This is a genomic window from Mycobacterium parascrofulaceum ATCC BAA-614, assembly GCF_000164135.1.
Classification (GTDB): Bacteria; Actinomycetota; Actinomycetes; order Mycobacteriales; family Mycobacteriaceae; genus Mycobacterium; species Mycobacterium parascrofulaceum.
This window is the reverse complement of sequence record NZ_GG770555.1, coordinates 133,520-190,185: the sequence shown is the minus strand read 5'-3', so window position 1 is coordinate 190,185 and position 56,666 is coordinate 133,520. Positions and strand designations below refer to the sequence as shown.

The window sequence follows — 56,666 nt, the reverse complement described above, 5'->3', positions numbered from 1 at the left end:
GGGCGTCGTCTACGACGGGGACCGCGCCGCGGAGACCGGGCGGCAGATCAAGAGCTACCACCACACCATCAAGGGCGTCGACGCGTCCGGCCGCCGCTATCACGCGCTGAACCCGGAGACGTTCTACTGGGCGCACGCCACGTTCTTCATGCTCGTGATCAAGGTGGCCGAATATTTCTGCGGGGGGCTGACGGAGGCCGAGAAGCGGCAGCTGTTCGACGAACACGTGCGCTGGTACCGGATGTACGGGATGAGCATGCGGCCGGTGCCCGGCTCGTGGGAGGAGTTCCAGGAGTACTGGGACCGGGTCTGCCGCGAGCAGCTGGAGGTCAACCAGGCGACGCTGGACATCTTCCAAATCCGGATCCCCAAACCGAAATTCGTGCTGATGCCGACGCCGATCTGGGACCAGATGTTCAAGCCGCTGGTGGCCGGTCAGCGCTGGATCGCGGCCGGCCTCTTCGAGCCCGCCGTGCGCGAGAAGGCCGGCATGCGCTGGACGCCGGGCGACGAGGTGCTGCTGCGCCTGTTCGGCAAGCTGGTGGAGGTGGCCTTCCTCGCGGTTCCCGACGAGATCCGGCTGCACCCGCGTGCGCTGGCCGCCTACCGCCGCGCCGAGGGGCGGCTGCCCAGCGACGCGCCCTTGGTGGAGGCGCCGCCGTTCATGGCCCCGCCGCGCGACCGCCGCGGGCTGCCGATGCACTACTTCCCTCCACATTCCCGCTCCGCTCTTCGTTCGCCCCTTGACCCGGCGAAGGCGCTGATGGAGCGCGCGGGTTCGCTGGTGCACGGCACGCTGTCGCTGGCGGGCCTGCGGCCCGCCCGGGCCCGCGTCAGGGCCGCGTGAACAAACCCAGCGCCTGCGCACTCTGGTAGAGACAGATGGCCGCGGCGGACGCCACGTTCAGGCTCTCCGCACCGCCGGACATGGGGATCCGCATGCGGTGATCGGCCGCCCCCGCGACGTCGCTTGGCAGTCCCCGTGATTCGGGCCCGAACAACCACGCCGTCGGCCGGCCGAGCAGGTCCGCGGACTCGTCGAGGCGTTTCTCGCCGTCCACCGTGGTCGCCAGCACCTGCAACCCGGCGCCGCGCAGCGCGTCCAGCGCGGCCGGCACGTCGGGCTCGGTGACCACCGGAATCGAGAAGATGCTGCCGGTCGAGGCGCGCAGGCACTTGCCGTTGTACGGGTCGACGCTGTGGCCGCCGAGAATCACGCCGTGGGCGCCCATGGCGGCGGCGAGGCGGATGACCGTGCCGGCGTTGCCCGGTTCGCCGATCTCGACGGCGACCGCGATCAGCCGCGGCGAACCGGCCAGCACGTCCGCCAACTGGGTGGCCGGCATGTCGCAGACGGCCACCAGCCCGGCCGGGGTGACGGTGTCGGACAGCGCCTTTGCGGCCCGCTCGCTGACCAGATGGACCGGGCAGCGCTGCGCGCCGAGCAAAGCCGCGTACCGCCGCTCGGCGGCCTCGGTGACGAAGACGTCGCGGACCAGGCCGCGGGCGGCCGCGGCCTCGACCAGGTTGGCGCCCTCGGCGAGGAATCGCCCCGCCCGCCGGCGCCCGACGTGGCGATGCAGTTTGACCGCCGCGGCGACCCGGGCCGAACGTTCGGTCAGCACCTGCACATCGGCTGCCGGGTTAGGCGGCCTCTCCGGAATCCGAGGGGGCGTTGACGTCGTCGGGCAGCGCGGCCCGGGCGACGTCGACCAGCGCGGTGAACGCCGCGGGATCGGTGATCGCGATGTCGGCGAGGTTCTTGCGGTCCACCTCCACCCCGGCGGCCTTCAGACCCTGGATCAGCCGGTTGTAGGTGATGTCGTTGGCGCGCGCCGCCGCGTTGATCCGCGAGATCCACAGCTTGCGGAACTCGCCCTTGCGCGCGCGCCGGTCACGGTAGGCGTAGTTCAGCGAATGCAGCTGCTGCTCTTTGGCTTTGCGGTAGAGGCGTGATCGCTGGCCGCGATAGCCCTTCGAGGCCTTGAGAATGCTGCGCCTCTTCTTTTGGGCGTTGACCGCCCGCTTCACGCGTGCCATGGGTAGTTCCTACTCTCGTTGCTAAGTAAATGGTGGGTGCCGGCGCCGACGGGCCCCGGCGCGATGATCAGCCGTTCAGCAGCGCGTTGACCCGCTTGGTGTCGTTGGCCGACACAGTGGTGCGGCCTTCCAGCCGACGGGTCCGGGTGGACGACTTGTGCTCCAGCAGGTGCCGACGATTGGCTTTCTGGCGGACGATCTTGCCGGTTCCGGTGCGCCGGAACCGCTTCGAAGCCCCGCTGTGGGTCTTGGCCTTGGGCATGTTTCCTCTTTGGTTCTCGTGTGTCGTATCAGGTCAGTTGGGTGAAGGGGTGTCGGCGGAGGCGTCGGTGTCCGGCGCCGTGCCGTCCCCGTGTCCCTCGGGGTGCCGCGCCCTGGCGCGGGTCTTCGCGCCGCGGTGCGGGGCCAGCACCATCGTCATGTTGCGGCCGTCCTGCTTGGCGGACGTCTCGACGAAGCCGTATTCGGCAACGTCCGCGCCCAGCCGCTGCAGCAGCCGGTAGCCCAGCTCGGGCCGCGACTGCTCACGTCCGCGGAACATGATGGTGACCTTCACCTTCGAACCCGCCTCCAGGAAGCGGATCACGTGGCCCTTCTTGGTCTCGTAATCGTGATCGTCGATCTTTGGCCGGAGCTTCTGCTCCTTGACGACGGTCTGCTGCTGGTTCCGGCGGGATTCGCGCGCCTTTTGCGCCGCCTCGTATTTGAACTTGCCGTAGTCCATGATCTTGCAGACCGGGGGTCTGGCGTTCGGGGCGACTTCGACAAGGTCGAGATCGGCGTCCGCAGCGACGCGCAGTGCGTCTTCGATGCGCACTATGCCTACCTGCTCTCCCCCTGGGCCGATCAATCTGACTTCAGGTACGCGGATGCGCTCGTTGACGCGGGTCTCAGTGCTGATGGGGCCTCCCTTGTTGGGCTTATAGGTGTCCTGCATCGGCGGCCAGGGCCAGGGTCCGATTCGGATTCAGCGGCGGAAACACCACACCACCAGCAGAAAAGCCCTGCCATAGCAGGGCCCAATGCCGACCGATCACGGCTTGCCATTGGCCAAGCCGCCCGCGTCGCCCGCGGGAACAGACATGCGCGATGTCTGTGACCGGACCGCGCAGCCTTGAGAAAATCTCGTAACCCGCGGTGGGAGTGGGACTCCACTTAACTGTTCCTGGCCTTCGCCGGGATGGTCGCGAACGCCAGTTTAGCAGCCACGGGGCGGCTTTTCGTACTTCGCCCCCGGGCCCCCGTTCGGCACGGCGGCACGCTGACGCGACCGGGCCGAACTATTGCCGGCCACTCTTAGCGCTTCGTCAAGCTTTTCACGGACTGAGGGCATATCCTCGCGGTCTGTGACTCTCGCTTCATCTCGGTCGGGGTCCCGTTCCGGGCCCCGCGGTCGGTCGCATTCCCGGTATCGCTGGGTGCCGGCGGCGGCCGGGTGGATCGTGGGCGTCATCGCCACCGTGTCGTTGCTGGCCAGCGTGTCCCCCGCGATCCGGTGGCTGATCAAGGTCCCCCGCGAGTTCATCAACGACTACCTGTTCAACTTCCCCGACACCAGCATCGCGTGGTCGTTCGTACTGGCGTTGCTCGCCGCGGCCCTGACCGCGCGGAAACGGATCGCCTGGCTGGTGTTGCTGGGCCAGATAATCCTCGCCGCCGGGGTGAACGTCGCCGACATGGCCGCGGGCGACAACACCGCCGCCGAGACCTTCGGCGAGAACCTCGGGTTCGCGGTGCACATCGTCGCGATCGTCCTGCTGGTGCTGGCCTACCGGGAGTTCTGGGCCAAGGTGCGCAAGGGCGCGCTGGTCAAAGCCGCCGCGGTGCTGGTCGCCGGCGACGTGATCGGGATCCTGCTGTCCTGGGGCCTGGTGGAGCTGTGGCCCGGCACGCTGGCGCGCCAGGACCGCCTGCCCTACGTGGCCAACCGGGTGGTCGGATTCGCCCTGGCCGACCCGGACCTGTTCACCGGCAGGCCGCACGTGTTCCTCAACGCGATCTTCGGCTTGTTCGGCGCGCTGGCGCTGATCATGGCCACCATCGTGCTCTTCCAGTCGCAGCGCGCCGAGAACGCTTTGACGGGCGAGGACGAGTCGGCCATCCGCGGGCTCCTCGAGTTGTGGGGCAAGAACGACTCGCTCGGGTACTTCGCGACCCGCCGCGACAAGTCGGTGGTGTTCGCGCAGAGCGGCCGCGCCGCCATCACCTACCGCGTCGAGGTCGGGGTCTGCCTGGCCAGCGGCGACCCGATCGGCGACCCGCGGGCGTGGCCGCAAGCCATCGACGCGTGGCTCGGGCTATGCCAGACCTACGGCTGGGCGCCGGGCGTCATGGGCGCCAGCACGCAGGGGGCCCGCGTCTATCGCGAGTCCGGGCTCAACGCGCTGGAGCTGGGCGACGAGGCGATCCTGCGGACCGCCGATTTCCGGTTGTCCGGCCCCGATATGCGCGCGGTGCGCCAGGCCGTGACCCGGGCCCGGCGGGCCGGGCTGACCGTGCGCATCCGCCGTCACCGCGACATCTCGGCCGACGAGATGTCCGAGACGATCACCCGCACCGACGCCTGGCGCGACACCCAGACCGAGCGCGGCTTCTCCATGGCGCTGGGCCGGCTCGGCGATCCGGCGGACGGGGACTGCCTGCTGGTCGAGGCGCTGGACCGCGACGGCGCCGTCGTGGCGATGCTGTCGCTGGTGCCGTGGGGCACCACGGGCGTCTCCCTCGACTTGATGCGCCGCTCCCCGCAATCCCCCAACGGCACCATCGAGCTGATGGTCAGCGAGCTCGCCCTGACCGCCGAAAAGCTTGGCATCAGCCGCATTTCGCTGAACTTCGCGATGTTCCGGTCGGCGTTCGAGCAGGGTGCCCAGCTCGGCGCCGGCCCTGTTGCCCGGTTGTGGCGGGGCCTGCTCCTGTTCTTCTCGCGGTGGTGGCAGCTGGAGACGCTGTACCGCTCGAACATGAAGTACCAGCCCGAGTGGGTTCCGCGGTACGCCTGCTACGAGGACGCGCGGCTGATCCCGCGGGTCGGCGTCGCCTCGGTGATCGCGGAGGGCTTCCTGGTGCTCCCGTTCACCCGGCGCGAACGGATGCACACCGGCCATCACCCCGCGGTGCCGCCACGGCTGGTGGAATCGGGCCTGCTGCATCACGACGGCTCGGCGCCCGACGTCAGCGAGCTGCAACAACGACGCGACGACGCGGAGCTGGAAGAGTCCAGGGCCCGCCTGCCCGAGCAGGTGCGGGTGCGCCTGGCCAAACTGAAGACACTGCGGCGCAACGGCGTCGACGCGTATCCGGTGGGCAGCCCGCCGAGCCACACCGTGGCCGGGGCGCTGGACGCCGACGACCAGGAGGCCGTCTCGGTGTCGGGCCGCATCTTGCGGATACGCGACTACGGCGGGGTGTTGTTCGCCCAGCTGCGCGACTGGTCGGGCGAATTGCAGGTGCTGCTGGAGAATTCCCGCCTGGAGCACAGCCGCACCGCGGACTTCACCGCGGCCATCGACCTCGGCGACCTGGTCGAAATGACCGGGCACATGGGCTTTTCCAAGAACGGCACCCGCTCGCTGATCGTGCGCGACTGGCGGATGATCGGAAAGTGCCTGCGGCCGTTGCCGAACAAATGGAAGGGCCTGACCGACCCCGAGGCGCGGGTGCGGACCCGCTACGTCGACCTGGCGGTCAATCCCGAGTCCCGCGAGCTGGTCACGGCCCGCAGCAGTGTCCTGCGCTCCGTGCGGGAAACGTTGTTCGCCAAGGGTTTCATCGAGGTCGAGACGCCGATCCTGCAGCAGATCCACGGCGGGGCCACCGCCCGGCCGTTCGTCACCCACATCAACACCTATGACATGGACCTGTTCCTGCGCATCGCGCCGGAGCTGTACCTCAAACGGCTGTGCGTCGGCGGCGTGGAGCGGGTGTTCGAGCTCGGCCGGGCCTTCCGCAACGAGGGGGTGGACTTCAGCCACAACCCGGAGTTCACGCTCCTGGAGGCCTACCAGGCGCACGCCGACTACCGGGTCTGGATCGACGGCTGCCGGGAGCTCATCCAGAACGCCGCGCAGGCCGCCCACGGGGAGCAGACCGTGCTGCGGCCCGCCGACGGCGGCCACCTGCAACCGGTCGACATCTCCGGGGACTGGCCGGTCAAGACCGTGCACGACGCGGTGTCCGAGGCCCTCGGGGAGCACATCGACCCCGACACCCCCCTGTCCGTGTTGCGGAGATTCTCCGACGCCGCCCACATTCCGTACCGGGCGCAGTGGGACGCCGGCGCCGTGGTGCTGGAGCTCTACGAGCACCTGGTCGAGGACCGGACCGAGCGACCGACCTTCTACATCGACTTCCCCACCTCCGTCTCGCCGCTGACCCGGCCGCACCGCAGCCGGCGCGGCGTCGCCGAGCGGTGGGACCTGGTGGCGTGGGGGGTCGAGCTGGGGACCGCCTACAGCGAGCTGACCGACCCGGTGGAGCAGCGGCGCCGGTTGCGGAAGCAGTCGCTGCTGGCCGCCGGCGGCGATCCGGAGGCGATGGAGCTCGACGAGGATTTCCTGCAGGCGATGGAGTACGCGATGCCGCCGACCGGCGGGCTCGGCATGGGCATCGACCGGCTCGTCATGCTCATAACCGGGCGCAGCATCCGCGAGACGCTGCCATTTCCGCTGGCCAAGCCGCACTAGCCGGCCCACGCGGGCGCGGCCCGCCGACGGCGAACATTCAATGAATGTGTTCCAGGCCGGTTAACAATGGCTCACAATGAAAGCCGTGACCGCGGCGACGACTCATGCCACGACGCAGTTGCTGGCAAGTAGTCACACCTCCCTGATGCACGGCTGGCTGCCCACGACGATCCAGCTGGTCGCCGCGGTGGTGCTCACGCTGGCCGTCGGGTGGCGGTCGCGCCGGTGGCGGACGGTGTGGCTGCCGGCGGCCGCGCTGGCCGGTGCCTCCGCGGCCTACCTGACGCACTGGTACGTCGTGGACCGCGGCCTGTCCGACGACCCCGCGCCGGCCGCCCTGTGGCTGTGGATCATGTTGACCGGCACGGCGGCGGCGGTCCTGGTGCTGGGGTGGCGCGGCGCCCGCTCCTGGCGGCGCGGCGCCGGGCTGCTCGCGGTGCCGTTGTGCGCGCTGTGCGCCGCGCTGGTGCTCAACCTGTGGGTGGGCTACTTCCCGACCGTGCAGGAAGCCTGGAGCCAGCTCACGTCCGGCCCGCTGCCCGACCAGGCCGACCAGGCCACCGTCACCGCGATGGCCGCCAAGCGGGCGCGACCGCCGCACGGCAGCGTCGTTCCCGTGGTCATCCCCTCCGACGCATCGCATTTCAAGCACCGCGGCGAGCTGGTTTACCTGCCGCCCGAGTGGTTCACCAGCAGCCCGCCGCCGGCGCTGCCGACGGTCATGATGATCGGCGGGCAGTTCAACACCCCCGCGGACTGGACCCGCGCGGGCAACGCGGTCAAGACGATCGACGATTTCGCGGCCGCCCACGACGGCAAGGCGCCGGTGTTCGTGTTCGTCGACTCCGGCGGGGCGTTCAACAACGACACCGAATGCGTCAACGGTGTGCGCGGCAACGCCGCCGACCATCTCACCAAAGACGTGGTGCCGTACCTGGTTTCCAAGTTCGGCGTCAGCGCCGACCGGTCCCATTGGGGCGTCGCCGGCTGGTCCATGGGCGGCACCTGCGCGGTGGACCTGACCGTGATGCATCCCGACATGTTCAGCGCGTTCGTCGACGTCGCCGGTGACTTCTTCCCGAACGCCGGGACCAAGGCCCAGACCATCGCCCGGCTGTTCGGCGGCAACGCCGACGCGTGGGCGGCATTCGACCCGACCACGGTGATCAGCAGGCACAGACCGTACCGCGACGTGGCCGGCTGGTTCGCGATCTCCTCCGAAGGGCCACCGGCGCCGCGCCACGACCCCGGGACGACCGACGGCGGCGCGATCCGGTCGGCCGGCCTGGAGGCGGCCGCCGACCCCGGCAACCAGACGGCGGCCGCGTATTCGCTGTGCGCCCTCGGGCGCGCCAACGGGATCGACTGCGCGGTGCTGGCGCAGCCCGGAAAGCACGACTGGCCGTTCGCCGACCGGGCCTTCGCCGCCGCGTTGCCGTGGCTGGCCGGCCGGCTGGGCACCCCGGGGATCCCGCGGACGGCGCTGCCCGGCGCCGCCCCACCCGCGGCCGCCACGCCGGTCGTCGTTCCGGCCAACCATTCCCGATAGCCGCCGGTGCTCTCGGTGGCGGGGATTCGGCGTGCGACCTTCGCGCGGCACTGCAATCCGTGGAGCGCCTGGACGCGCTGGGCGAGCACCCCGCTGATCCTGGTGCCGCCGTGGACGCGGCGCTGGAGCCATGCGGCGTGGATCGCGCTGTGGCTGGCCGTGAATCCGTTCGTCTTCGGCGCGCCGGCGCACCGGCGGGCGTGGTCGACCCGGGCGATGCTCGGCGAGGAGTTGTGGATCAGCCGTCGACCCCGGGACGCGGCCATGGCGGTCAGCGCGCTGACGTCGGCCGCCGCGGTCGGTGCCGTCGTCGCCGCCCACCGGCGCCGGGCGCTGCCCGCGGCGGCCGCGGTCGCGGTGCAAATGGCGTTGACGCTGGTGTACTGGGAGCAGATGGTGAGGTATCTGGAACGGGAGCGTGGCCATGCCTGAGGAACCGACCCCACCCGACCCCGGGTATGACAGCACGGGTGTGCCGACCTTCGATTCGGTGCGCGAGAAGATCGAAGGCCGGTACGCGACCGCGCAGGGCGCCGCGGAGCTCGATGCCGAGTCCGCACAGGGCCGGTCGGTCGAGGAACAGTACGAGGAGCGCGAACGCGCGGCCGCCGAGCGGTTGGCCCAGATCCGCGAATCCATGCGGCGCGACGGCCGCGAAACATAAACGGCTGCGGGGTTTTTCGGCGTGTCGCCGCAGACGTTTATGCGTCGCGAAGAGCCGTAGCCCGGCTCAGGCGGTGGCCTTGCGCCGCCGGGTGGACCGCTGCGGCGGGGCGGCGCAGCCGATGACCTCGGCCAGGAACTTCCCGGTGTAGCTCTCCGGCACCGCGGCGATGTCCTCCGGGGTGCCTTCGGCGACAACGGTTCCGCCCTCCGCGCCGCCCTCCGGCCCCATGTCCACGATCCAGTCCGACGTCTTGATGACGTCCAGGTTGTGCTCGATCACGATGACCGTGTTGCCCTTGTCGACCAGCCCGTTGATGACGGTCAGCAGCTTGCGGATGTCGTCGAAATGCAGCCCCGTGGTCGGCTCGTCGAGGATGTAGATCGTCCGACCCGTCGAGCGCTTCTGCAGTTCGGCGGCCAGCTTGACGCGCTGCGCCTCGCCCCCGGACAACGTCGGGGCGGGCTGGCCCAGCCGGACGTAACCCAGGCCGACGTCGACCAGCGTGCGCAGGTAGCGGTGAATGCCGGTGATCGGCTCGAAGAACTCCGCCGCCTCCTCGATCGACATGTCCAGCACTTCGGAGATGGTCTTGCCCTTGTAGTGCACCTCCAGGGTTTCCCGGTTGTAGCGCGCGCCGTGGCAGACCTCGCACGGCACGTACACGTCGGGCAGGAAGTTCATCTCGATCTTGATCGTGCCGTCGCCCGTGCACGCCTCGCAGCGGCCGCCCTTGACGTTGAACGAGAATCGGCCCGGTTGGTAGCCACGGACTTTGGCCTCCGTGGTCGCCGCGAACAGGGTGCGGATCTTGTCGAACACGCCGGTGTAGGTGGCCGGGTTGGACCGCGGCGTGCGACCGATCGGCGACTGGTCCACCCGCACCAGCTTGTCCAGGTGGTCCAGGCCCGTCACCCGGGTGTGCCGCCCCGGCACCAGCCGGGCGCCATTGAGCCGGTTGGCCAGCACCGTGGCCAGGATGTCGTTGACCAGTGTCGACTTGCCGGACCCGGACACGCCGGTCACCGAGGTGAGCACGCCCAGCGGGAACGCGACGTCGATGCCGCGCAGGTTGTGCTCGCGCGCGCCGACGACGGTGAGCTGCCGCTTGCGGTCGACTGGACGCCGGATCGCCGGCATCGCGATGGCTTCCTTGCCCGACAGGAAGGCGCCGGTGATCGAATCCGGGTTGGCCAGCAGCTCCGCGTAGGTGCCGCTGTGCACGATCTGCCCGCCGTGCTCACCCGCCCGCGGGCCGATGTCCACGATCCAGTCGGCGTGGGCGATGGTGTCCTCGTCGTGTTCGACGACGATCAACGTGTTGCCCAAATCCCTTAGCCGCGTGAGGGTTTCGATGAGGCGGCGGTTGTCGCGCTGGTGCAGCCCGATCGACGGCTCGTCGAGCACGTAGAGCACGCCCACCAGGCCGGAACCGATCTGGGTGGCCAGCCGGATGCGTTGCGCCTCGCCGCCGGACAGCGTGGCCGCCGCCCGCGACAACGACAGGTAGTCCAGCCCCACGTCGAGCAGGAAGCCGAGCCGCGACTGGATCTCCTTGAGGACCTGCCCGGCGATCGCCTGCTCGCGGGGCCCGAGGGTGAGCGCGTTCAGGAAGTCCGAACAGTCCGCGATCGACAGCTCGGACACCTCGGCGATGGACTTCGCGCCCCGGTCCCCCGCGGATAGCGTCACCGCCAGGATCTCCGGCTTGAGCCGCGTGCCGTCGCATTCCGGGCAGGGCACGTCACGCATGAAGCCCTCGTAGCGCTCCTTCATCTGCTCGGATTCGGTCTGGGCCATCTTGCGTTGCAAAAACGCCAGCACACCCTCGAAATCCGCGTAGTACGAACGGGTTCGGCCGTACCGGTTGCGGTACCGCACGTGCACCTGGTGGTCGGAGCCCTCGAGGATCGCCTTACGCGCCTTGGCCGGCAGCTTGCGCCACGGCGTGTCGACGTCGAAGCCCATCTCATCGCCGAGGCCGGCCATCATCCGGGTGAAATACTCCGCGGTGTGGCCCGTCGACCACGGCGCCACCGCGCCCTCGGCCAGGGTGCGCTCGGGGTCGGGCACCACCAGGTCCGGGTCGACCTCCTTGCGGATGCCCAGGCCGGTGCACTCGGGGCACGCGCCGTAGGGCGAGTTGAACGAGAACGACCGCGGCTCCAGGTCGTCGACGGCGAGCGCGTGGCCGTTGGGGCAGGCCAGCTTCTCGGAGAAGCGCTGCTCGCGGTTGTGCGCGTCGTGTTCGTGGTCGACGAACTCGAGCACCACGATGCCGTCGGCCAGGTTCAGCGCGGTCTCCACGGAGTCGGTGAGCCGCTGCTTGGCGCTGGCCTTGACGGTCAGGCGGTCCACCACCACCTCGATGTCGTGCTTCTCCTGCTTCTTCAGCTTGGGCGGATCGGTCAGCGGGTGCACCACCCCGTCGACCCGCACCCGGCTGTAGCCCTGCGCGTTGAGCTTCTCGAACAGGTCGGCGAACTCGCCCTTGCGGGTGCGCACCACCGGGGCGAGCACCTGGAACCGGGTGCCCTCCGGCATCACCAGCACCTGGTCGACGATTTGCTGGGGCGTCTGCCGGGCGATCCGCTCGCCGCACACCGGGCAGTGCGGCGTGCCGGCGCGCGCGTAGAGCAGCCGGAGGTAGTCGTAGACCTCGGTGATCGTCCCGACGGTCGAGCGCGGGTTGCGGTTGGTCGACTTCTGGTCGATCGACACCGCCGGCGACAGGCCCTCGATGAAGTCGACGTCGGGCTTGTCCATCTGTCCCAGGAACTGGCGGGCGTAGGCCGACAGCGACTCCACGTACCGGCGCTGCCCCTCGGCGAAAATCGTGTCGAACGCCAGTGACGATTTGCCCGAGCCCGACAGCCCGGTGAACACGATCAACGCGTCGCGCGGCAGGTCGAGGTCGACGCCGCGCAGGTTGTGTTCGCGGGCGCCCTTGACGATCAGGCGGTCAGCCACGCTGCCCTCTTTCAGTGAATCTTTGACGTGCTTGTGCCGTTGATGCGCACGGCGCATTCCATGCTATGTGCCCATACCGACAAGCATCGTTTGACCAGTAACGTGGCCGCTATGACTGCCCCCGACAAGGTGAGCGACAACTACACCGGACACGTCGACCCTGGCACTGCGGCCCGCCGGACCCTACCCGGCGCCACGATCCTAAAGGCGTCGGTGGGCCCCATGGACAACAATGCGTATCTGGTGACTTGTTCCGCGACCGGCGAGACGTTGTTGATCGACGCCGCGAACGACGCCGACGTGCTCGTCGGCCTGGTCCGGCAGTACGCGCCCAAGGTGTCGCTGATCGTGACCAGCCATCAGCACTTCGACCACTGGCAGGCACTGGAGGCGGTGGCCGCGGCCACCGGCGCCCCGACCGCCGCCAACGAGATCGACGCCGAAGCGCTGCCCGTCCGGCCGGACCGTTTGCTGGCGGGCGGCGACGCCGTGCAGATCGGCGAGCTGCGGTTCGAGGTCATTCACCTGCGCGGCCACACGCCCGGGTCGATCGCGCTCGCGCTCGACGGGCCGGCGACCGGCGGCGTCACGCAGCTGTTCACCGGCGACTGCCTGTTCCCGGGCGGTCCTGGCCGTACAACACGCCCGGAAGATTTCGATTCGCTGATGAGCGGACTCGAAAGCAAGGTGTTCGACCGCTTCGACGACGGCACGGTTGTCTACCCCGGCCACGGCGACGACACAACCCTCGGTGCCGAACGCCCGCATCTAGCAGAGTGGCGCGAGCGCGGCTGGTAACCGTCGAGCGGGCCCGATGCCGCGCCGACATATGCGCGCGCCGCGACATATGCTCCATTCCGGCATTTGCGCTGGTAGCGGCATATGTACGAATTACCGTGCAGCACTTGGCAATTCGATGTTCATGGGGTTAGCTTCATCGCATGACAACCGCCACCAGCACCGCGCCGGCCGACCCTGAATCCGCCGGGCTCGAACTTCTCGTCCAGGCCGCGGAAGACGCGACCGGCAGCACCGCGTTTCGTGCCGTGCTACAAGACCTCGCCGGCGCCCTGGGCGTCGAGCGCGCGCTCGCCGGCCTTGCGTGGCCGGATGCGCGGCTGGTCGCCGCTGCGGTGTCGTTCGACGTCTGCACCGCGCCGGATCCGGTCGGATCGCTTCGCCGTCGTGCCGCCACGGTGCGCGCCGGCCGCGGCCCGCGCTGCGCCAATCGCGCCGGTATCGCCCAGGCGCTCGACGTCGCCGCGACCGTGCTGGACGTGATGTGAGGGCCGTTCCGGAGGATCGGAGTTCAGTTCCGACCATTGGCGATCGCCGACCGAGCGGCCCGCAGCCGCGACCGTTCCCCCCGGCATGGGCCGGCCTGGTCGACGCGTATCTCGCGGCCGAAGCCGGCGCGGGCCGGTCGCCGGCCACAATCGCGACCCGTCGCGGGCATCTGGCGTTCATGGCGCGCGGGCTCCGGTGCGCGCCGGCGCGGGTGACGACGGCCGGCATCCTCGCGTGGTTCGGCCGGCAAACGTGGAGTATCGAAACGCGCCGTAGCCACCGGAACACCTGCGCGTCGTTTTTCGGGTGGGGGTACCGCGCCGGCCACCTGCCCACGGATCCGGCCGCGGACCTTCCGGTGATGCGCGCGGCGGCGCCGGCGCCACGGCCGGCGCCCGACGCGGTATGGATCGCGGCGATCGCAGGCGCCGACCCGCGCGTCCGGCTGATGCTGCGCCTCGCCGCCGAAGCTGGTCTTCGTCGAGCCGAGATAGCGCGCGTGCATCGCCGCGATCTGACGCGCGGGCCGGCCGGCGCCGAGCTCCTGGTCCACGGCAAGGGCGAAAAGCTGCGCGTCGTCCCGCTCGGCGACGACCTGGCCGCGACGATCGCCGACTGCGACGCCTACCTGTTCCCAGGTGACGACGAGGGCCACCTGTCGCCGCGGTGGGTCGGCAAGCTGATGGCCGGCGCGCTGCCCGACCACTGGACCGCCCATACCCTGCGTCACCGATTCGCCACCAGGGCCTACCGCGGATCCCGCAACCTGCGCGCAGTGCAGACGCTGCTCGGACATTCCAGCGTCGCGACCACCGAGCGGTACACCGCGGTCGACGACGACGAGATACGGGCCGCGATGATGTCCGCGCGCTGACCCGATGAGCGCCAACCACAGCAATTGGCGCGACATCTTTCGCCGCTGCGCAAGTTTGTCGCGCATCCACCCTACAGTCGACCGAAGGGGAAAAGCCCAGACGGATCTGTAACACAGGGGAATATCATCAGCCCAAACCCGCGCCCGTGGTCCTACTGGACACGGAACAAGTTGGAGATTCTGACCGGCTATCTGCCGGCGTTCACGCGGGCGGTCAGCGGCAAGTCTCGCGAATGTATCTATCTCGACCTGATGGCCGGCCAACCAAAGAACGTCGAGCGCTACACGGGCACCGAATTCGATGGATCGCCCGTCGTGGCCATGAAAGCGCGCCCGCCCTTCACCAAACTTCGCTTCGGTGAACTCAGCGCGGGCCGCGCGCAGGCCCTCGAAACGCATCTGCGTCAAGAGTTTCCCGGTGACACCCGTTACGAGGTAGTCCAGGGCGACTGCAACGTCACGATTGACGGCGTCCTGGCCGGGCTCGCCGACGTCGCCTGGGCGCCGACGTTCGCGTACGTCGACCAGCAAGCCGCCGAAGTCCACTGGAAGACGATCGAAAAGCTTGCCAGATTCCGCAGAAACAAGCAGGGATGGAAGACCGAAATTTGGATTCTGGTGTCGCCGACGATGATCAACAAGGGCGTCCGCGGCCGGGGCGGTATTCCGTATGAGCCGTACCGGGAGCAGGTAGACCGACTCTATGGCGGCGGCGAGTGGCGCCAGATCTTGCGAGCGCTCGACCAGCGGAAGATCACACCCAGCGAATACCGCAAGCAGATGGTCAACCTCATGCGGTGGAAGTTGGAGCACGAACTCGGGTATGCGATCACGCATCGGATCCCGATGCAGATGCCGAACAAAACTGAGATATACGACATGGTGTTCGCCACCGACCACGAAGCTGGCGACCGCATCATGCAGCACCTGTATAACGAAGCCGCGTTGCGCGAGCCCGAAATGATGCGACAGGCCAAGGAAGCGAAGACGGGCCAGTTCTCCTTATTTGAGGACGACGGTGGCTTCGATGATGCGAACGCGGGTGAGCGGTTGTGGCGCCCTGAGCCGTGCTGGGATCCAACGGCCGCAGACTGGTGGAGCTACGAGGAGTACCTCGACGAGAACCGCTAGACCGCGGCCGGCATTTCGTCCCAACGTCGGCCGTCGAGTTCGCGTCCCTCGGCCTTCGGCGTGCGACCGCCCCACTGTTTGAAGAAGAACGCGACGCCGGCGTGCTGGCACGCGTCGCGGATGTCGCGCACCCACTCGCCGTCAACCGGACGGTGATTCGGGCCGGACTCGCCGCCGGCAATGACCCAGTGGATGCCGTCGAGGTTCAGGCCGTCGAGCGGTCCGATCAGCGGCTCACATGACAGGAAGCGGACGGCCGCCGGTACGTCGCGCAGATGGTCGATCCGTGGCAACACGTCGGCGTTCTCGACCGAGACGCCCATCCAGAGATTGCTTGGCCAGTCGAGACTTTCGCCGAGCCGGCGCAGTCGCAGGCTGCGTTTGGTGAGCACCTGGTAGGTGTGTTGCGGGGTTTCGCGGCAGACGTCGAACACGTCACGGATGAAGCCAACGGGTACGCGCGCGTGGAAGAGGTCGGACATCGAATTGACGAACACGACCCGCGGCTGGCGCCAGCGGCGCGGCTCGTCGAGCGCCTGCGGATGAGTGGTAACGCCGAATCCTGGTCCTGATGTGCGCGGGTCGCCGTCGTTTTGATACTTCTCGGATCCCATGGCTTTCAGCCGTTTTGCCAACGTCATGGCGTAGCAGTGATCGCAGCCCGCGGAAACACGATCGCAACCGGTGACCGGATTCCAAGTGGCTTCGGTCCATTCGATTGCCGATCGGTCAGCCATGTCCCCCCTCTACGAATTTCGTCGCGTTGAGCTTCGCTGCCCCTTGCGATTTGAGGTTCGCCGCATCGCAAGTTGATTGCACGCTATCGGTCGGGTCTGACACCAGGCCACGGCCGGTGCAGCGGTGCCCAGTCATCTCGACGAGTGTTCCACTGCCGCGCGGGCGGCGAGGTACTTCTGCATGGCTGGCCCGCTGTTGATTCGGACGAGCAGCATCCGGCGGTAGCCACGCATCCACAGTTTCGCGAGAATCAGCGATCGGCCGGCGTACGGATTGCGGTCGCCGGGCTCGGCGAGTGAGCCCTCGTACAGTGCGCGCGTCGCCTCCTGCCGCATCGTCACCCGCCAAGCATGCGTGAATGCGGGGCCGAATCGTCGTATCCCACGCCGAGCACCGGGCGACGCCGCGTGTACTTTGCGCGCAAGCTGACCCCAGTGCGTTCGCGATAGTCCGCCGCGTACTTCGCCTGCGTTGTCGCGTTCCACGCGCGGCACTCGTCGCAGCGGCAGCCCTCGCGCCGATAGCCCGCCCGCGTGCCGTGCTCCCAAGTCTCCGAAACCGCCTTGATGCACTGTCCACAGCGCCGCCGATGAGTCGGCGCGCTATCCCGGTACGTCGGCAACAGCCGGCCACACAGGGTGCAGGGAACGTCAGCACGGCGGGGCACGTAGCGGTCCTTTCTCCGGTTTGTTTTTTCTGAGATACCAGGGGGGGCGGCGCCAATGCCACGGGGGGCGCGTGGGCTGCCCTTGGCGGGTCATCCCCCCTGGTCGCTCGGCAACGTCGCCGCGCGTCTCGACCCGGCTGGTGTCCGGCAGACGGATATCAGGTCGGGCGGGCAGATGCGTTCCGGTAACGGTCGTCGCACCCGCCCTGGTGTCACGTCTGCTCGGTCCACGTTTGTAGGCGCTTGCTGAGGTCTTGGCCGGGTGGCACGGTGGCCGTGAAGAAGCGGCGTGGCGCTGTCTTGCCCGGTGGATACAGTCCGACTTGAGCCCACGATGATGATTCGTTGCGGGGGTCGAGCTTTTCGGTCTGCGTCCTGTTGTCCCAGTCTGCTTGCGTGTAGGCCGGGTAGCCCACGTCGCAAGGCACACCGTACTTTCCGCTCAGCGTCGCGCGGAGCGGTCCGGCGTCCCGAGTGCGGTCTGAGATGTAGAGCGCTTCGAGCAAGGCCGATCCGCCGCGCCAGCATCGCAGTTGTCCGGGCTTGTCCGGTGGCCGTTGGTGCTGGACCGGGTTGTGGAGCTGGATTCGGCCGATGATGACGTCCCATGATTGGTAGTGGTGAGCCCAGCCGTACAGGTCTCTGACGTATTCGTCGTCCCTTTTTGCCAGCTCGGCCGCTGAGAATCCAAGCCCGTGAGAGCCGTGCTCTCCGAGTTCGGCTAGCCGCTGGAATTGGTCGGCTGCGTGGTAGTGCGTCGCTGATGCGAACTGAATGTCGGCGGCGCCCATTGCGTAGATGCCGCAGGTGCAGCCGCGAGCTGGTGGCGTGTGGGTCGGGTTGTGGCGGCAGACGGCGTGTGTGATGCCGCGGACCCATACGGTTCTGTCTTTGGGGTTGACGTTGTGCAGCGCGTTCCGTGGGCGGCCGCGGTGGCGCGGTATGTGCCAGTACCGCCATGCGGTCATCGTGTCGCTTAGGTCGTGGTCCTCGGCGGTGTCAGCCATCACGTCCTGGTCCTCGGCGTCGTGGTGAGTTCGTGGCCGGCCCGCCTGAGAAGGGCCCTTTGAGCGCGCCGCAGGCCGGCCACGAACGTCTATCGGTTGAAACCGGCTGCCGCGGCGCGTTCGGCGCGGGCTCGGTCCTCAGCCTGCTTATCCGCCTGGTATTGGGCCGCTCGGGATATGAACTCAGCGATCGTTGCCAGCCGCAACGGGACCGAGCAGCGGGCCAATATCCAGGCGTCGACGTCGGTCCGTTCGTTGCGGGCCAGCTCGTATGCGGGCTCGAGGTCGGCCTTCCGCGCCGGTGTCAGGGCAAGGGCCCCTAGCCCGCTGTACCGGACGCCAGCGACGGTGGCCAGTGCGAACCAGCCGCGCTCGGCAACCTGCCAAGCTTCGAGGGCAGATCGCGCTGTCGCCCAGTGGCGCAGAACTTCGCCACCCTTCACGCCGGCTGCGCGGCCATCGGCGAGGTCAAGGCCGGGCACCGCTTCCGCGGCAGCCGCGAGCGCATCCGAATGCTCGTCGAGTGCATCGGCCCAGCCTTCGAGGATTTCGTCGCCGTGGTCGACGAGCGCGGCTGCGAGCAGTTCGTCGCCGCGGCGGCGGGCGGACTCCCCGACGTTCTGCGTAGAGAGCACGCGGTCGAGCAGCAGGCGCGTCACGTCGGGATCGTCGTGATAATCGCGGCCGGCTTCGATGGCTGCGAATACGGCGCCGTGCAGATCGCCTGTCGTTACGCCGATTCGGTTGGCGGCGTCGCTGAATGCCTGCGCCTGGTCGACCTGTTTGGCGTAGGCGGCGGGCAGCTTGACACCGAGTACGTCTGCGGCTTTGGCGACAGTCTGCGCGTGGGTTCGCGCCGAAATTAGGTGCTGCATTGCTGGGGTTTCCTTTCGCGAGGAGCAGTGATTCCGTTGGGCCGGGGGGTTAGTCGTCGACGATCGGCGTGCGGTCGAACCAGGGCCCCTTGTCTTCGGGCTTGGCCCGGGGCGGTGAGGTCCGGCCGTGGGTGCGTCCGCCGGCAAGGCCAGCGAGGAGCGGCTTGTCCTCGTCGTCGGCGAAAAGCTCTCTCGCCCATTGCCGCTGTTCGTCGGTGAACTCGCTGGTGTCCTGGTCGTCCTCGGGCTGGATGTCTGCTCCGGTGAAGAACGCGTGCGCGAACTTGCGGTCGCGGTTGGTGCTGTCGGTCATGCGTCGTGCCTTTCGAACAGGTATCGGCCGGCGGTCCGGTTGACGCCCTCGCGGGCTGCTCGGCGCCGAATGGTGCGCTCACTGACGCCGAGCCGTTGGGCTTGTTCTGCGGTCGTCTCCAAGCGTGAAGGGGCATAGCCGGTTTGGCACGTTTGGTGTCCGTTTGCGGACACGGCTCGGGAAAACGCTTCGTGGAGGTCGCGCAACCATGACGGGATCGGGTGGCCGAATTGGCGCCGCTCGTCGAGCACCTGGCCGATGAGGTAAGCGGCGGCGCTGATGTGTTGGGGGGCAAGGCTGCTCATCGGGTTGCCTCGTCTGCCGCGCCTGCGCGTTGGATCGCGATTGTGTCCGCTCGGCGGACGCAATTTCCGCCGCTCGGCGCGCGCTCGACGGCGGCGCTCGGCGTCCTGGTCCTCGCCGGCAACCCGCTTGCCGTGACCACGACACCGGCGACGACGCCGCGCGGCCGGCGGGTCGCGGGCATTGCGGCAAGCCAGGATCGACACAATGCCAGGGCCGGACATGCGTGACAGAGGGTCAGCGCCTCGCGGCGCGCATTCTCGAGTTCGGCCCTGGCGGGTCCGCCGTGGCGGACGGCGATGGTTGCCTCGAACAGGGCTGCCCGACCGCGACAGCGGGCATCAGGCAGCGCGGGTATGCCGGCGAGCAGCGCGCGCATCGAATTCCAGTTCACGGATCACTCCTCGGAGAACAGATCAGGTTGGCGGATTGGCTCGCTGAACGAGCGGGTCGGGTGGGTCGGCGCGGCCTGGTGCTCGGGCTCGGGTGGGCCGTGGCTGCAGCGGACGGCCGGGTCGATCGGTGTGTGGTCCGGGCCGAGCAGCCAGCCGCATGGGTCGCAGCGGCGGCACCGGCGGATCGCGGAAGCGCGTTCCTCCCGCGCGGCCTGCTCGGCGGCGCGACGGCGCCTCATGCCGACTCCCCGGCTGCTATCGCGGCGTCGCGGCATCGGGTGCAGTCGACGGGTGCGCTCGGAAGGTGGCCGTGGCGCCGGCAGCGTGGCCGGCCGTCAGGTCCGGGAACCCACGACGGCGGTTCGGGTTTGGGCGGGGGTGGTTCCCGACGCGCCGGCTGCGCTGGCTTGGCTGGCCGGGAGAACATGTCCCGCAGGGCCAGAGCGTTCTGTCGCTGCTCCCACTTCTCGCGTATGCGTCTGCGCCGGCCGCAGGCTCCGCAGCTGTTGTCGGTGCCGTTGGGGTGCCGGTCGCAGTACTGCTGCGGTTCGGGGTCTGGGTCGTCGTCGACGAGTTCGGCGTCGACCCACGCGTCAGCGGGGTCGGTTTGCTTTGCGGGTCGATTTCGCGGGGGGTGGGCGTTAGCCGAGTCGGGGACGGTCTCCGCGTCGAGCGGTTCGGGGTCTGCCGGCCGCCCTTCTCCCCCTTCTCTATCTCTTTTCTCTAAGTTCTCTATATAAGGTGCAGATGGCGATTTCGCCTCGGTACCGTGGCGATTTCGCCCAGGGGGTGTGGCGATTTCGCCTAGGTCCGTGGCGATTTCGCCTTCTGGCAGGTCAGACCGTGGCGATTTCGCCTTCTGGCAGGTCAGAGGATCGCTATCGTCGGCCGGTCGATATGCCCGCGTCTGGTCCTCGGGCCGGTCAGAATTGTTTGCTGACACCACTGCGTCGCCGAGCTTCTCCAGCGCCCGCTTGACCGTATCGGCCGACGCTCCGACCTCGTGGCCAAGATCGCGGCGCGACACCCGCCACCACCGAAAGCCGGCGCGTTCGAATCGGTCGGGACCATCGGATTCGCAGCGGTACCGGATATGCGCGAGCACGACCGCCCCCGCGAAGCCGTACCGCTCAATCTCATCGGGGACAACCCGGATGAACGTCGGCCTCATGGTGCTGCCTGCCGATTGGAATGCAGCCCGCACGCCTCGCCGGGACCAGAGACCACGATCCGGCACGGCCGGCCGGTGCCCTTGGTCGGCCGTCCACACCGCGGTGTAGGCCAAATGCGTTCCCGGAGCGCGGCCGATAGTGGGCCCAACTGTTCGTGCAGCTGGTCGGCGCTTCCGTACCGTGGGTGCTCGGCGTGTAGCTCGGCGTCGTCGACGATCCATAAGGTGTCGGCGCCGTCGCTGGTGACGGCGACCGCGAGCACGTAGCCGGCCGACCCGACGTCGCATAGGCACGCGCTGCGCTCCCAGTCGACGAGCGCGAACCCGTCGAAATCAGGGGCGCCCATGAGGTTCTGCGGATGAGCGAGCCGCGTCGGCGGCGGCGGTCAGTTGGTCGGCCAGATCGTCTGCCTGTTCCGGCGTGATGCTGTACGGATTGGTTCCGCTGCCGATCGCGATCACTACCAGGCCGGGACGCGACGAATTGGGCGCGATGTGGATCGTGGGCTGATCAGGTGGCCGGTTCACGCGACACCGCTGCGTGTGTCGGCATTTGTCGGCCGGAACAGTTCGGCGAGGCGGGCCCTTTGCTCGTCATTCAGCGGTGGCGCTTCGGCGAGCACCTTTTCGATGTATGCGGCGGTCTGCTCGGCTCGGAAGGTGCGGCGCGCTTCGATCGTGTCAGGGTGGTTCGGCCCGAGCTTCCGCGTCTTCACGCCGAGGTCGGATCGTGCCTTTGTAACGGCGGACATTCGTTCCCCTTGTGGGCAGCAGAATTACTGCTCCCGGTGGGGAACACTTACGACACCAGAGTGAGCGGCCAGGGTGCCATGACCGGCGAACTATTACCGGTAAGTATAGGTGGAACGCGGCGCTAGAGGTCCGATAGGTCAAGCCGCGGAGTGTCGGCGGCGGCCAGCGCGGCACCAACGCGTTCCAACGTATCCATTCTGAGCGGGCGATCACGTCCGCATCGCCGGCACTTGAGTGTGTACGTCTTTCGCAGCCGGTCGGGTAACTCGGACCCGTCGAGTGCCGCTATGTCGACGAACTCGTCGCCTTCCCGGTATCTCAGGTCACGGATGTTCACTTTCCAGCCGTCGCCTTCCGGCCAGACGGCGATACTGCCGAAACTGACTTCGGGATGCTGCTTTTTATCGGTGCAGACCACGCGGATAACTCGTTGTCCCGGAATCGAACTCGGCCGGCGAGGCGCCCACCGGCGGTTTACCGAACCGGCTGCGCCGGGTGCTCGTCTACGGCTCACCGAGTTCTCCATTCGATTCGCACGTTGTCCGGGTTGAATCCGGGCCCGCGGGGCGTCGGGTCGATACTGACCCGGAGCCCAAGTGTGCTGAGCACCGCGCGGCGCTGCGCCACTGCCATTTCGTCCCACCGTTGACCGGCCTGCGGTCCCGCCAGCGGTCGCAGCGCGTCGAGGTCGAGCGACACCACCGACGCGGCGCGGCGCTGCTCGGCGTCGTCAAGCTCCGGTTGCAGGCGCGCGGTGATCCGTCGCAACTGCTCGGCGGTGATGGCACCGTCGGCGAAGGCGTCGGCGGCGTCGGCCAGTCGCCGGCTGATTTCGTCGACGCGCTCCGACCATCGTCGAGCTTCGGCATCGTCGCCGAGCAGGAAGTCGAGCGCGTCAGGCATCGACATACGGCCGATCACAACACCTTTGACCAGATCGTCCACGGCAGGCTCAGAGCGGCCAACGCAGCCTTTCCCATCGCACACGTACAGGTCGAGAGGACGGCCGTGCGGTCCGCGTTTCGTGACGGCCCGGAGCTTTTCGCCGCAGACGCCGCACTCCCCGATCCCCCACGACAACAAATGACGGCGGGCACCAGGGCGAGCGGTGCCGTTCGATCGCCGCCCCGGTTCGGACAACAGGGCGACGACCTTCTCATGCTTGGCTCGGTCGACCAGCGCGGGCCAGCACCCGTCGAACCGTTCCTCGTCGGCCTGGCCGCGGTGGTGGATCCGCTGCGCGATGTTGGAGTCCCGCAACGCGAGCTTCTTCACCGACGTCTTGCCCCACCGCGCGGATTTCGGGGCCGGCTCTCCGCGGTCGTTCAACCGGTCGGTGATGCCACGCAGTGACTCGCCTGCCAGCAGGCGATCGACAATCTCCCGGACGACCTCGGCTTCGCGCGGGTGTTCGGTCCAGGTCGCCGCCGAGCCGGCGCCGTGCTTGATCCACCCGTAACCGAGGTCACCGGACGGGCGACCGGACCGGGCCCGCCGGACCGCGGCGGCGGTGACGCGCTCGGACTTGATTTCCGATTCCCAGGTCGCGAGGGCGCCCTGGATGTCGACCCAGCTGCGGCCGGCTGCGGTCGACAGGTCGTAGTCGCCTCCCTGCGCCTCTGAGACGTTGACCTTGCAGGCGTGGAACGAGTCGATGAACTCCGCGCGTTCCCTTCGGTTCCTGGTCATGCGGGTCAGCTGGTAGACGATCACGCGGTCGATCTTGCGGTCGCGGGCCAGCCGCAACACCTTCTGGTATCCGGGGCGCTCAGCACCGCGGAAGGCGCTGATGTCGTTGTCGGACTGCTCGGCCACGATCTGGTAATCGCGCGCGGACGCGAACGTGCGGGCGTGTTCCAGCTGATCGGCGACGCCCACCGCTTGACCTGTGGTGTCCTGGCTTATGCGCGCGTAGAGGGCGACTCTTTCCCCGGGAAAAGTATTCACATTTTAGAACCTACTGTATTCCCGGGCGGCGTCGGCAAGACCTGGAAGGCGGGCGATTTCGACCAGCTGCTCGACGACGTCACCACCCGGGTGTTCGACGTGTACGACGACTCCACCGTCGTCTACCCCGGCCACGGCGACGACACCGTGCTCGGCGCGGAGCGCCCGCACCTGGCCGAATGGCGTGAACGGGGCTGGTAGCGCCGGGGGCTACGACGTCGTGTGCACGATCAGCACGTCGACCTTGGCCCGCCGCGAGACGTTGGCCGGCACCGATCCCAGCAGCCGGCCCGCGATGGTGCTCAGGCCGACGTTGCCGACGACCAGCAGGTCGGCCTTCTCGTCCTCGGCCAGCTTGACCAGCGCGTCGACCGGGGCGCCGACGATCGGGCGCTCCTCGACGTTCTTGGCCCCGGCCTTGTGGGCGCGCTCCTTGGCGTCTTGCAGGATCGCGTAAATCGGGGCCGTGCCGGACACCTTGTAGCTCTCGTCACGCAGGACGTCGGCGGCCCGGGAGTCCTCATGCTGGGGCAGGTACGCCGACGCGACGATCAGCTTGGCGTCCGGCCCGGCGATCTGCGCCGCCTTGTCGACCGCACGCATTGACGAGTCCGAGCCGTCGGTTCCCACCACCACAGTCCGATAGGCGCCCATTTACCCTCCCTGATTCGGTTGGTCAGCCAACCCAAGACACTATCGCGTTTGCCGGTTGCAGAGGGAACAGATTAGCGACACTGCCCGGCACGGCGTGTCGACAATTTGCGGGTCAACGCCGTGCCAACGGACAATATCGCCGATGACAAATCAATCAAATGTTCGGGGCCGGGCCGGAAAGCGTTGCATAACGCAGCTTTTCGCCGAATGTGAGCGCCGCGGCCGAATAGGCCGCGGACGATTTGTGAGCCGGCTCCACGATTCCGCTTTACAGTGACAAGCATCATGTCCATGCCCACCGTCGCGCAGCGCGTCGAGGATGAAGTCGAAAAGCCCGCGCCGGCGCGCCGGCCCGGCAGGTTGCTCGATCCATGGGCGATCGCCGTGTTCGCGGCCGTGGTCAGCGGCGCGTGGGCCTGCAGGCCGTCCCTGTGGTTCGACGAGGGCGCGACCATATCGGCCGCGGCGAGCCGGACGCTGCCCGAGCTGTGGCGGCTGCTGGGCCACATCGACGCGGTGCACGGGCTGTACTACCTGCTGATGCACGGTTGGTTCGCCCTGTTCCCGCCGACCGAGTTCTGGTCGCGGGCGCCCAGCGCGCTGGCGGTTGGCGCGGCCGCCGCGGGCGTCACGGTGTTCGCCAGGCAATTCTCGACCCGGCCGATCGCGGTGTGCGCCGGCGTCCTGTTCGCCATCCTGCCGCGCACCACCTGGGCGGGCATGGAGGCCCGGCCCTACGCCTTCGCGGCCGCGGCGGCGGCCTGGCTCACGGTGTTGCTCGTCGCCGCCGCCAAACGCAACCGACCGCGATTGTGGGCGTGTTATGCGCTGGCGTTGATGCTCGCAATTCTGCTCAATTTGAACCTGGTGCTATTGGTGCCGGTTTACGCCGTCATGGTGCCGCTGCTGGCGCCGGAGAAAGCGCGTAAATCTCCGGTCATTTGGTGGGCGGTCAGCTCAACGGTCGCGGTCGGGGCCATGGTGCCGTTCATCGTGTTCGCCCACGCCCAGGTGTGGCAGGTCAACTGGATTTACCCGGTCAGCTGGCACTACGCGTTCGACATCATCCTGCGTCAATACTTCGACCACAGCGTTCCGTTCGCCATCCTGGCCGCGGTCCTGATCGTGGCGGCGGTCGCGGCGCGGCTGGCCGGCGTCCCACCCCCGCCCGGCGACATGCGTCGGCTGTTGATCGCCTGCGCGGCGTGGCTGGTCGTCCCCACCGCGCTCGTGGTCGTCTATTCGGCGGTCAACGAACCGATCTACTACCCGCGCTACCTGATCTTCACCGCGCCCGCGATGGCCGTCGTGCTGGCCGTTTGCATCGTCACGATCGCCCGCGGGCCGCGGCGCATCGCCGGTGTGGTGCTGCTCTGCGCCCTGGCCGCCGTGCCGAACTACCTGTTCGTCCAGCGCTGGCCCTACGCCAAGGAGGGCTGGGATTACAGCCAGGTCGCCGACCTGATCGGCTCCCACGCAGCCCCCGGTGACTGCCTGATGGTGGACAACACCGTGCCGTGGCGGCCGGGGCCGATCCGCGCGCTGCTGGCCACCCGGCCGGCGGCCTTCCGGTCGCTGATCGACGTGGAGCGCGGGGCGTACGGGCCCACGGTGGGGTCGTTGTGGGACGGCCACGTCGCCGTCTGGCTGACGACCGCCAAAATCAACAAGTGCCCGGCAATCTGGACCATTACCAATAAAGATTCGTCGCTGCCGGATCACCAATCCGGAGCGTCATTACCGCCGGGACCGACATTCGGGCGCGCCCCGGCTTATCGATTCCCGAGTTATCTCGGGTTCCACATTGTCGAACGCTGGCAGTTCCATTACTCGCAGGTGGTGAAGTCGACGCGGTGATTCGCCGCGGCGCCGACGGCGTGGAACGCCAATCGTTGGGTAGCTGACGACCATGCAGAGCTGGGTCGCCGCGCCGCCGCTGGGCGGGCAACGTGTGGCCTCCGACCCCTAGCCCACCGGCTGCGCCTCGCGCGCACCGCGGGTCGCACCGTGCGACGCCGCGAGGCCGACGACGCTCAGCGCGGTGAACGCCGTGAACAACCAGCGCGCCGCCAGCAGGTCGTCGCCCATCGAGGAATTGACCACGACGCCCGCGAGGCCCGCACCGAACGCCGCGGAGACCAGCTGCACCGTGTTGATCGCCGCCGCCGCGGCGCCGCCCTCGGCGGGGTCGTCGACGGAGGCCATCGCGCGAACCGACAGGTGCGGCCAGGCCATCCCGATCCCGGTCCCCGCCACCAGCAGCGCCACCGCCCACAGCGCCGAGGTCCACAGCGACGACTCGGTTTGCCGGGCCGCCACGCCCAGCGCCAGCCCCGACGCCACGACCATCGGAGAGACCAGGATCACCCGCCCGATCGCGCGCTGACTCGTCACCGACGCGCTGACGATCTCGCTGACCGTCCAACCCAGGGCCAGCGCCGCGCCCAGGAACCCCGCCGCGAGCGGGCTCAGATGCGCCAGCCGCTGACCGAAGAACGGCACGTAGGTGGTCACCATCGCCGCGCCCATCAGCACGCCCATGGTGAGGTAGATCGACTTCAGGGGCCCCCCACCGAACACGCTGGGCGGCAGCACGGCCGCGTGCATGCGCCAGTCGACGAACACGAACAGGCCGACCAGCACGACGCTCCCCGCGAGCAGCCCGACCGTGGCGAGGAAGTTCGACGGGATCTCGGCGACGCTGACCGCCAGGGCCGCCGCGCCGATCAGCAGCAGCGACCACACCGGCACCCTCGTCACCCTGGCGTCCGGATCCGGGTCGACCTTGGTCGAAGCGAGCGCGGCGGGCACCAGCATGGCCATGAGCGTGGTGAGCACCGCCATCGCACCGAACGCCCACCGCCAGAGCCCGAATTGCGCGAACAGCCCACCCGTCGCCGGCCCGACCACCGTGGCCACCCCCCACATCGCCGACACCAGCGCCGATCCCCGGGTCCACAGGGAGCGCGGCAGCGCCGCGTTGATGACCGCGTAGCCCAATCCGGCCAGCAGGCCGCCGGCCACCCCCTGGAGGGCGCGGCCCGCGATCAGCACCTCCATGTTCGGCGCCGCCCCGCACACCAGGCTGGCCGCGCCGAAGACGGCGAGCCCCACCAGGTAGGAGGTCCGCGCGCCGACGCGCAGCAGCATCGGGTTGACCATGGTCGCCGCCACCACCGAGCCCACCAGGTACAGCGTCGTCACCCACGCGTAGAGACGGCTGCCGCCGATCTCGGCGAGGGTGTTCGGCAGCAGGCTGCTGGTCAGAAACTCGTTGGTCGCGTACAGTGCGACGCCCCCGGCGAGCACGATCGAGGTGCGCAGGTATCTGCCGCCGAGCAGTTCGCGCCAGCTGCCCGGAGTGGTGGCGATGTCCGTCACCCCTCCACCGTATGAGGTAACCCCGGCGTGACGAGCGTCACTTGAGGCCGGCGGCGTCCATCCCCCGCAGTTCCTTCTTCAGGTCGGCGATCTCGTCACGGAAGCGCGCGGCCAGTTCGAACTGCAGGTCGCGCGCGGCGGCCATCATCTGCTCGGTGAGGTCCTTGATCAGGTCGGCCAGTTCGGCGCGCGGCATGCTGGCGGTGTCGCGGCCCTCGAAGACGCCGGCGCTGACGGCGCGGCCCGGCTCGCCCTGCGCGCGCCGGCCCCGCGACGCGTTGCGGCCGGACCCGCCGACCCCGACCGTTTCCGTGTCGTCGGCCTCGCGATAGACCTGGTCGAGGATGTCGGCGATCTTCTTGCGCAGCGGCTGCGGATCGATGCCGTGGGCCTCGTTGTAGGCGATTTGCTTGGCGCGGCGCCGTTCGGTCTCGTCGATCGCCTCCTTCATCGAGTCGGTGATCGAGTCCGCGTACATGTGCACCTCGCCCGAGACGTTGCGGGCGGCGCGGCCGATGGTCTGGATCAGGCTGCGTGAGGACCGCAGGAAGCCCTCCTTGTCGGCGTCGAGGATGGCCACCAGCGACACCTCGGGCAGGTCCAGCCCCTCGCGCAGCAGGTTGATGCCGACGAGCACGTCGTAGTCACCCAGCCGCAGCTGGCGCAGCAGCTCGACGCGGCGCAGCGTGTCGACCTCCGAGTGCAGGTAGCGCACCCGGATGCCCATCTCCAGCAGGTAGTCGGTGAGGTCCTCGGCCATCTTCTTGGTCAGCGTCGTGACCAGCACCCGCTCGTCGGCGTCGGTGCGCTTGCGGATCTCCCCGATCAGGTCGTCGATCTGCCCCTTCGTCGGCTTGACCACCACCTTCGGGTCGACCAGGCCGGTCGGCCGGATCACCTGCTCCACGAACTCGCCGCCCGCCTGGCTGAGCTCGTAGGGGCCCGGGGTGGCCGACAGGTACACCGTCTGCCCGATCCGGTCGGCGAACTCCTCCCAGGTCAGGGGGCGGTTGTCGCACGCGGACGGCAGCCGGAACCCGTACTCGACCAGGTTGCGCTTGCGGGACATGTCGCCCTCGTACATGCCGCCGATCTGCGGCACCGTGACGTGGGACTCGTCGATGACGAGCAGGAAGTCCTCCGGGAAGTAGTCGAGCAGGGTCGCCGGCGGCGAACCGGGGCCGCGGCCGTCGATGTGGCGGGAGTAGTTCTCGATCCCCGAGCAGAACCCGACCTGGCGCATCATCTCGATGTCGTAATTGGTGCGCATCCGCAGCCGCTGCGCCTCCAGCAGCTTGCCCTGGCCCTCCAGCTCGGCCAGCCGCGCCGCCAGCTCCTCCTCGATCGTGGAGATGGCGTGGGCCATCCGCTCCGGGCCGGCGACGTAGTGGGTGGCCGGGAAGATGCGCAGCGAGTCGACCTGGCGGATCACGTCGCCGGTCAGCGGGTGCAGGTAGTACAGCGCCTCGACCTCGTCACCGAAGAACTCGATGCGCACCGCCAGCTCCTCGTAGGACGGGATGATCTCCACGGTGTCGCCGCGCACCCGGAACGAGCCGCGGGTGAAGGACAGGTCGTTGCGGGTGTATTGCACGTCGACCAGCAGCCGCAGCAGCGCGTCGCGGGGCACCTCGGTGCCCACGCTCAGTTCCACGGATCGGTCCAGGTACGACTGCGGCGTGCCCAGGCCGTAGATGCACGACACCGAGGCCACCACGACCACGTCGCGCCGCGAGAGCAGCGACGACGTCGCGGAGTGCCGCAGCCGCTCCACGTCGTCGTTGATCGAGCTGTCCTTCTCGATGTAGGTGTCGGTCTGCGCGATGTACGCCTCCGGCTGGTAGTAGTCGTAGTACGACACGAAGTACTCAACGGCGTTGTGCGGCAACATCTCTCGCAGCTCGTTGGCGAGCTGGGCAGCCAGCGTCTTGTTCGGCGCCATGACCAGCGTGGGCCGCTGCAGCCGCTCGATCAGCCAGGCCGTGGTGGCCGACTTGCCCGTTCCGGTGGCGCCGAGCAGCACCACGTCGCGCTCCCCCGCCCTGATGCGGCGTTCCAGCTCGTCGATGGCGGCCGGCTGGTCGCCCGCGGGCGCGTGCGGGCTGACGACCTCGAAGCGGCCGCCGACCCGCACGACCTCGTCGACCGCGCGGTATTCCGAATGTGCGACTACGGGATGTTCCGTGGCGAAAGCCATGCCACCAGGGTAGATGCGTGCACCGACAAGCGTTGTGGCGCCGCGGCCCGGCCGGCGCACCCACCGCCCCATCCGTCACATCAGTACCGGGTTGGAGGGACCCGACGATCCGCGAATTCGATAGCGCCGGCGATATCAAATTCGAGAGTCGCCCAGGCTGGTCAGGGCCAGACTTTAAGATCGAATTGATGACGAGTTCTTCTGAGCTGGTGACCGTCAACCTCAGTGAGCGGGAGCGCGAGTTCATTCAGCAGGCGCTGGAACAGTGGGCGTTGTCGGCGGCCGACGCACCATTCCCTTATCAAGTGCTTGGGCTGTCGACCTGGGAAGAATTCGGCGCCCTCACCCTCCGCCTTGAGCGTGCCGTCGCCGACGGCGAGCCGCTGACGGACCTCGACTGGGCACGTGTGCTCTTTCTGACGGAAATCACCTGGGCCAGTGGTCTAGTCGGCGCTGGTCAAGATTTTGCGACGGTCACCGGGTTCTCCGACACCGAAGCTGTGCGGCTATTACGTGGCCTGCAGCGCCGCCACAAAATCGGCGGACGCATGCGTGCCAAGTTGCTGTTTCCGAACGGTGGGAGGATCCGTACTACCGAGGAAATTGAGGATGAGAGACGTTACTGGGCGGATGTGCGGCACGAGCAGCAAGGCAGGCAATACCCGTCCGGGCTCTAGGCACATCAGCAGGCCTAGCGGTGTCAAACCGCCATAGTTACGACTACACCCTCGCCCAAGCCACACGCTGCGGCGGCGGACAAAAATCATTCGCCATGATCCCATGGGTCAGGGTCCATGTCTCCGATCACAGGGGGATGGTTATGACCGGCGTGGGGTGGCGGCTCCAACCGGGGGCCGAAGGGTACGGCCGGGCCGCCTCCAAAGCCTCCGCCAGGCTTTACCGGTGGCGGCCCCTTCGGTGCAGGCGGCGATTCAAGCGGGGGTGCAGGCCGCGGCACAGGTACAGGCGCTGACCCGGGCGAAGGGGGCGCCATTTCGCCGGGAGCGACTGGAGGCAACCGTCCCGGCGCAGGAGGCGGTAGCGGCTCAGGCGCCCGCGTGGTCTGCTCAAAGTATTCCAGTGGAGTTCGCCAGGAGTCTCCGGGACGCGACTTGGGTACGAACGCCGTTCCATAGTCGCCGTCCTTCGGGTTGATGAAAACCACTTGACCATCCCGCAGCAGCGCTAACCCGCCTGACTTAATGCTGGTGCCGACGCGAGTGTCGGGGTCGTTCATCGCGTCGTAGATCCACCTGGCCAGGTCCTCCGGCGTCTTCCCCGGAAAATGGTCCAACGCGTGACCGTGGGCAATTTCCGTCGCGACTTGAGCCTTCTGCTCTTCGGTCCAGCCCGCAAATGGGTTATCCGTGGACCCTGGCGGCGGAGGGTCACGTTGGAACGTGTGATTGTCGACGGCTCGGACTTCGGGTTCGTGCGGCGACGTGGCAGCGCCGGGGTCTGGTGGAAACGTGTCACGAATACCGGCCGTAGCGGCGGTGACTTTGCCGGCGACTTGCTGGTCCAGCGCGACGAGCTGGGCCGCGCGTTGGCGGATATCGGCGGCGAAGGCCTGTGCCTGAGCTTGTCGGGCGGCACGAATTGTTGCGGACGCGCCGTAAGACCGGTCCGCGACCGAAAGGTCCTGTCCTACATCGAATCCCGCCGCATCGGCGTCCTCAACCGCGTACCGCAGCCGGGAGCGGGCACCATACAAATCCGTTGCTCCGTTGCGGGCTACTTTGGCCGCTAAAAGAAGTTGGTCGGCGGCGCGGCTCGTTGCCATCATGTCGGCGTGAGTTCCCGTGCGCAGCGCTTGGGCGGCTTCGCCTTGCCAATCGACCGACAATGAATCCCGCCAAACCTGGTTGGCCAGCGCGTAGCTACTGCTGCCGACGGCCTCCCAGTGGTCGGCAGCCTGCGTCAAATGTTCAGTGGGCCAAGTCAACAGCTGCGATAGGCCAGGAACCGCTGCGATTGCGGACATTGCTAAAGACGGATCTGCGGAGGCACCACAGCGGCCTCCTCCTGTGCCGACGCAACCTCCGTAGCGTTATAGCGGCTGTCGGCTTCGGTGACGTGAGCCGCGCGGGCGCGCACTTGTGCGGACAACGCCGCCATGAATGCGTCGACTTCGATGTGGGCGGTCAGCACCGCGGCCGCACTAGCCTGACATGACAAGCCGAGCGCGGCCGAAGGCGCTGACAGATGCAGGTCGCCCACCCAAGCGCCCCAGCGGGTAGCCATCGCTTGCAGAGCAGCGGAATTCACGCGCAGCGGCTGCGGCATGGGCGGAAGTCTAATTCGGCTTGCTGCAGCCTACCAGCCACTTCGGCCCAGATCGCGCCAGTGGCGCAAGAGCGTTATCCCACCGGACGCGTCCACGTCCGGGTCACCGGGTCGCACTGCAGCAGGTAGCCGTCGTTGGAGGTGGTCATGGCGAACACCGACGTGCCCGGCCGGTCGCACGAGCTGCCGGAGGCGTGCACGCCCATGGTGATCGGGGCCTTGGCCCAGCTGTTGCCCTCGCAGACGATCTGCTCGCTGTTGGTCGGGTCGTAGGCCAGCTTGCCGACGTCGCCGCACGGCCCGCCGAGCACCGGCGGCGCCGGGGTCGGCGCCGCCGCGGACGTGCTGACGGCCTGGGCGGGGTCGGCCAGGTTGACGCCGGCCGGGACGTCACCGACCCGGGTGCCCACGACGGGCACCCGCACCACCGCGCCCCGGGCGCCGCATTCGTCGCTGAGCACCGTCTCGGTCACGGTGCCGCGCAGCGTGCCGTCGGCCTGCGGCGCCAGCGACCACGCGACGGTTTCCTGTTGGGTGGCCGCGGCCCCCGCCGGCGCGTCGGGCCGGGCGCAGTCCACCCGGTCCTGCTGCGGGGCGCCCTGCCAATAGCCGCCGACGAAGTGCAGCGTGTCCGTCCGGCCGCCGGCCGCCTGGTGTGTCGCGTCGTCCAACCGGGCCCCGGTGGCCGCGCAGCCGTTGGTGGTGCACACCGAACGGAACGCCCACCAGCCGGTGGCCGGGCCGCTGTGGCGGATCGCGACGCCGTTGGTGGTGCGCTTGCTCTGGTCGTAGTCCAGCTGGTAGGTCCCGTTGAGCGCCGGCCCGCCGGACGTCGTCGGCGCCGGGACGGACGGTTTCGACGCGAGCGCCGGGCTGGCCGGCGGGGTGTCCGGCTCGACCGAGTACAGCGCCGAGCAGGTGGCCGCCACCGCGACGAGCATCGCGCACACCAGCGCGACCGCCCACCGCGCCCGGGCGGAGAACCGGTGGCGCGGCGCCGCAACGGTGCCGGGACGGGCGCGCTGGCCGGCCTCGGCGACGTCGCCCAACCGGTCGGCGACGGCCGCCGCGAACCCGCGGCAGCGTTCGAACCTGTCGTCGGGGTTCTTCGCCAGGGCCCGGCGGAACACCTCGTCGAGCCGCGCCAGCTCAGGGCGGTGATCGCTGAGCCGGGGCGGCTCCTCGTGCAGGTGCTGGCCGATCACGGCGATCGGATTCGAGTGCCGGAACGGCGGCGCTCCGGTGAGCAGGTGGAAAGCCGTTGCGGCCAGGGCGTATTGGTCGGCCCGTCCGTCGATGTTGGATCCGGTCAGTTGTTCGGGTGCGGCGTAGGCCACCGTGCCCACCGCCACGTTGGTCTCGGTGATCCCGCTGATGTCACCGAGGTGACGCGCGACACCGAAGTCGGCCAACAAGATTCGGCGTTGTCCGCCCTCCGGATGGGTGAGCAGGATGTTGGCCGGTTTGACGTCACGGTGCAGCAGCCCGCGGTCGTGGGCGTAGTCGAGGGCGCCCGCGACGGCCTCGACGATCGCGCACACCTCGTCGACCGGCATGCCGTCGTGGTAGCGCTCCTTGACCAGACGGGAGGCGTCGGTGCCCTCGACGTAGTCCATGGAAATCCAGAGGTGGCCGTCGAATTCGCCGCGATCGTGCACGCCGACGACGTGGGGATGCCATAGCGTCGCCGCGAGATCGGCCTCGCGGTTGAACCTTTCGCGAAACTCGGGATCGGCCGTCACCGCCTCCGCCAGAACCTTGATGACGTCGCGCCGCGGCAACCGGGGATGCAGGGCGAGGTACACCTCGGCCATTCCGCCCGCGCCCAGCTGGCGCAGGATCGTATAGCCCGCAAAGGGCGCGCCGCTGGTGACCGACGGGCGGGACCCGCCGGCCGCGGGCTCCGCGGCCGGGGCCGAGCCGACCGGCGGGACGCGGCGGAACAGGTGCGAGACCGTGACCGCGGGCAGCGACTGAAAGCCCGCGCGCAGCGCCGCACCGGCCTGGCGCGGATTGCTCAGCAGCCGTCGCCCGGCGCCGATGCGCCGGGTGGTCCCCTTGTGGTCGTGCATCGATCGCCTCACCCCCTCGTAACCGGCCCGGCTCGCCACGCGTTGCGGCCGGCACGACGATGTGGCCGGCATCTCCCCTTACGTTCCGATCATGCCGGATCCCGTCGGAGGGTTCGACTTTCGAAGCTATGAAACGGTTATGAGTGGCCGAGACCGAAACATAGTGAAGTCACAGCTGATTCCAATAGAGCCCACCCAAACGCACCGATACTTGAGTGGTGACTCGAGCCGCCCCGCCCATCCTGACAATTCGGCACGACGGGTCCCACCGATCCTTCGCGGCCGGCCACGAGGTGGTCGTGGGCCGCGACGCCCGGGCCGACGTGCGCATCGCCGATCCGCGGATCTCGCGCGCGCACCTGATCCTGCGCTTCGACCAAGGCCGCTGGCTGGCCATCGACAACGGCTCGCTGAACGGGACCTATCTCAACGGCTATCGGATGCCGGTCATCGACGTCCACGACGGCCAGAGCATTCACGTCGGCAATCCGCAGGGACCCAGGCTGACGTTCGCCGTCGGGCCGCGACTGGGTTACTCGGACCGCCCGGGCCGGGCGCGGCAGAGTCCGGAAGTCGGGCCGCCCACGCTGGTTTGGTCCGCGCCTGCCGAGCGGACGAATCCCACCCGGCGCCCCGCACCGGCCGGGCCGTCGAAATGGCGTCGGCCGCAGTTGATTCCGGACGAGCGGACCGTCGTGCACGCCGGCGCACCGCCCCGGGCCGGCGCTACTCCGCCCGCCGAACTCACCGTGGTCGACGCCACGACGGCCGACGTGTCGAACCTGGCGACCCGCTTCGTGAAGTTGCTCTCACCGCGCTCGTCGGCGGCCGCGGGCACGGCGGGCGCCATGACCATCGGCCGCGCCCCGGACAACGACATCGTGGTCTCCGACGTGCTGGCCTCGCGCCGGCACGCGACACTGCTCCAGACGCCGCTGGGCACCGAGATCCGGGACAACAGCATCAACGGGACGTTCGTCAACGGCACCCGGGTGGGGTCGGCGATCCTGTCCGACGACGACGTCGTCACCATCGGCAACGTCGACCTCGTCTTCCGCGACGGCGCCCTGACCGAGCGCAGCGAGGCCGCGGCGAGCACCGGCGGCCTCGAGGTGCGCAACGTCAGGTACGTCGTCGACAACGGCAAACAGTTGCTGGACGACATCTCGCTGATCGCACGCCCCGGGACGCTGACCGCCGTCATCGGCGGGTCGGGCGCCGGGAAGAGCACGCTGGCCCGGCTGATCGCCGGCTACACCACGCCCAGCGCCGGCTCGGTCACGTTCGCGGGCCACGACATTCACACCGAGTACGCGTCGCTGCGCAGCCGCATCGGCATGGTCCCGCAGGACGACGTCGTGCACCGCCAGCTGACGATCAACCAGGCGCTGCGCTACGCCGCCGAACTGCGCCTGCCGCCCGACACCAGCAAATCCGACCGCGCGAAGGTCGTCGCGCAGGTGCTCGACGAGCTCGACCTGACCAAGCACGCCGACACCCGGGTGGACAAGCTGTCCGGCGGACAGCGCAAGCGCGCCTCGGTGGCGCTCGAGCTGCTCACCGGTCCCTCGCTGCTGATCCTCGACGAGCCGACCTCCGGCCTCGACCCGGCCCTCGACCACCAGGTCATGACGATGCTGCGGCAGCTGGCCGACGCCGGTCGCGTGGTGATCGTGGTGACGCACATGCTGTCCTACCTCGACACCTGCGACCAGCTGCTGCTGGTGGCCCCGGGCGGGAAGACGGCGTACTGCGGTCCGCCCGACCAGATCGGTGCGGCGATGGGCACCACCAACTGGGCGAAGATCTTCACCAAGGTGGGTGCCGACCCCGAGGAGGCCAACCGGCGCTTCCTCGAGCGGCGCGACGCGCAGAAGCCGAAGCTGGTGCCGGAAAAGGCCGACGAGCCGGGCGCCCTCGGCGAGCCGGTGCATACCAGTGTGCGGCGCCAGATTTCGACGGTCGCGCGGCGGCAGATCCGACTGGTGGTCGCCGACCGCGCCTACTTCGTCTTCCTGGCGCTGCTGCCGTTCATCCTGGGCTCGCTTTCGCTGACCGTGCCGGGCGGCAACGGGTTTCAGCTGCCCGGCGCGACCGCCGGGACGCCCGACGAGGCGGCGCAGATCCTGGCCCTGCTGATGCCGGCCGCGGCGTTCATGGGCACCGCGCTGACGATCCGTGACCTGGTCGGCGAGCGCGCGGTCTTCCAGCGCGAGCAGGCCGTCGGACTGTCCACCACGGCCTACCTGCTCGCGAAGACCGCGGTGTTCTGCGGCTTCGCGATCCTGCAGTCGACGGTCATCACCGCGATCGTGGTGATCGGCAAGAGCGCGCCGACCCGCGGCGCCGTGCTGCTGGGCCATTCGGCCCTCGGGGCGACGGTCGAGTTGTTCGCCACCGTGGCGGCGACCTGCGTGGCGTCGGCGGTTCTCGGCCTGGCGATTTCGTCGCTGGTCCGCTCCAGCGAGCAGATCATGCCGCTGTTCGTGGTGACGGTGATGGCGCAGCTGGTGCTGTGCGGGGGCATGGTCCCCGTGACCGGCCGGCCGGGGCTGGACCAGCTCTCCTTCGCGATGCCCGCGCGCTGGGGGTACGCGGCGGCGGCGTCGACGGTCGACCTGCGCCACCTGGTGCCCGATTCGTTGCTGTCCCAGGACCGGTTCTGGCAGCACACGCCGCGGGTATGGCTGCTCGACATGGGCATGCTGGCGGCGTTGTCGGTGTTCTATGCCGGTTTCGTGCGGTGGCGAATCCGCTTGCGCCGCTAGGCCGCGACCCTAGACTTGCTCCGCCCCGCCGTCGACGAACACCTCGCTGCCGGTCATGAAGCTGCTTTCCCCGGAGGCGAGGAAAAGCACGGCGGCGGCGACTTCCTCGGGCCTGCCCAGACGGCCCATCGGGACCTTGGCCGCCTCGCCCTCGCGTAGTTCCTGTTCCCGCCCCGCGGGCGCCAGTCCCAGGAGGCCCGGCGTCTCGACCGGTCCGGGAACGACGGTGTTGACCCGGATGTCACGCCCGACGAGCTCGGCGGCCCAGGTCCGACCGAACGAGCGGATCGCCGCCTTGGTCGCCGCATACACGCTGAACGCCGGGGTTCCGTTGTACGCGGCGGTCGAACCGGTCAGCACGATCGAGGCGCCACGATTGAGTAACGGCAACATCGCCTGGACTGTGAACAGCGTGCCTCCCACGTTGGTCATGAACGTCGAAGTGAAGTGTTCGACCGAGATCTCCCCTAGCGCAGCGAATTCGCCGCCCCCGGCATTGGCGAAGATCACGTCGAGGCCCCGTCCTCGGGACTCGATGACGTCGGCCACCGCCGCGACGTCTTCGAGGTCGGCCACGTCCGCGCGCACGCCCGTTGCCTGTGCACCGATCGACGCCACCGCGGCGTCGATGGTGTCCTGATTGCGACCGGTCAGCACGACATGGGCGCCCGCGGCGGCCAACAGCTGCGCGGCCGCCAGCCCGATGCCCGAGTTTCCGCCGGTGACGAGCGCCGTCTTTCCGCTGAGGTCGCCCACTGTGACCCTCCCAAGGTGATCCGCTTGACTTCGACATGGCCTCCCGATGGGCCCGGCAACTAGAGTAGGTCCATCCATCCACCGAAGCACGAGACGTTCGACCTGCTCGCCCGCACCAACACCGACCCCAAGGGCATCGTGCGGGCGGTGGACGACTACGCGGTCCACCCGTGGGGCCTCTACGTCGCGCGGCCGACTCCCGGCCGGGCCCAGTTCCACTACCTCGAGTCGTGGCTGCTGCCGTCGCTGGGCCTGCGCGCCACGGTCTTTCACTTCAATCCGGGTCATGACCGCGATCACGACTACTACCTCGACGTGGGCGAGTACACGCCCGGGCCCGATGTCTGGCGTTCCGAGGATCATTACCTCGACATCGAGGTCCGCACCGGTGACGGCGCGGACCTGGCCGACGTCGACGAGCTGCTGGAGGCCGTCCGGCACGGCCTGTTGACCCCCGAGGCCGCCGAGTTGGCGGTGCAACGCGCCGTGGCCGCCGTGGCGGGGTTGGCCCGCAACGGCTATGACCTGTCCCGCTGGCTGGCCGGTCGCGGGATGGAGCTGACGTGGCGCGCGAGGTAGGGCCGGGCGCGCTGCCCGACGAGGCGGTGTCCGATTGGCGCGCCCCCACGCTGGCCACCCTGACCGACGAGCGGTTCTCCGATCCCCACTGGATCTTCGAGCGCAAGTTCGACGGGATGCGCTGCCTGGCGTTCCGGGACGGCGACCGGGTGCGGCTGTTGTCGCGAAACCGCCAGCCGCTCAACGGAACCTACCCGGAGCTGGCGGACGCGCTGGCCGCCCAACCGCGCACGCGCTTCGTGCTGGACGGCGAGGTGGTGGCGTTCGAGGGCCGACGCACCAGCTTCGCCCGGCTGCAGGGCCGGCTGGGCATCACCGACCCCGTGCTGGCCCGCGCGTCGCCGGTCCGCGTCTTCTACTACGTCTTCGACCTACTGCACCTGGACGGCAAGTCGACGGTCGACGCGCCGCTGGTGTGGCGTAAGCGGCTGCTGCGCAAGGCGATCGATTTCGGCGGCCCGCTGCGGTACACCCCGCACCGGGTCGCCGACGGGATGGCCGCCTACCGCGCGGCCTGCGAGCGCGGCGACGAAGGGGTGATCGCGAAACTGGCCGACTCCCGATACGACGGCGGACGCTCGAAGAATTGGCTGAAGTTCAAGTGCGTGCGCGACCAGGAATTCGTGGTGGGCGGCTACACCAGCCCCAAGGGCAGCCGCGTCGAGTTGGGCGCACTGCTGCTGGGTTACTACGACGGCCGCGACCTGGTCTACGCCGGCAAGGTGGGCACCGGCTTCGACGACGCCGCGCTGCGCCGCCTCCACGGTCGGCTGTCGGCCAGTGCGCGGGACACGCCGCCGTTCACCCGCGGCCTGGTGCGGCAGGCCGGGGCCCATTGGGTCCGCCCGGACCTGGTGGTCCAGATCGGTTTCACCGAGTGGACCCGCGACGGGAAGCTGCGCCACCCGCGTTACCTGGGCGTCCGCACGGACAAGGACGCCGCCGAGGTGGTACGGGAGACCGGGGCCTGACCGCTTGGTCCGCGGATCGCGGCGGGCGTAATGTCAGCGGTTATGAGCTGCACCGGTCGCAGGCTGCTGCCGATCACCGCCGTGACGATCGTCGCCGTCGGCTCCCAGTGGGGGCCGGCGACCGCGCGGGCGGACCTGCACAACATCACCTACCGCGCCAGGATCGATGCGCTGACCACCGGGAGCCAGGCCACCTTCATCATCAACGGCGGCCAGACGAACACCACCAACCTTCCGTCCATGCCCGGCAACGCATTCGAGGCCAACACAGTACTGCCCGACCCGGCGCAGGCCGGCATGCGGATCGTGCTGCATTTTCCCTACTCGGCGAACGTGCACTGCGAGATCGACGTCGACGACAACGTGTTCACGCAGGCCGACCAACTGGTCAAGCCGGCACCCGGCAACGCCGACCCCAACAACGGCGCGTTGGCCTGCGGCGCACCGCTACCCGCCTGAGTTCGATTGCCCGACTCCTCTCACCTCGCCTCACCGGCTGTCTAACAGGGCGTCCAGATCGGCGATCGCGCGCAACGTGTCGTTGAGGTGGGTGCAGGTGCTGGTGCCGACGAATTCGCCGCGGACGCGGTCGCGTAACTCGGCGAGAGTCATACCGCGGATGCGGGATGCACTACCGATCGCCCCGGGGCATTCCTGCCACGGCAACACCCGTACTTCGGCGTTCACCCCGGTGATCATCCGCCTCAAGGTGTCTATCGTGCCGGCGACCGTGTACTCGTGCACGATCGTCTCCACCAAGTCGTCGTCCATGTGAGAGTCGCGGAAGTGGGCCTGGAAGTGCGCCGACCCGGTGCCGACTTCCGCCAGATCCAGCCGTCGGTACCTACGCATACCGCGCGCTCGGAGCGGCTCCACTTCGTGTAATGCGCTGAGCGGCGGAGCCGCCGGGCCGCGGCCCGTCGGGATGACATCGTGCCGCCCGGTGTATGCGATCAGCGAAGCGTCCGGTGCGAAACCGGCGCAGATCCCGGCCATCCGGTCGGCGATGCCCAGCGGCATCTTCTCTTCGACGCCCTCGATGATCGCCGCGTATTGGGTGGCGTATCCGGACACCAGGGCCGCACCGACCCAGTCGTCGAGCAGCAGATGCAGCAGGCTGGCCCGCTCCGCTTCCTCAGGGAACAGTCGGCCAACCTTCGCCCGGAATCCGGCGCCGACACGACAGCCCAGCAGTGCTTCCAGACCGGCGGGCGAAGTGATGTCGTCGACGACCTGATCGGTGAGGTGTGCCTCCATTCGGATCTCGCCGAGTACTTCGAAGCGCCCGTCCTCGGCGCCCACCACGTCGCGCGCCCGCAGGTCGGCCAGGGAGCCGCCCGCCCCATCCGGATGGGTGTCGATGGTGCTGGTGCGCCGCCGTCGGCCCGCGACCAGCTTCGGCACCTCGTCCACGAAGGGCCGCCGCGGGCCCAGGATGTCGTTGACGAACGGCATGGTGGCTCAGGGCTTCCAGCCAGTGGCGTCGGCCCATTCCCAGGCTTGCCGGTAGGCGTTACGAAACCACGGTTCTTTGGCAGTGATATAGCGCACGATGTCACCGTCGGCGCCTGCGTCGGCATCTCGTTTGACTCGCGAATACTGCTCGCGCACATCGGCATCGGCATTAAGCCAGTCGACGAAGAGTAAAGCGAATTGCTGATTGGGCCAGCCCGCGACGCGGATGTGTACGTTGGTCGGCCGTCCCGGATCGGCCGATGCGTGAATCCGCTTGTGCCACAACCCGGCATCGTCGCTGTGGTCGAATCCCGGCACGGTGCTGCGGGCATCGTTCTTGGCGGCGTCCTGGGTGATGTGTTCCAGGCGCGGATAGCCCGCCGATAACAACGGTTCGACGAGTTCGTCGCCGACGGCCAGGGATTCGACGGTGATCTGCATGTCGATGACGTCCTTGGCCTCGAGGCCGGACACGGCGGTCGAACCGATGTGATCGACGCGGATCGCCCGGTGACCGCAGGTGGTCTGCAACCGGTTGACGATCCGCCGCGCCTGGTCCGGCCATGTCGGGTCGGCCGGCACCACCCGCGTTGCGGCCCGCGCGACTTCGCGCGCACTCAGGTTGTGCGCGAACGGCAGGATCCGGTTGTCCCACAGGTCGTGGGCCCGTTTCACCAGCTCCTCGGGGCTGCCCGAGTTGTCCACCCACACGTCGGCGACGGCGCGGCGCTGCTCCTCGGTGGCCTGCGCGGCGATCCGGGCGCGGGCGTCCTCCTCGGGCATGCCGCGCTGGTCGACCAGCCGTCGTACCCGCACCTCGACGTCCGCGTGCACCACGACGACGAGCGGGAACAGCGGCGCCATCCCCGATTCCACCAGCAGCGGAATGTCTTCGACGACAACCGAATCCCCGGGCACCGAGGCGATGATCTCGGCGCGGCGCTTGCCGACCAGCGGATGCACGATGCCGTTCAACCGTTGCCGCGCCTCGTCATCGCGGAAAGCCTTGGCGGCCAGGGCCGGACGATCCAGCGAACCGTCGGGCAGCAGGATGCCGTCACCGAAAGCTTCGACCAGGGCCGCCAGCCCCTCGGTGCCCGGCCGGACCACCTCGCGCGCGATGACGTCGCCGTCGACGATGACCGCACCGCATTTCGCGAAGGTGGCCGACAGCGCCGACTTGCCGGCGCCGATGCCACCGGTCAACCCGATACGCAGCATGCGGGACCGTTATGCGTTGCCGGCGAGCTTCTCCCGCAGCGCGGCCAGCTGGGCGTCGCTGGCGAGCGACCCGCCGGCCGACTTCTCCTCGCGCGCACCGCCGTTACCGGACGACTGCTCGGCGTGTCCGGCCGCTTCGGCCGCGGCGAACTTCTCCATCTGCGCCGTGTGCATCTTGTGCCGGCGCTCGGCCTCGGCGTAGCGGGCCTCCCACTCGGCGCGCTGGGTCTCGAACCCCTCGAGCCATTCGTTGGTCTCGGCGTCGAAGCCCTCGGGGAAGATGTAGTTGCCCTGCTCGTCGTAGCTGTCGGCCATGCCGTACTTCGCCGGGTCGAACTCCTCGGTGTAGTCCTCGTTGGCCTGCTTGAGCGACAACGAGATCCGGCGGCGCTCCAGGTCGATGTCGATGACCTTGACCATCGCGTCGTCGCCGACGGCGACCACCTGGTCGGGGACCTCGACGTGGCGCTCGGCCAGCTCGGAGATGTGCACCAGGCCCTCGATGCCCTCCTCGACGCGGACGAACGCGCCGAAGGGCACCAGCTTGGTGACCTTGCCGGGCACGATCTGGCCGATGGCGTGCGTGCGGGCGAAGTGCCGCCACGGGTCTTCCTGGGTTGCCTTGAGCGACAACGAAACCCGTTCGCGGTCCATGTCGACGTCGAGCACCTCGACGGTGACCTCGTCGCCCACCTGGACGACCTCGGACGGGTGGTCGATGTGCTTCCAGGACAGCTCGGAGACGTGCACCAGGCCGTCCACACCGCCGAGGTCGACGAACGCGCCGAAGTTGACGATCGACGAGACGACACCCTTGCGGATGGCGCCCTTCTGCAGCTGGTTGAGGAACTCGCTGCGCACCTCCGACTGGGTCTGCTCCAGCCAGGCGCGCCGCGACAGCACCACGTTGTTGCGGTTCTTGTCCAGCTCGATGATCTTGGCCTCGATCTCCTTGCCGATGTACGGCTGCAGGTCGCGGACCCGGCGCATCTCGACCAGCGACGCGGGCAGGAAGCCGCGCAGGCCGATGTCGAGGATCAGGCCCCCCTTGACCACCTCGATGACGGTGCCCTTGACGGCCTCGTCCTTCTCCTTGAGGGCCTCGATGGTGCCCCAGGCGCGCTCGTACTGCGCGCGCTTCTTGGACAGGATCAGCCGGCCCTCTTTGTCCTCCTTGGTGAGAACGAGAGCCTCGACCTCATCGCCCACGGAAACGACCTCGTTGGGGTCGACATCGTGCTTGATGGACAGCTCGCGGGCGGGGATGACGCCCTCGGTCTTGTAGCCGATGTCGAGGAGCACCTCGTCCCGGTCCACTTTGACGATCGTCCCCTCGACGATGTCGCCATCGTTGAAGTACTTGATCGTTTTGTCTATTGCGGCAAGAAAATCCTCGCTGGAGCCAATGTCGTTGACGGCTACTTGGGGCGAGGTGACGGTGGGACTCGGCATGTGGTGGGTTGCTCCGGACAGGTTGGGTCGTAGGGACAAAATTGGGATTTACCCATTGAGGCTACTCGACTGCGTACACGCTGGCCAAACCCGGGCGGCTCGCCACCTGCGCCGTCCGGTTGTTTGTCCACGGTGAAAGTGCCGCGGGCGCCGATTTCGGGCCAATTGTTCACCGGCCGGTCACCTTCGCGGGCGTGCCCCTGCGTGAAATGCCGCGGGTGGTCAGAACGCGGCGATCAGCACGACGCCACCGACCATCAGGACGCCGCCGAGCGCCCGCAGCGGGCTGATCGGGTGTGGATCGACCCGCAGCCAGCCGAAATGGTCGACGACCAGCGACATGATCAACGCGGCCGTGACCGTGGGGCCCATGAAGGTGCCGGCGCCGATGCGGTTGACCAGTGTGAGGCCCGCGTACACCTGGACTGCCCCGACCAGCCCGCCGATGACCGCCCACCACGGCATCGACGCGACGTCCTTGGCGGTCGGCAGCGGCTTCGACAGGACGCCCCGCAGGTCTGCAGCGCGCCGCCCAGGATGACGAACGGGATGATCCAGCCTGCGTTCATGGCACTCCTTGTCCCGGGAGCCAACGGCGATCCAGGCATTGACCCGGCGGCCCCGTTGCCAACCTCGCCGGCGCGGGGCCGCGCCGGGCGACTCAGTGGGCGGCCGAATCCCAGCTGCGGCCATACCCGACGGACACCTCCAGCGGAACGTCGAGCGGGTAGGCGCCGCCCATCTTCTCGCGCGCCAGCGCCTCGAGCCGCTCCCGCTCGCCGGGCGCCACCTCGAACAGGAGTTCGTCGTGCACCTGCAGCAGCATGCGGGATTTGAGCCCGGCCTCCTTGATCGCCTTGTCGACCTCGATCATCGCCACCTTGATGATGTCGGCCGCGCTGCCCTGGATGGGCGCGTTGAGCGCCGCGCGCTCGGCGGCCTCCCGCACCTGGCGGTTACTGCTGTCCAACTCGGGCAGGTAGCGGCGGCGGCCCAGCACCGTCGAGGTGTAGCCGTCCTTGCGGGCCTGGTCCACGATGTTCATCAGGTAGTCGCGCACCCCGCCGAAGCGGGCGAAGTAGGCGTCCATCTGCTCCTTCGCCTCCTCGGTGGAAATCTTCAGCTGTTGCGACAGGCCGTAGGCGCTCAATCCGTAGGCCAGCCCGTAGGACATCGCCTTGACGCGGCGGCGCAGCTCGGCGGTGACCTCCCCGATCGGCACCCCGAACGCCCGCGACGCGACGAACGAGTGCAGGTCCTCCCCCGTGTTGAAGGCCTCGATGAGCCCCTCGTCGCGGGACAGGTGCGCCATGATCCGCATCTCGATCTGGCTGTAGTCGGCGGTCATCAGCTCGCTGTAGCCGTCACCGACCACGAACGCGTCGCGGATCCGCCGGCCGGCCTCGGTGCGGATCGGGATGTTCTGCAGGTTCGGCTCGGTCGACGACAGCCGGCCGGTCGCCGCGATCGTCTGGTTGAACGTGGTGTGGATCCGCCCGTCGGAGGCGACCGAAGCCAGCAGGCCGTCGACGGTCACTTTGAGCCGGGTGACGTCGCGGTGGGTGAGCAGGTGCTGCAGGAACGGGTGGCCGGTCTTGTCGAACAGCGACTGCAGGGCGTCGGCGTCGGTGGTGTAGCCGGTCTTGGTGCGCTTGGTCTTCGGCATCTCCAGCTCGTCGAAGAGCACCGTCTGCAGCTGCTTCGGCGAGCCCAGGTTGATCTGCTTCCCGATCACCGCGTAGGCCGCTTCGGCCGCGTCGCGGATCTGGTGGGCGAAATCGCTCTGCAGCTCGCCGAGCAGCTCCAAATCGACGGCGATGCCGGTGTGTTCCATCCCGGCCAGCACCCGCTGCACCGGCAACTCCATGCCGCCCAGCAGCGACGTGGAGTTGATGCGGGCCAGCTCCTCGTCGAGCGCGTCGGCCAGATCCAGCACCGCCACGGCGCGCAGGATCAGCGTCTGCACCGCTTGGTCGTCGGTCCCGTCGTTATCGTCGAGCAACGAAAGCTGTTGCTGCTCAGCGGTTTCCGCGCGAAGCTCCCGGCGCAGGTAGCGCAACGACAGGTCCTCGAGGGAGAAGCTGCGCTGCCCGGGGCGCACCAGGTAGGCGGCCAGCGCGGTGTCGGAGGTGACGCCGGCCAGCGTCCAGCCCCGCCCGGCGAGGTCGTGCATCGCCAGCTTGGCCTCGTGCAGTGCCTTGGGCGGGCCCGGATCGGCCAGCCAGGACGCCAGCGCCGCCTCGTCGTCGGGTTGCAGCGCCGAGGTGTCGATGTAGCGGCCCTCGCCGTCGGCCGACACGATGGCCAGGGCGGTGGCGTCGGCGTCGTAGGCCAGGTGGGTGCCGACGACGGCCAGCCCGAACCGCTTGCCCGCGCTGTGCTCGGCCAGCCACTCCGCCAGCTCGCCGGGCTGCAGCGCGCCGCCGCGCACGTCGAATCCGGCGTCGACCTCGGGTTCCACCGCGGCCAGGGTCTCGAACAGCCGGTCGCGCAGGACCCGGAACTCCAGGTCGTCGAAGAGCCGATGGATCTGGTCGCGATCCCACGGCTGCATGCGCAGCGTGTCCGGGGTCTGCGCCAGCGGCACGTCCTTGACGAGATCGGTGAGCTCGCGGTTGCGGATCACGCCGGCCAGGTTGGCGCGCAGCGCGTCGCCGACCTTGCCGCGCACCGAGTCGACGTTGTCGACCAGCCCCTGCAGCGAGCCGTATTCGGCGATCCACTTGGACGCGGTCTTCTCCCCGACGCCGGGAATGCCGGGCAGGTTGTCGCTGGGATCGCCGCGCAGGGCGGCGAAGTCGGGGTACTGCGTGGGGGTCAGTCCGTACTTTTCGACGACGGCCTCGGGGGTGAACCGGGTGAGCTCGCTGACGCCCTTGCGCGGGTAGAGGACGGTCACGTCGTCGCTGACCAACTGCAGCGAGTCCCGGTCCCCGGTGACCACCAGCACGCGGAAGCCCTCGTGTTCGGCCTGGGTGGCCAGCGTCGCGATCAGGTCGTCGGCCTCGAAGCCCGGCTCGGCGAGCACCGTGATGCCCAGCGCGTTGAGCACTTCCTTGGTGATGTCGATCTGGCCGTGGAACTCGTCGGGCGTCGAGGAGCGGTTCGCCTTGTACTCCGGGTAGCGCTCGGAGCGGAAGGTCTGCCGGGACACGTCGAACGCGGCGGCGACGTGCGTCGGCGTCTCGTCGCGCAACAGGTTGATCAGCATCGCGGTGAAGCCGTACACCGCGTTGGTGGTCAGGCCGCCGCGGGTCTTGAAGTTCTCGGCGGGCAGCGCGTAGAAGGCCCGGAATGCCAGCGAATTGCCATCGAGCAACATCAGCGTCGGCTTGGTTTGTTCCTCGGTCGTCTGAGCGGGCGGAGCGGGCACGGCTATCACTCTAGGCACCCCGACCGACGAGCCAGGCGCTGCCGCGGAACTGCAACACGTTTCAGTTCTGCGTCGGGGCTGGGTACTCTGGCCGAGTGCCAGAGGTCACCAGCCAACAACCGGCGATCGACGGATGGTTCGCCACCGATGACGCCGGCAAGCCCCATCTGATCGGCGGCAAATGCCCCGCGTGCGGCACCTACGTCTTCCCGCCGCGCGAGAACAACTGCCCCAACCCGGGCTGCGCCAGCGACGCGCTGGAGCCGGTCGCGCTGTCGACCCGGGGAACGCTGTGGAGCTACACCGAAAACCGGTATCCGCCGCCCCCGCCCTACCCCGCGCCGGATCCCTTCGAGCCGTTCGCGATCGCCGCGGTCGAGCTGGCCGGCGAGGGGTTGATCGTGCTGGGCAAGGTCGTCGAGGGCACGCTGGCCGACGATCTGAAGGTCGGCATGGAGATGGAGCTGACCACGATGCCGCTCTATACCGACGACGACGGCGTCGAGCGGATCGTGCACGCGTGGAAGGTGGCCGCTGATGCCTGAACCGCTCTACATCCTCGGCGCCGGGATGCACCCGTGGGGCAAGTGGGGCCGCGACTTCACCGAGTACGGCGTGATCGCCGCGCGCGCCGCGCTGGCCGAGGCCGGCCTGGACTGGACGCAGATCCAGCTGGTCGCCGGCGCGGACACCATCCGCAACGGGTATCCGGGCTTCATCGCCGGGTCGACGTTCGCCCAGAAGCTGGGCTGGAACGGCGTGCCGGTCAGCTCCAGCTATGCCGCGTGCGCCAGCGGTTCGCAGGCGCTGCAGAGCGCCCGGGCGCAGATCCTGGCCGGCTTCTGCGACGTCGCGCTGGTGATCGGCGCGGACACCACGCCGAAGGGGGCGTTCGCCCCGGTCGGCGGGGAACGCAAGAACGACCCGGACTGGCAGCGGTTCCACCTGATCGGGGCGATGAACCCGGTGTACTTCGCGCTGCTGGCGCGCCGCCGGATGGACCTCTACGGCGCGACGCCCGAGGACTTCGCCGAGGTGAAGGTGAAAAACTCGCGGCACGGCCTGCAGAACCCGAACGCCCGCTACCGCAAGGAGGCGTCGGCCGACGACGTGTTCGCCAGCCCGGTGGTGGCCGACCCGCTGCGGCAGCTCGACATCTGCGCCACCTCCGACGGCGCGGCGGCCCTGATCGTGGCCAGCGCCGAGTTCGCCCGCAAGCACCTCGGCTCGCTCGACGGCGTGCCGTCGGTGCGCGCGGTCAGCACGGTGACCCCCCGCTACCCGCAGCACCTGCCCGAATTGCCGGACATCGCAACGGATTCCACCGCCGCGGTGCCCGCGCCGGACCGGGTGTTCAAGGATCAGATCCTGGACGCGGCCTACGCCGAGGCGGGCATCGGGCCCGAGGACGTCAGCCTGGCCGAGGTGTACGACCTGTCCACCGCGCTGGAGCTCGACTGGTACGAGCACCTCGGGCTGTGCCCCAAGGGCGAGGCCGAGGCGCTGCTCCGCAGCGGCGCCACCACCATCGGCGGCAGGGTGCCGGTCAACCCGTCGGGCGGGCTGGCCTGCTTCGGCGAGGCCATCCCCGCCCAGGCCATCGCGCAGGTCTGCGAGCTGACCTGGCAACTGCGCGGCCAGGCGACCGGCCGGCAGGTGGAGAACGCCACCGTGGGCGTCACCGCCAACCAGGGCCTGTTCGGGCACGGCTCGTCGGTGATCGTGGCGCGGTAGTCGCTCTCGTTCATCGAGTGTGCGGCCACGGCGGCCTCATCCGGCGTGTCGCCGCCCTGGGTGCACACTCAACGCCCTGAGCGCAGCCTCGACGGGCGAGCGGCTACTCCTCCTCGGCGCCGAGCGTCTCCAGGACGACTTCGGCGACCCGCTTCATCGTGGTCCGCCGGTCCATCGCGGCGCGCTGAATCCACTTGAACGCCTCGGGCTCGGTCATGCCCTGCTTGGTCTGCAGCAGGCCCTTGGCGCGCTCGACGAGCTTGCGGGTCTCCAGCCGCTCCGAGAGCGTCGCTACTTCGCGTTCCAGCTCGCTGATCTCGCTGAAGCGGCTGACCGCCAACTCGATCGCCGGGATCAGGTCGCTGATCGTGAAGGGCTTCACCAGGTAGGCCATGGCCCCGGCGTCGCGGGCGCGCTCGACCAGGTCGCGCTGGCTGAACGCCGTGAGCACCACGATCGGGGCGATGCGCTTGGCGGCGATCTCGGAGGCCGCGTCGATCCCGTCGCGGCGCGGCATCTTCACGTCCATGATCACCAGGTCCGGCCGATGCTGTTCGGCCAACTCGACGGCTTCCTGTCCGTCGCCGGCCTCACCGACGATCTCGTAACCCTCCTCTCGCAGCATCTCGGCGAGGTCCAGTCGGATGAGCGCTTCGTCTTCCGCGATCAGGACCCGGCGCGGCACAGCGGCGTCGGTGTCGGTCGTGGGGCCTGTCATGACGCACATTGTCTCGTGAACGTCCGAGACCAGCGACCTCGGGGCGGTGAGATGGGCGACTACAGCGAATCCTCTATGGTGGGAGGCTGCCTCTACCGTTAAGAGGCCGGCAAGCCCTCGTATCCCAACTGGCAGAGGAAACGGACTCAAAACCCGTCCAGTGTGGGTTCGAATCCCACCGAGGGCACCACCCGACCGTTGATCCGGTTGCAGCCGACCGGCCTCCTCCGAGGCCACCCGACACGTCATGCATCGAACTCGATGTTGGTAGATTTCCGAAAATACATGCCAAAGGTATGACAACTCGCGATTTAATAAACTTTGCGCTTTATTACCGGTGGGTTGCATTTAGCAAGAGTTCAACCGAATATGCAATGAATTCATTCGGGTTTTGTCGCCATCGGTCACGCGTGGGGCAAATCGACTAACGCCGGTGGGTGACGGCCCGATGGCCCATTCCCGACGCCCCGCAACGTCCGACAGGCGCCGAGAGAACGGCGCTGCCGGTTCAGTCGCCGAAGGACCGGGTGATGCAAATCTGGTCGGAGGCAGAGACATTCAGCCCCGTGGCATCGTTTCCGATGGTGTCGCCGGCGACCCGCAGTAGCCAACCCGGCTCGCCACAGGCGGCCCCGCAGCCGTCCATGAGCATGGCGGCGAGGAAAAGCATTGACGCGAGAACGAATCTCTTGAGAGCCGCCATCAGGCACCCCTTAGTCGAGGCGAACACGTGTCCAACAGTCCTGTCGAACGGGGCTGTGAATAGCCCGTAGGAACCATTCGCAAACCCGATCACAACCCGATAACAAGAACTGTTATCAGACTCGGAAACTTATGGGAAGCGAAAACGCAAAATTCAAAGAGCTTCGGCGAGTCCGCTGCTCAGCGGTTAGGCTGGCGGCGTGGCGGCTAGGAAGTGCGGCGCCCCACCCGTGTCAGACGGCTCGTCGAAACGCCCGGACTGCGTGGCCGCGGTTCGGGCGCAGACGCGCGACCGCAATCAGCACTACGCCGCCAGCGCCGCGCGCCGCGCCCGAGTCCTGACCATCACCGCGTGGCTTGCCGTGATGGTCAGCGTGAGCTTCGTGCTCGTGCAGATCCTGGGCGGAACGTGGCTGTGGCAGGTCAGCTCGATCAACGTCCTCGGCGCCATGATCTTCGCGGCGGTCCCGTGGCTGCAGCGGTTCGGCGAACTGGTTGCACCGCTTACCTTCATGGGCGCGGCCTACGTGTCCGTCTTCGCCAGCTGCCTGGACGTCGGCACCGGCTCGGGCGCCGAGTTCTTCTTCCTGGTGGGCGCCTGCATCGTCGTGCTGCTGTTGGGCATCGAACACATCGTTTTGGCGTCCGCGCTGGCCGCCATCGCCGCCGGCCTCATCATCGCGGTCGAGTTCCTGATCCCCCGCGACACCGGGTTGCAGCCGGCCTGGGCCCAGTCGACCGGCTTCGTCGTGACGGCGGTCTCCAGCGTGGTGATGGTGGTGGTGACGGTGTGGTTCGCCCTGCGCGACACCGCGCGCGCCGAAGCCGTGATGGAGGCGCAGTACGAGCGCTCGGAGGCGCTGTTGGCCAACATGTTGCCCGCCAGCATCGCCGAGCGGCTCAAGGAACCGGACCGCAGCGTGATCGCCGACAAGTACGACGTCGCCTCCGTCCTGTTCGCCGACATCGTCGGCTTCACCGAGCGGGCCAGCAGCACCGCGCCGGCCGACCTGGTGCGCTTCCTCGACCGGTTGTACAGCGCCTTCGACGCGCTGGTGGACAAGCACGGACTCGAGAAGATCAAAGTCAGCGGCGACTCCTACATGGTGGTCAGCGGGGTTCCGCGCCCCCGGCCCGACCACGCGCAGGCGCTGGCGGACTTCGCGCTCGACATGGCCAATGTTGCGGCCGGACTGCAGGATCCGCACGGCAACGCGGTTCCGCTGCGAATGGGCATGGCGTGCGGACCGGTGGTCGCCGGCGTCGTGGGCGCCCGCCGCTTCTTCTACGACGTGTGGGGCGACGCGGTCAACGTCGCGTCCCGGATGGAATCGACCGACTCGGTGGGCCGAATTCAGGTGCCCGAGGCCATGTACGAGCGTCTCAAGGACGACTTCGTGCTCCAGGAGCGCGGCCACATCGACGTCAAAGGCAAGGGCCTCATGCGCACCTGGTATCTGATCGGGCGCAAGGCTACCGAGGAACCCACCGATCTGCTGGCCAAGGATTCCCGCACCGCCCACGTGTAGCCAAAGTGCCCTATACCAGGGGCGGCGTTTGTGTCAGACTGCGCCCATGCAAACCACACCTGGACCTTCCCCCGCTCCAAGTTTGTTGCCGCATCTATGGAAATCGACCCTGCTCTCGGGACTGCTGTCGCTCGCCCTCGGCGTGTTGGTGCTGGCGTGGCCCGGGATATCGATCGTGGTCGCCGCAACCGCGTTCGGCATCTATCTGCTGATCACCGGCGCCGCACAGGTGTTCTTCGCTTTCAGCCTGCACGTCTCTGCGGGAAGCCGGATCCTGCTGTTCATCAGCGGCGCGGCGTCACTCATCCTGGCGTTGTTGGCGTTTCGTCATTTCGGTCAGGGTTACGCAATCCTGTTGCTGGCCATCTGGATTGGCATCGGGTTCATCTTCCGCGGCGTCGGCACGACGGTCTCGGCCATCCAGGATCCGCAGCTGCCCGGGCGGGGATGGGCGATCTTCATCGGCGTGATCAGCCTGCTCGCGGGCATCGTCGTCCTGGCGTCGCCGCTCGAATCGATCGTCACGCTCGCGCTCGTCGTCGGGGTCTGGTTCGTGGTCCTCGGCATCTTCGAGATCGTCTCGTCCTTCGGCATCCGCAAGGCGTCCCAGACGCTCACCGGTTGAGCCCCAGTAGCGTCGAGGCCCACGCTGCTACTACACTGCGTAGTAGCCGTGGGCATGGCCCCCGAGCATTTGGGAGATGACGGATGAATGTCGTCGATATTTCGCGGTGGCAGTTCGGTATTACGACCGTCTACCACTTCATCTTCGTGCCGCTCACGATCGGCCTGGCTCCCCTGCTCGCCGTCATGCAGACGGTGTGGGTGGCCACCGGCAACACGGCGTGGTACCGCCTCACCAAGTTCTTCGGCAAGTTGTTCCTGATCAACTTCGCCATCGGCGTGGCGACCGGCATCGTCCAGGAATTCCAGTTCGGGATGAACTGGTCGGAGTACTCGCGGTTCGTCGGCGACATCTTCGGCGCGCCGCTGGCCATGGAGGGGTTGTTCGCGTTCTTCTTCGAGTCCACGTTCATCGGCCTCTGGATCTTCGGCTGGAGCCGGCTGCCGAAACTGATCCACCTGGCGTGCATCTGGATCGTCGCCTTCGGCGTGAACGCATCGGCGTTTTTCATCATCGTGGCGAACTCGTTCATGCAGCACCCGGTCGGGGCCCACTACAACCCGGTGACGCATCGCGCCGAGTTGGACAGCATCGGTGCGTTGCTGAGCAATAACACCGCGCGAGCGGCGTTTTCACATGTCGTGACGGGCTCGCTGGTGACCGCCGGGACATTCGTCGCGGCGATCAGCGCGTGGTTTTTGGTCCGGTCGCGCAATGCCGCGTCGGCCACCCCCGCCGCGGAGTCGGACGCCCGCACCATGTTTCGCCCCGCCGCCATCCTGGGGTGCTGGGTGGTCCTGCTGGCCGCGGTTGGCCTGTTCTTCACCGGCGACCGCCAGGGCAAGCTGATGTTCGTTCAGCAACCGATGAAGATGGCGTCCGCCGAAACGTTGTGCGACACCCAAACCGACCCGGACTTCTCCGTCCTGACGGTGGGCCGGCACAACAACTGTGACGGGGTCAAGGGCGTCATCCAGGTGCCCTATGTGCTGCCGTTCCTCGCAGAGGGCCGGATCAGTGACGTCACCCTGCAGGGCGTGCGCGACATCCAGCACGACTACGAGCAGCGCTTCGGCCCAAACGACTACCGGCCCAACATGTTCGTCACCTACTGGTCTTTCCGGGCGATGATCGGCTTCCTGGCCATCCCGCTGCTGTTCGCGGTGGCGGCGTTGTGGCTCACCCGCGGCGGCCGGATTCCCAACCAGCGCTGGTTCTCCTGGTTCGCGTTGCTGACCATCCCCACGCCGTTCCTGGCCAACATCTCCGGCTGGGTGTTCACCGAGATGGGACGGCAGCCGTGGATCGTCGCACCGAACCCCACTGGGGATCAACAGGTTCGGTTCACGGTTCGCGAAGCCGTCTCCAACCACGCTTCCGGGATCGTCGTCACGTCGCTGGTGACCTTCACCCTGGTCTACGCGGTGCTGGCGGTGATCTGGTTCTTCCTGCTCAAGCGCTACATCACCGAAGGGCCGCTGGAGCACGACGCCGAACCGGCGCCGCCCCAGACACCCAGCGACGACGAGGTAGCACCGCTGTCGTTCGCCTATTAGGCTCCACCCGGAAAGGAGCTGACCGATGGGACTTCAAGAGTTCTGGTTCGGCGTCATCGGACTGCTGTTTCTTGGCTTCTTCATTTTGGAGGGCTTCGACTTCGGCGTCGGCATGTTGATGGAACCGCTCGCCCGGGTCGGCATCGGCGAGCCCGAACCGCTGCGCCGCACCGCACTGAACACCATCGGACCGGTCTGGGACGGCAACGAGGTCTGGCTGATCGTCGGGGGCGCAGCGATGTTCGCGGCCTTCCCCGGCTGGTACGCCACGGTGTTCTCGACGCTGTATCTGCCGCTGCTGGCCATCCTGTTCGGCATGATCCTGCGGGCCGTGGCGATCGAATGGCGCGGCAAGATCGACGACACCAAGTGGCGCGGCTGGGCCGACTTCGGCATCGCGGCCGGGTCCTGGCTGCCGGCGGTGTTGTGGGGCGTGGCTTTCGCCATCCTGGTCCGCGGATTGCCCGTGGACGCCGCCGGACAGGTGCACCTGAGCATCACCGACGTGCTCAACGCCTACACGCTGCTGGGCGGCCTGGCCACCGCCGGCCTGTTCCTGTTGTACGGCGCGGTGTTCATCGCGCTCAAGACATCCGGCGCCATCCGCGACGACGCCTACCGATTCGCCGTGTGGCTGTCGCTGCCGGTGACCGCTCTCGTCGCGGGTTTCGGGCTGTGGACCCAGCTGGCGCACGGAAAGAACTGGACGTGGCTGGTGCTGGCCGTCGCGGTGGTGGCGCAACTGGCGGCCGTGCTGCTGGTGTGGCGGCGCGCCTCGGACGGCTGGGCGTTCGCCTGCACGGCGATTGTCGTTGCCGCCGTGGTGATCCTGTTGTTCGGCTCGCTCTACCCGAACCTGGTGCCCTCGACGCTCAACAAGCAGTGGAGCCTGACGATCTACAACGCCTCGTCGACGCACTACACCCTCAAGGTCATGACGTGGGTGACGGTGATCATGGCTCCCCTGACGGTCGTCTACCAAGCCTGGACCTATTGGGTGTTCCGCAAACGCATCTCGGCGGAGCGGATACCGGCGCCCATCGGCCTGGCGAGGCGCGCGTCCTGAGCGCAACCGACTCGCCGCCCGACTCACGAGCGCGGGGCCCCCTGGACCCGCGACTGTGGCGGGCATCGCCGGCCCTGCGCCGCTACCTGGTCTCGACGGTCCTGTGCGGGGTGGTGATTTCCGGCTGCGCGATCGGCTCGGCGATCGTGCTGGCCGGGGTGGTCGCCCGCGCCGTCGGCGATCACCCCCCGCACGGCCTGGCCGCCTGGCGTGTGCCACTGGCGATCCTGTTGACACTGTGGACGATTCGGACGCTGGCGCACTGGCTGCAGGCGCGGTTGGGTCAACGGGGCGCCAGCGCGGTCATCGCCGACCTGTCCGGGCAGGTGCTGACGTCGGTGACGGCGCGCCAGCCAGGTGAACTCGCCACCCAACGGGATGCGGCCGCGTTGGTGGTCACCCGGGGCCTGGACGGCCTGCGCCCCTACTTCACCGGGTACCTGCCTGCGCTGCTGCTGGCCGCCATCCTCACGCCGGCGACCGTCGCCGTCATCGCGGTATACGACCTGAAGTCGGCGGCGATCGTGGCCATCACCCTGCCGCTCATACCCGTTTTCATGGTGTTGATCGGCCTGGCGACCGCCGACCGGTCGGCGGCGGCGCTGGCCGCCATGACGACTCTGCAGGGGCGGTTGCTCGACCTGATCGCCGGCATCCCCACGCTGCGGGCGCTGGGCCGCGGCCAGGGCCCGGAGCGCCGCATCGCCGAACTCGCCGACGCGCACCGGCGCTCGGCCATGGCGACGCTGCGGATCGCCTTCCTGTCGGCGCTGGTGCTGGAACTGCTCGCGACGCTGGGCGTGGCCCTGATCGCCGTGGGGATCGGTCTGCGCCTGGTGTTCGGCGAGATGACGCTGGCGACCGGCCTCACGGTGCTGTTGCTGGCACCCGACGTCTACTGGCCGCTGCGCCGGATCGGTGTGGAATTCCATGCCGCGCAGGACGGAAGGACCGCCGCCGACCAAGCCTTCGCCCTCATCGGGGGATCCGGCCGGCCGAAGACCCACGGCCGCACGGTCACCGCCCGCGGGGCGCGGATCCGCCTCGAGGGCCTCGGCGTCGCCGGCCGCGACGGCCACGCGCCGTGCGACCTCAACGCGCTCGTCGAGCCGGGCTCGGTGACGGTGCTGACCGGGCGCAACGGTGCCGGCAAGAGCACGGCCCTGCAGGCGATCACCGGCCTCACCGTGCCGTCGTCGGGCCGGGTCACCGTGGCCGGCGTCGACGTCGCCGACCTCGAACCGGCCGCCTGGTGGCGGCAGCTGTCCTGGCTTCCGCAGCGCCCGGTGCTCGTCCCGGGGACGGTCCGGGACAACCTGGCGCTGTTCGGCGCCCCGGACGATCTGCAGACCGCCTGCGCGGCATCCGATTTCGATACGGTGCTGGCCGACCTGCCCGACGGGCTGGACACCGTGCTCGGCCGCGGCGGCGTCGGCCTGTCGCTGGGCCAGCGGCAGCGGCTGGGCCTCGCCCGGGCGCTCGGATCGTCCGCGCCGGTGCTGTTGCTCGACGAGCCCACCGCGCACCTGGACGCCCGCGCCGAGGAGCGCGTGTTGCGCGCGATCGCCGAGCGCGCCCGGGCGGGCGCGACCGTGGTCGTCGTCGGGCACCGCGCGCCGGTTCTGGCCATCGGTGACCGGGTGGTCGAGGTGGCCGCCGACGCTGGAGCGCGTTATGCGCCGGTCTGATCCCCTCCTGGCCGCCGTGCCGCTGCTCCTGCGTCCACGGCTCCCCCGCATCGCGGCGGCCATCGCGCTGGGCGTGCTGTCGCTGGGCAGCGCGCTCGCGCTGGCCGGCGTCTCGGCCTGGCTGATCACCCGGGCCTGGCAAATGCCGCCGGTGCTCGACCTGTCGGTCGCGGCCGTCGCGGTGCGCGCGTTCGCGATCTCGCGCGGAGTGCTGCACTACTGCGAGCGACTGGTCACCCATGACGCCGCGCTCCGCGCGGCCGGCACCGCCCGCGCGGGGATCTACCGGCGGCTGGCCCAGGGGCCGGCGGAGACCGCCGTGCGCCTGCACAGTGGTGAGCTCGTCGGCCGGGTGGGATCCGACGTCGACGAACTGGCCAACGTGCTGGTGCGCGCCGTGGTGCCGATCGGCGTGGCGGCCGTGCTGGGGCTGGCGGCGACCGCGGTGGTCGCGGCCATCTCGCCGCCGGCCGCCGCGGTGCTGGCGGCCTGCCTGCTGGTCGCGGGCTTCGCCGCG

The 56,666-nt window shown here is 68.6% G+C and carries 52 protein-coding genes, 1 tRNA gene and 2 pseudogenes (1 of these 55 cut by a window edge); 27 read left to right on the top strand and 28 right to left on the bottom strand.

Annotated features, from left to right (window positions below; all coding sequences use genetic code 11):
* Positions 1 to 847 carry the 3' portion of an oxygenase MpaB family protein gene (locus tag HMPREF0591_RS16535; RefSeq protein WP_007169755.1) on the top strand. The gene continues 209 nt to the left of window position 1, outside the view, so 847 of the gene's 1,056 nt are visible here — the last part of the coding sequence; the start codon falls outside the window, past its left edge; the stop codon is at positions 845 to 847.
* On the opposite strand, the gene HMPREF0591_RS16530 is transcribed toward HMPREF0591_RS16535, so the two are convergent.
* The 4 genes from HMPREF0591_RS16530 to infC form a co-directional block, all read right to left on the bottom strand.
* Complete coding sequence (locus tag HMPREF0591_RS16530; protein ID WP_040623229.1) at positions 834 to 1,625, bottom strand: TrmH family RNA methyltransferase; 792 nt, start codon at positions 1,623 to 1,625, stop codon at positions 834 to 836. The two genes, HMPREF0591_RS16535 and HMPREF0591_RS16530, sit on opposite strands and share 14 nt — an antisense overlap.
* A 19-nt stretch (positions 1,626 to 1,644) precedes the next feature.
* Positions 1,645 to 2,040, bottom strand: a complete 396-nt coding sequence (rplT, locus tag HMPREF0591_RS16525; protein WP_007169753.1) for a 50S ribosomal protein L20 — start codon at positions 2,038 to 2,040, stop codon at positions 1,645 to 1,647.
* 67 nt (positions 2,041 to 2,107) lie between these two features.
* Entirely contained in the window at positions 2,108 to 2,302 is a 195-nt protein-coding gene (gene rpmI, locus HMPREF0591_RS16520) for a 50S ribosomal protein L35 (RefSeq protein ID WP_007169752.1), read from the bottom strand.
* 33 nt (positions 2,303 to 2,335) lie between these two features.
* On the bottom strand, positions 2,336 to 2,941 hold the full coding sequence (infC, locus tag HMPREF0591_RS16515; RefSeq protein WP_244168616.1) for a translation initiation factor IF-3: 606 nt from the start codon (positions 2,939 to 2,941) through the stop codon (positions 2,336 to 2,338).
* Between the two features lie 430 nt (positions 2,942 to 3,371).
* On the opposite strand from infC, the gene lysX reads away from it, so the two are divergent.
* The 4 genes from lysX to HMPREF0591_RS16495 all read left to right on the top strand — a co-directional run bounded on the left by lysX (position 3,372) and on the right by HMPREF0591_RS16495 (position 8,935).
* Complete coding sequence (gene lysX, locus HMPREF0591_RS16510) at positions 3,372 to 6,722, top strand: bifunctional lysylphosphatidylglycerol synthetase/lysine--tRNA ligase LysX (protein WP_425270216.1); 3,351 nt, start codon at positions 3,372 to 3,374, stop codon at positions 6,720 to 6,722.
* A gap of 76 nt (positions 6,723 to 6,798) precedes the next feature.
* A complete protein-coding gene (locus tag HMPREF0591_RS16505) occupies positions 6,799 to 8,271 on the top strand; it encodes an alpha/beta hydrolase (protein WP_007169749.1) in 1,473 nt (490 codons plus the stop codon).
* Between the two features lie 6 nt (positions 8,272 to 8,277).
* Positions 8,278 to 8,703, top strand: a complete 426-nt coding sequence (locus tag HMPREF0591_RS16500; protein WP_007169748.1) for a DUF6653 family protein — start codon at positions 8,278 to 8,280, stop codon at positions 8,701 to 8,703.
* Positions 8,696 to 8,935, top strand: a complete 240-nt coding sequence (locus tag HMPREF0591_RS16495) for a hypothetical protein (protein WP_007169747.1) — start codon at positions 8,696 to 8,698, stop codon at positions 8,933 to 8,935. Before HMPREF0591_RS16500 ends, HMPREF0591_RS16495 begins: the two co-directional genes overlap by 8 nt.
* A 66-nt stretch (positions 8,936 to 9,001) precedes the next feature.
* Here HMPREF0591_RS16495 and uvrA read toward each other — a convergent pair whose 3' ends face one another.
* A complete protein-coding gene (gene uvrA, locus HMPREF0591_RS16490) occupies positions 9,002 to 11,905 on the bottom strand; it encodes an excinuclease ABC subunit UvrA (RefSeq protein ID WP_040623225.1) in 2,904 nt (967 codons plus the stop codon).
* A 111-nt stretch (positions 11,906 to 12,016) separates the two neighbouring features.
* On the opposite strand from uvrA, the gene HMPREF0591_RS16485 reads away from it, so the two are divergent.
* From HMPREF0591_RS16485 to HMPREF0591_RS16470, 4 genes are all read left to right on the top strand, one after another.
* Positions 12,017 to 12,703 carry an MBL fold metallo-hydrolase gene (locus HMPREF0591_RS16485; protein ID WP_007169745.1) on the top strand — a complete coding sequence of 229 codons (687 nt, stop codon included), beginning with the start codon at positions 12,017 to 12,019 and terminating at the stop codon, positions 12,701 to 12,703.
* Between the two features lie 143 nt (positions 12,704 to 12,846).
* A complete protein-coding gene (locus HMPREF0591_RS16480) occupies positions 12,847 to 13,191 on the top strand; it encodes a hypothetical protein (protein WP_007169744.1) in 345 nt (114 codons plus the stop codon).
* Between the two features lie 362 nt (positions 13,192 to 13,553).
* Entirely contained in the window at positions 13,554 to 14,066 is a 513-nt protein-coding gene (locus HMPREF0591_RS33950; RefSeq protein ID WP_244268933.1) for a tyrosine-type recombinase/integrase, read from the top strand.
* Between the two features lie 126 nt (positions 14,067 to 14,192).
* Complete coding sequence (locus HMPREF0591_RS16470) at positions 14,193 to 15,197, top strand: three-Cys-motif partner protein TcmP (protein WP_040623221.1); 1,005 nt, start codon at positions 14,193 to 14,195, stop codon at positions 15,195 to 15,197.
* Here the strand turns inward: HMPREF0591_RS16470 and HMPREF0591_RS16465 are convergent.
* The 5 genes from HMPREF0591_RS16465 to HMPREF0591_RS16445 all read right to left on the bottom strand — a co-directional run bounded on the left by HMPREF0591_RS16465 (position 15,194) and on the right by HMPREF0591_RS16445 (position 18,797).
* The gene (locus tag HMPREF0591_RS16465) at positions 15,194 to 15,934 is read right to left on the bottom strand and encodes a DUF5131 family protein (protein ID WP_007169741.1); all 741 of its coding nucleotides are present in this window, start codon (positions 15,932 to 15,934) and stop codon (positions 15,194 to 15,196) included. The two genes, HMPREF0591_RS16470 and HMPREF0591_RS16465, sit on opposite strands and share 4 nt — an antisense overlap.
* Positions 15,935 to 16,066: 132 nt before the next feature.
* A complete protein-coding gene (locus tag HMPREF0591_RS16460; RefSeq protein WP_085981672.1) occupies positions 16,067 to 16,270 on the bottom strand; it encodes a ribosome modulation factor in 204 nt (67 codons plus the stop codon).
* A 544-nt stretch (positions 16,271 to 16,814) separates the two neighbouring features.
* Positions 16,815 to 17,609 (bottom strand): hypothetical protein, encoded by a 795-nt coding sequence (locus HMPREF0591_RS16455; RefSeq protein WP_040622976.1) that lies wholly within the window; start codon positions 17,607 to 17,609, stop codon positions 16,815 to 16,817.
* Between the two features lie 89 nt (positions 17,610 to 17,698).
* Positions 17,699 to 18,484, bottom strand: coding sequence for a hypothetical protein (locus tag HMPREF0591_RS16450; RefSeq protein WP_007169738.1), 786 nt, complete (start codon positions 18,482 to 18,484; stop codon positions 17,699 to 17,701).
* 49 nt (positions 18,485 to 18,533) lie between these two features.
* Positions 18,534 to 18,797 (bottom strand): hypothetical protein, encoded by a 264-nt coding sequence (locus HMPREF0591_RS16445; protein ID WP_007169737.1) that lies wholly within the window; start codon positions 18,795 to 18,797, stop codon positions 18,534 to 18,536.
* Between the two features lie 221 nt (positions 18,798 to 19,018).
* Here HMPREF0591_RS16445 and HMPREF0591_RS32380 point away from each other — a divergent pair, with 221 nt between their 5' ends.
* Positions 19,019 to 19,330 (top strand): hypothetical protein, encoded by a 312-nt coding sequence (locus tag HMPREF0591_RS32380; protein ID WP_157137514.1) that lies wholly within the window; start codon positions 19,019 to 19,021, stop codon positions 19,328 to 19,330.
* A 167-nt stretch (positions 19,331 to 19,497) separates the two neighbouring features.
* Here the strand turns inward: HMPREF0591_RS32380 and HMPREF0591_RS16435 are convergent, their stop codons facing one another.
* From HMPREF0591_RS16435 to HMPREF0591_RS16410, 5 genes are all read right to left on the bottom strand, one after another.
* Positions 19,498 to 19,734: a hypothetical protein gene (locus tag HMPREF0591_RS16435; RefSeq protein WP_007169734.1), complete on the bottom strand. Its 237-nt coding sequence runs from the start codon at positions 19,732 to 19,734 to the stop codon at positions 19,498 to 19,500.
* 928 nt (positions 19,735 to 20,662) lie between these two features.
* The gene (locus HMPREF0591_RS16425) at positions 20,663 to 21,013 is read right to left on the bottom strand and encodes a hypothetical protein (protein WP_007169732.1); all 351 of its coding nucleotides are present in this window, start codon (positions 21,011 to 21,013) and stop codon (positions 20,663 to 20,665) included.
* 177 nt (positions 21,014 to 21,190) lie between these two features.
* Positions 21,191 to 21,418, bottom strand: a complete 228-nt coding sequence (locus HMPREF0591_RS16420; RefSeq protein WP_007169730.1) for a hypothetical protein — start codon at positions 21,416 to 21,418, stop codon at positions 21,191 to 21,193.
* 122 nt (positions 21,419 to 21,540) lie between these two features.
* Positions 21,541 to 21,837, bottom strand: a complete 297-nt coding sequence (locus HMPREF0591_RS16415) for a hypothetical protein (protein WP_007169729.1) — start codon at positions 21,835 to 21,837, stop codon at positions 21,541 to 21,543.
* Positions 21,838 to 21,929: 92 nt separating this feature from the next.
* Positions 21,930 to 23,297, bottom strand: a complete 1,368-nt coding sequence (locus tag HMPREF0591_RS16410) for a recombinase family protein (protein WP_007169728.1) — start codon at positions 23,295 to 23,297, stop codon at positions 21,930 to 21,932.
* A gap of 84 nt (positions 23,298 to 23,381) precedes the next feature.
* Here HMPREF0591_RS16410 and HMPREF0591_RS34695 point away from each other — a divergent pair.
* Positions 23,382 to 23,567 (top strand): annotated as a pseudogene (locus HMPREF0591_RS34695) (MBL fold metallo-hydrolase); the annotation flags it as partial.
* A 9-nt stretch (positions 23,568 to 23,576) separates the two neighbouring features.
* On the opposite strand, the gene HMPREF0591_RS16400 reads toward HMPREF0591_RS34695, so the two are convergent.
* On the bottom strand, positions 23,577 to 24,020 hold the full coding sequence (locus HMPREF0591_RS16400; protein ID WP_007169726.1) for a universal stress protein: 444 nt from the start codon (positions 24,018 to 24,020) through the stop codon (positions 23,577 to 23,579).
* Between the two features lie 285 nt (positions 24,021 to 24,305).
* On the opposite strand from HMPREF0591_RS16400, the gene HMPREF0591_RS16395 reads away from it, so the two are divergent.
* Positions 24,306 to 25,877, top strand: coding sequence for a mannosyltransferase (locus HMPREF0591_RS16395; protein ID WP_040623217.1), 1,572 nt, complete (start codon positions 24,306 to 24,308; stop codon positions 25,875 to 25,877).
* Between the two features lie 108 nt (positions 25,878 to 25,985).
* Here the strand turns inward: HMPREF0591_RS16395 and HMPREF0591_RS16390 are convergent, their stop codons facing one another.
* Both HMPREF0591_RS16390 and uvrB read right to left on the bottom strand, forming a co-directional pair.
* Positions 25,986 to 27,401, bottom strand: a complete 1,416-nt coding sequence (locus HMPREF0591_RS16390) for an MFS transporter (RefSeq protein ID WP_007169724.1) — start codon at positions 27,399 to 27,401, stop codon at positions 25,986 to 25,988.
* 37 nt (positions 27,402 to 27,438) lie between these two features.
* On the bottom strand, positions 27,439 to 29,598 hold the full coding sequence (gene uvrB / locus HMPREF0591_RS16385; protein WP_040622971.1) for an excinuclease ABC subunit UvrB: 2,160 nt from the start codon (positions 29,596 to 29,598) through the stop codon (positions 27,439 to 27,441).
* A 188-nt stretch (positions 29,599 to 29,786) separates the two neighbouring features.
* Here uvrB and HMPREF0591_RS33940 point away from each other — a divergent pair, with 188 nt between their 5' ends.
* Both HMPREF0591_RS33940 and HMPREF0591_RS34690 read left to right on the top strand, forming a co-directional pair.
* A complete protein-coding gene (locus HMPREF0591_RS33940) occupies positions 29,787 to 30,275 on the top strand; it encodes a hypothetical protein (protein ID WP_007169722.1) in 489 nt (162 codons plus the stop codon).
* A 725-nt stretch (positions 30,276 to 31,000) separates the two neighbouring features.
* Entirely contained in the window at positions 31,001 to 31,348 is a 348-nt protein-coding gene (locus tag HMPREF0591_RS34690) for a hypothetical protein (RefSeq protein WP_040622970.1), read from the top strand.
* Positions 31,349 to 31,584: 236 nt separating this feature from the next.
* On the opposite strand, the gene HMPREF0591_RS16370 is transcribed toward HMPREF0591_RS34690, so the two are convergent.
* Positions 31,585 to 31,884, bottom strand: a complete 300-nt coding sequence (locus HMPREF0591_RS16370; RefSeq protein WP_007169720.1) for a hypothetical protein — start codon at positions 31,882 to 31,884, stop codon at positions 31,585 to 31,587.
* 74 nt (positions 31,885 to 31,958) lie between these two features.
* Positions 31,959 to 33,956, bottom strand: coding sequence for a serine/threonine-protein kinase (locus HMPREF0591_RS16365; RefSeq protein ID WP_007169719.1), 1,998 nt, complete (start codon positions 33,954 to 33,956; stop codon positions 31,959 to 31,961).
* A gap of 215 nt (positions 33,957 to 34,171) precedes the next feature.
* Between HMPREF0591_RS16365 and HMPREF0591_RS16360 the strand changes: the two genes are divergently transcribed.
* Positions 34,172 to 36,724: an FHA domain-containing protein gene (locus tag HMPREF0591_RS16360; RefSeq protein WP_007169718.1), complete on the top strand. Its 2,553-nt coding sequence runs from the start codon at positions 34,172 to 34,174 to the stop codon at positions 36,722 to 36,724.
* 9 nt (positions 36,725 to 36,733) lie between these two features.
* Here HMPREF0591_RS16360 and HMPREF0591_RS16355 read toward each other — a convergent pair whose 3' ends face one another.
* On the bottom strand, positions 36,734 to 37,480 hold the full coding sequence (locus HMPREF0591_RS16355; RefSeq protein WP_007169717.1) for an SDR family oxidoreductase: 747 nt from the start codon (positions 37,478 to 37,480) through the stop codon (positions 36,734 to 36,736).
* Between the two features lie 138 nt (positions 37,481 to 37,618).
* On the opposite strand from HMPREF0591_RS16355, the gene HMPREF0591_RS16350 reads away from it, so the two are divergent.
* From HMPREF0591_RS16350 to HMPREF0591_RS16340, 3 genes are read left to right on the top strand one after another with little or no spacing between them, the layout of a single operon-like run.
* Complete coding sequence (locus HMPREF0591_RS16350) at positions 37,619 to 38,059, top strand: ribonuclease FAU-1 family protein (protein WP_007169716.1); 441 nt, start codon at positions 37,619 to 37,621, stop codon at positions 38,057 to 38,059.
* Positions 38,044 to 39,030 carry a non-homologous end-joining DNA ligase gene (ligD, locus tag HMPREF0591_RS16345; protein WP_007169715.1) on the top strand — a complete coding sequence of 329 codons (987 nt, stop codon included), beginning with the start codon at positions 38,044 to 38,046 and terminating at the stop codon, positions 39,028 to 39,030. The genes HMPREF0591_RS16350 and ligD overlap by 16 nt, the downstream gene beginning before the upstream one ends.
* Before the next feature lie 42 nt (positions 39,031 to 39,072).
* Entirely contained in the window at positions 39,073 to 39,489 is a 417-nt protein-coding gene (locus HMPREF0591_RS16340) for a hypothetical protein (protein WP_007169714.1), read from the top strand.
* Between the two features lie 30 nt (positions 39,490 to 39,519).
* On the opposite strand, the gene HMPREF0591_RS16335 is transcribed toward HMPREF0591_RS16340, so the two are convergent.
* From HMPREF0591_RS16335 to polA, 5 genes are all read right to left on the bottom strand, one after another.
* Complete coding sequence (locus HMPREF0591_RS16335) at positions 39,520 to 40,485, bottom strand: DUF2889 domain-containing protein (protein ID WP_007169713.1); 966 nt, start codon at positions 40,483 to 40,485, stop codon at positions 39,520 to 39,522.
* A 6-nt stretch (positions 40,486 to 40,491) separates the two neighbouring features.
* Positions 40,492 to 41,706, bottom strand: coding sequence for a dephospho-CoA kinase (coaE, locus tag HMPREF0591_RS16330; RefSeq protein ID WP_007169712.1), 1,215 nt, complete (start codon positions 41,704 to 41,706; stop codon positions 40,492 to 40,494).
* A 9-nt stretch (positions 41,707 to 41,715) separates the two neighbouring features.
* The gene (rpsA, locus tag HMPREF0591_RS16325; RefSeq protein ID WP_007169711.1) at positions 41,716 to 43,158 is read right to left on the bottom strand and encodes a 30S ribosomal protein S1; all 1,443 of its coding nucleotides are present in this window, start codon (positions 43,156 to 43,158) and stop codon (positions 41,716 to 41,718) included.
* 222 nt (positions 43,159 to 43,380) lie between these two features.
* Positions 43,381 to 43,851, bottom strand: coding sequence for a DMT family transporter (locus HMPREF0591_RS16320; protein ID WP_208857769.1), 471 nt, complete (start codon positions 43,849 to 43,851; stop codon positions 43,381 to 43,383).
* Positions 43,820 to 46,480 carry a DNA polymerase I gene (polA, locus tag HMPREF0591_RS16315; RefSeq protein ID WP_167310158.1) on the bottom strand — a complete coding sequence of 887 codons (2,661 nt, stop codon included), beginning with the start codon at positions 46,478 to 46,480 and terminating at the stop codon, positions 43,820 to 43,822. The genes HMPREF0591_RS16320 and polA overlap by 32 nt, the downstream gene beginning before the upstream one ends.
* Positions 46,481 to 46,626: 146 nt before the next feature.
* Between polA and HMPREF0591_RS16310 the strand changes: the two genes are divergently transcribed.
* Positions 46,627 to 47,076: a Zn-ribbon domain-containing OB-fold protein gene (locus HMPREF0591_RS16310; protein WP_007169708.1), complete on the top strand. Its 450-nt coding sequence runs from the start codon at positions 46,627 to 46,629 to the stop codon at positions 47,074 to 47,076.
* Entirely contained in the window at positions 47,069 to 48,265 is a 1,197-nt protein-coding gene (locus HMPREF0591_RS16305; RefSeq protein WP_007169707.1) for a lipid-transfer protein, read from the top strand. The genes HMPREF0591_RS16310 and HMPREF0591_RS16305 overlap by 8 nt, the downstream gene beginning before the upstream one ends.
* A gap of 103 nt (positions 48,266 to 48,368) precedes the next feature.
* On the opposite strand, the gene HMPREF0591_RS16300 is transcribed toward HMPREF0591_RS16305, so the two are convergent.
* A complete protein-coding gene (locus HMPREF0591_RS16300) occupies positions 48,369 to 48,983 on the bottom strand; it encodes an ANTAR domain-containing response regulator (protein WP_085981651.1) in 615 nt (204 codons plus the stop codon).
* A gap of 113 nt (positions 48,984 to 49,096) precedes the next feature.
* Here HMPREF0591_RS16300 and HMPREF0591_RS16295 point away from each other — a divergent pair.
* Positions 49,097 to 49,173 (top strand) — tRNA-Leu (locus tag HMPREF0591_RS16295).
* 318 nt (positions 49,174 to 49,491) lie between these two features.
* On the opposite strand, the gene HMPREF0591_RS16290 is transcribed toward HMPREF0591_RS16295, so the two are convergent.
* Positions 49,492 to 49,686, bottom strand: a complete 195-nt coding sequence (locus HMPREF0591_RS16290; RefSeq protein ID WP_139093871.1) for a hypothetical protein — start codon at positions 49,684 to 49,686, stop codon at positions 49,492 to 49,494.
* Positions 49,687 to 49,885: 199 nt separating this feature from the next.
* Between HMPREF0591_RS16290 and HMPREF0591_RS16285 the strand changes: the two genes are divergently transcribed.
* The 6 genes and pseudogenes from HMPREF0591_RS16285 to HMPREF0591_RS16260 all read left to right on the top strand — a co-directional run.
* On the top strand, positions 49,886 to 51,214 hold the full coding sequence (locus tag HMPREF0591_RS16285; protein ID WP_040622967.1) for an adenylate/guanylate cyclase domain-containing protein: 1,329 nt from the start codon (positions 49,886 to 49,888) through the stop codon (positions 51,212 to 51,214).
* Between the two features lie 28 nt (positions 51,215 to 51,242).
* Positions 51,243 to 51,839: an HdeD family acid-resistance protein gene (locus HMPREF0591_RS16280; protein ID WP_085981649.1), complete on the top strand. Its 597-nt coding sequence runs from the start codon at positions 51,243 to 51,245 to the stop codon at positions 51,837 to 51,839.
* Positions 51,840 to 51,922: 83 nt separating this feature from the next.
* Entirely contained in the window at positions 51,923 to 53,395 is a 1,473-nt protein-coding gene (locus tag HMPREF0591_RS16275; RefSeq protein WP_007169702.1) for a cytochrome ubiquinol oxidase subunit I, read from the top strand.
* A gap of 25 nt (positions 53,396 to 53,420) precedes the next feature.
* Entirely contained in the window at positions 53,421 to 54,461 is a 1,041-nt protein-coding gene (cydB, locus tag HMPREF0591_RS16270) for a cytochrome d ubiquinol oxidase subunit II (protein ID WP_007169701.1), read from the top strand.
* A gap of 74 nt (positions 54,462 to 54,535) precedes the next feature.
* Positions 54,536 to 56,149: a thiol reductant ABC exporter subunit CydD gene (cydD, locus tag HMPREF0591_RS16265; RefSeq protein ID WP_040623215.1), complete on the top strand. Its 1,614-nt coding sequence runs from the start codon at positions 54,536 to 54,538 to the stop codon at positions 56,147 to 56,149.
* Positions 56,136 to 56,666, top strand: a pseudogene (locus HMPREF0591_RS16260) (ABC transporter ATP-binding protein); the annotation flags it as partial. The gene cydD and the pseudogene HMPREF0591_RS16260, both read left to right, overlap by 14 nt.

Coding starts and splice junctions, on each gene's coding strand:
- rplT (WP_007169753.1), bottom strand. CDS start 2,040: ATGGCACGCGTGAAGCGGGCGGTCAACGCCCAAAAGAAGAGGCGCAGC.
- rpmI (WP_007169752.1), bottom strand. CDS start 2,302: ATGCCCAAGGCCAAGACCCACAGCGGGGCTTCGAAGCGGTTCCGGCGC.
- HMPREF0591_RS16505 (WP_007169749.1), top strand. CDS start 6,799: ATGAAAGCCGTGACCGCGGCGACGACTCATGCCACGACGCAGTTGCTG.
- HMPREF0591_RS16495 (WP_007169747.1), top strand. CDS start 8,696: ATGCCTGAGGAACCGACCCCACCCGACCCCGGGTATGACAGCACGGGT.
- HMPREF0591_RS16485 (WP_007169745.1), top strand. CDS start 12,017: ATGACTGCCCCCGACAAGGTGAGCGACAACTACACCGGACACGTCGAC.
- HMPREF0591_RS16480 (WP_007169744.1), top strand. CDS start 12,847: ATGACAACCGCCACCAGCACCGCGCCGGCCGACCCTGAATCCGCCGGG.
- HMPREF0591_RS33950 (WP_244268933.1), top strand. CDS start 13,554: ATGCGCGCGGCGGCGCCGGCGCCACGGCCGGCGCCCGACGCGGTATGG.
- HMPREF0591_RS16465 (WP_007169741.1), bottom strand. CDS start 15,934: ATGGCTGACCGATCGGCAATCGAATGGACCGAAGCCACTTGGAATCCG.
- HMPREF0591_RS16460 (WP_085981672.1), bottom strand. CDS start 16,270: ATGCGGCAGGAGGCGACGCGCGCACTGTACGAGGGCTCACTCGCCGAG.
- HMPREF0591_RS16455 (WP_040622976.1), bottom strand. CDS start 17,609: ATGGCTGACACCGCCGAGGACCACGACCTAAGCGACACGATGACCGCA.
- HMPREF0591_RS16450 (WP_007169738.1), bottom strand. CDS start 18,484: ATGCAGCACCTAATTTCGGCGCGAACCCACGCGCAGACTGTCGCCAAA.
- HMPREF0591_RS16445 (WP_007169737.1), bottom strand. CDS start 18,797: ATGACCGACAGCACCAACCGCGACCGCAAGTTCGCGCACGCGTTCTTC.
- HMPREF0591_RS16435 (WP_007169734.1), bottom strand. CDS start 19,734: ATGAGGCGCCGTCGCGCCGCCGAGCAGGCCGCGCGGGAGGAACGCGCT.
- HMPREF0591_RS16425 (WP_007169732.1), bottom strand. CDS start 21,013: ATGGGCGCCCCTGATTTCGACGGGTTCGCGCTCGTCGACTGGGAGCGC.
- HMPREF0591_RS16420 (WP_007169730.1), bottom strand. CDS start 21,418: ATGTCCGCCGTTACAAAGGCACGATCCGACCTCGGCGTGAAGACGCGG.
- HMPREF0591_RS16400 (WP_007169726.1), bottom strand. CDS start 24,020: ATGGGCGCCTATCGGACTGTGGTGGTGGGAACCGACGGCTCGGACTCG.
- HMPREF0591_RS16395 (WP_040623217.1), top strand. CDS start 24,306: ATGTCCATGCCCACCGTCGCGCAGCGCGTCGAGGATGAAGTCGAAAAG.
- uvrB (WP_040622971.1), bottom strand. CDS start 29,598: ATGGCTTTCGCCACGGAACATCCCGTAGTCGCACATTCGGAATACCGC.
- HMPREF0591_RS33940 (WP_007169722.1), top strand. CDS start 29,787: ATGACGAGTTCTTCTGAGCTGGTGACCGTCAACCTCAGTGAGCGGGAG.
- HMPREF0591_RS16370 (WP_007169720.1), bottom strand. CDS start 31,884: ATGCCGCAGCCGCTGCGCGTGAATTCCGCTGCTCTGCAAGCGATGGCT.
- HMPREF0591_RS16365 (WP_007169719.1), bottom strand. CDS start 33,956: ATGCACGACCACAAGGGGACCACCCGGCGCATCGGCGCCGGGCGACGG.
- HMPREF0591_RS16340 (WP_007169714.1), top strand. CDS start 39,073: ATGAGCTGCACCGGTCGCAGGCTGCTGCCGATCACCGCCGTGACGATC.
- HMPREF0591_RS16335 (WP_007169713.1), bottom strand. CDS start 40,485: ATGCCGTTCGTCAACGACATCCTGGGCCCGCGGCGGCCCTTCGTGGAC.
- coaE (WP_007169712.1), bottom strand. CDS start 41,706: ATGCTGCGTATCGGGTTGACCGGTGGCATCGGCGCCGGCAAGTCGGCG.
- rpsA (WP_007169711.1), bottom strand. CDS start 43,158: ATGCCGAGTCCCACCGTCACCTCGCCCCAAGTAGCCGTCAACGACATT.
- HMPREF0591_RS16320 (WP_208857769.1), bottom strand. CDS start 43,851: ATGGCCGCAGCTGGGATTCGGCCGCCCACTGAGTCGCCCGGCGCGGCC.
- polA (WP_167310158.1), bottom strand. CDS start 46,480: ATGTTGCTCGATGGCAATTCGCTGGCATTCCGGGCCTTCTACGCGCTG.
- HMPREF0591_RS16305 (WP_007169707.1), top strand. CDS start 47,069: ATGCCTGAACCGCTCTACATCCTCGGCGCCGGGATGCACCCGTGGGGC.
- HMPREF0591_RS16300 (WP_085981651.1), bottom strand. CDS start 48,983: ATGACAGGCCCCACGACCGACACCGACGCCGCTGTGCCGCGCCGGGTC.
- HMPREF0591_RS16290 (WP_139093871.1), bottom strand. CDS start 49,686: ATGGCGGCTCTCAAGAGATTCGTTCTCGCGTCAATGCTTTTCCTCGCC.
- HMPREF0591_RS16275 (WP_007169702.1), top strand. CDS start 51,923: ATGAATGTCGTCGATATTTCGCGGTGGCAGTTCGGTATTACGACCGTC.
- cydB (WP_007169701.1), top strand. CDS start 53,421: ATGGGACTTCAAGAGTTCTGGTTCGGCGTCATCGGACTGCTGTTTCTT.